Genomic DNA, 57671 nt, shown 5'->3' on the forward strand with positions numbered 1-57671 from the left:
CCCGCCGTGCCCGTGCCCGCCGTGCCCGCGCTCCCGGGGCAGGGCGAGCGCGTCGTCGAGCTGCCGGACGCACGCGGAGGCCGCGCGATCCGCATCCCCGCGCTCCTCCTCGCCGACGCAGAGGATCGGCACGAGCCCGTTCCGGAGCGCCGCATCGGCCTTCCGCCGCACGACCTCGTCCGTCTCGCCGAACAGGCGCCGCCGCTCGGCGTGCCCCACCTCGACGAAGCGGCAGCCCGCCTCGGCGACCTGCCCGCCCGACACCTCGCCCGTGAAGGCCCCGGAGTCCTCGGCGGCGAGGTCCTGCGCTCCCACCGCGGCGAGACCGTCGAGGATCCCGACCGCGGCCGGGACCGACAGGTGCGAGGGCAGCACCACGAGCTCCGCCTCGCCGCCCGCGGTCGCCGGGTGCGTCCGCGCGACGTCCGCGACGGCCCGGCACCACGCGACCGTCTCCGCGTGCCCGAGGTGCATCTTCAGGCTCACCCCGACGAACGTCGGCCGCCGGGCCGGATGCGCGGGCACGGCCCTACTTCGCCTCGTACGCGCGGATCTCGTCGACCTTGTCGTTCGACGCGCTCGTCGCATCGAACTCGTACGTCAGCCACTCGCGCACGTTCCGGCGCGCGAGCTCGAGCCCCACGACGCGCTGGCCCATGCAGAGCACCTGCGCGTCGTTGGAGAGCACGCTCCGCTCCACCGAGAAGCCGTCGTGGGCGGTGGCGGCGCGGACGCCGGCCACCTTGTTCGCCGCGATGGCCATGCCGAGGCCCGTGCCGCAGATGAGCACGGCCCGGTCGGCCTCGCCGCGCGCGACCATCTCCGCGGCCGTGGTCGCGACCGTCGGGTAGTTGGTGTGGCCGTCCGCGTCGACGCCCACGTCGACGACCGACACCACGAGGTCGCTCGCCTCGAGATCCGCCTTGATGGCCTCCTTGTGCTCGTAGCCCGCGTCGTCCGCGCCGACGACGATCCGCCATGTCCTGCTCATGCGCTCCTCCTCCTGATGGTCCTGCTGGTGCGTGTCGTGCTGGTCGTGCCCGTCGTGCGGGGGCCGGCGGCTGCCGGGTCCCGGGTCAGCCCTCGCCGAGGCTCCGGCCGACCGCGGCGGCGATCAGCGCGAGCGACACCGCTCCGGGGTCGGGGGTCCCGACCGAGCGATCGCCGTGCGACCGCGCGCGGCCGATGCCGGGCTTCAGGGCCGCCGTCGCGTCCGCCGCCTCCCGGGCCGCCGTGCTCGCGGCGGCCCAGGCGTCGTCGAGCCCGGCACCGGATCCGAGCCGGCCGGCGAGCACCTCGGCGAACGGCACGAGCGCGTCGACCATGGTCTTGTCGCCGACCGCCGCCTTGCCGTGGCCCATGACCGCGTCGCGTGCGGCGCCGATCCCGGCGCTCACCGCCTCCGCGGTCGCGGGGGCGTCGCCGTCGTCGGCCAGCGCATCGCCGACCGCCCGGAGGATCAGCCCCCAGAGCGCGCCGGACGTGCCGCCGCCCTTGTCCGACCAGGCCTCGCCCGCGATCCGGAGGACGGTGCGCGCGCCGGCGCCCGCCTCGACGGCCGCGGTCGCCCGGGCGGAGGCCGCGCGGGATCCGCGGAGCATGCCGATCCCGTGGTCGCCGTCGCCCGCGACCGCGTCGAGCCGGCCGAGCTCGTCGGCGTGCTCCTCCACGGTGGCGCGCACGGCGTCGAGGGCCCCCGCGATCCGGCCCGCCGCCCGCCGCGAGGCCTCGGACGCCTCCGGGATCGCGTCCTCCGCCTCGTCGGCCTCGCGCGCGTCCACGGTCTCGAGCGCGGATCCGTCGAACGCGCCGCTGCGGAACGCCGGGGTGTCTGCGGGGGCGGTCCACAGCCGCTCGAGCTCCTCGTCGAGCCAGAACAGGGTGAGGGAGGCGCCGGCCATGTCGAAGCTGGTGCAGAACTCGCCGACCTGCGGATCCACGAGCACCACGCCCGCCTCCTCCAGCAGGTCCGCGACGCGGGTGTAGACGACGAACAGCTCCTCGGTCTTCACCGAGCCGAGGCCGTTGAGCACGGGCACGACGCGGGCGCCGCGCACCTCCACGCCGTCCGGGACCTCCGCGTCCGCGAGCAGGTGCTCCACGAACAGCTCGGCCAGGCCGGCGGCGGACGGGATGTCGGTCTCGTCGATGCCGGGCTCACCGTGGATCCCGAGCCCGATCGCCATGCGCCCCTCCGGCACCGAGAACAGCGGCTCGTCGGCGCCCGGCAACGTGCAGCCCGTGAAGGCGACGCCCATCGAGCGGGTGCGTGCGTTGGCGAGGCGGGCGACGCGCTCCGCGTCGTCGAGGTCGTAGCCCGCGGCGGCCGCCGCCCCGGCGGCCTTGAACACGGTGAGGTCGCCGGCGATGCCGCGGCGCTTGGCCTGCTCGTCGGGGGAGGCGCTGAAGATGTCGTCGGTGACCACGACGGTGCGGCAGTCGATCCCGTCGGCGCGGACGGTCTCCTGCGCGTCGTCGAAGTGCAGCACGTCGCCCGCGTAGTTGCCGTAGAGGAGGAGCGCGCCGCGGCCCTGCTCGCTGGAGCGGATCACCGACTCCACCTGGTGCGACGAGGGCGAGGCGAACAGGTTGCCCATCGCGGCGCCGTGCGCGAGGCCAGGTCCCACGAGTCCGCCGAACGCGGGGTAGTGGCCGGATCCGCCGCCGATGACGACGGCCACCTCGGCCTCGGGCGAGCGGGTCGAGCGCGAGACGCCGCCGTGCACGCGGCGCACCCAGCGGCCGTTGGCGCGGACGAAGCCGTCCGTCATGTCGTCCGCGAAGTCCGCGGGGTCGTTCCACAGTCGGGTCATCCGTGCAGTCCTCCTCGTCGAGCACGCGAACGTTCCGAGGAGATCCTATAGGATATTGGATCCGAGGTGGCGGGTCGGATCAGCCGTCCGTCGTGCTCGTCCGCAGCGCCTCGGCCGCCACCTCGCGCAGCCGCCGGGAGGTCTGCCGGGCCTCGCGGCGCAGCACCGCGAACGCCTCGTCGACCGAGATCCCCATCCGCTGCGCCACCGCGCCCTTCGCCTGCTCGATGACCACGCGGCTGTCGAGCGCGTGCTGCAGCTGGTCGCTGAGGAGCTGGCTGCGGTCGAGCGCGTGGTGCTGGAGCACGCTGAGGGTCGCGAGGTCGGCGAGCGTCTGCACGAGCGCCGCCTCCCGGTCGCTGAGCGCGCCGGGCTCGGTCGAGAAGAGGCAGAGCGATCCGAGGGTGCGGCCGCGCAGCCGCATCGGCGTCGCGTGCACGGCCCGGAACCCGCGCGCCTCGGCGATGCGGGAGAAGCGCGGCCAGTCCTCGAGCCGGTCGTCGAGGTCCGCCACCTCGATGGCCTCGCCGTCGCGCACGCAGTCGAGGCACGGGCCCTCGTCGGTGCCGAGCTGCGCCTCCTCCACGTCCGCCGCGCGCTCGCTCGTCGAGGCGACGACGTGCAGCCGCCCGGACGCGTCCGCGAGCACGATGCCGCCCTCCGCCGCCGAGGTGTGCCGCGTGCTGGCGGTCACGAGGTCCGCCAGCGCGTCGAGGATGTCGGACTCGGCGAGGCTGTCGGCCAGCGCGCTGAAGACGTCGTCGGGATCGCTCACCCCTTCCACGTTAGGCCGGGAACGCGGCGGTGGGGAGGGGCGGAGGCGTCAGGACGTCTCGTCGCAGGCGGCGAGGATCGCGCTCGGGCCGTCGGCCGCGCCCGCCTCGTCCCCCGCCTGCACGCGCGCCACGTCGAGGATCCGCACCGCCTCCGCCGCCGTGACGGTCCACGTGAGCGTCGCCGTCACGGTGGCCGTGTCCTCCTCGGACACGCCCGTGCCGGTGAAGTCGACGCGCACGTCGCGGGTCTCGCGGCTGAGCACGTGCGCCTCGGCGACGGCCTCCAGGATCCGGTCGTCGTCGTAGGGCAGGTTGGTGATGGCCATGGCGGCCCTTCCGATCGGGGTGCGGGTCTGCGGGACGCGGTGCGTCAGGGGGTGGTCGAGCTGTCCGGGGCGGCCGCGGGCTCGCGGACGAGGTGGAGGCCGGCGGACGTGTTGGCGGCGAGCATCATCGCCTCGACCCACGCCATGTTGATGGAGGGCGCGCGTCCGCCGAGGTAGACGAACTCGAGCGGGATCTCGGGGGCGATCCAGATCGTGCGGCGTCCGTCGCCCTCGGAGGCGGGGTTCTTCCAGGAGAACGCGAACGCCTCCTTCCGCCGGAGCTTGTTGAGGATCACGATCTGCAGGTGGGCGAGCGCCCGGTCGTCCATCTCGGTGCGGGTGCCGGAGTCGTAGACGAGGTGGCCCATGCGCGGCTCTCTCTCGGGTGTGGAGCAGCGGGCCCGTCCCGCGTGCGCGCCGTCCGCGGCCGGGTCCTCCGGCGGGATGCCCTCGGACGCGGCGCGCGACGAGCTCGCGGGGAGCGGCTCGATGGCGTGGATCGAGCCTAATCAGGCGGGCCCGCATCTCGCCGCGCGCGCGGCCGACTTCTTCACTTCCCGACCAGGCGTCGGCATTCGCCGGGCCGGCGGAGGTGAGCCCGGGACGACGCTGTGGTGGGGTCGTCCCGGGCTCGGCCCGCAGCGTCGTCCGGGTCCGCTGCGGGCGGGATCGCGCGACCGTCGGCCCTCGCGGGCGGTCTCGGTCGCGTCCTCCGATTCGGGTTCGTGCGGGTCCACGATCCTGGTGCCGACGGTAGCGGCAGGTCGCGTCGTCCTGCTCGCCCGGGCCTGACCCTTGACTCGCGGAAGCCGATTCTGCTACCGGATCCGACCCCGACCCCTGCCGCCGGGGCGACCGGCCGACGGGCCTAGCGGTCGACGAGCGTGATCTCGAACGAGTAGAGGTCCGGCCGGTAGCAGTGCTGCCCGTGCTCCACGGCGCGGCCCGAGCTGTCGAACGCCGTGCGCGACATGGTGAGCACGGCGCCGCCCCGGGGCAGGTCGAGCAGGCGGCCCTCGGACGCGGTGGCCGCGCGGGCGCCGATGCGCTGCTTGGCGACCCGCATGATCACGCCGCGGCCGCGCAGCAGCTGGTACAGCCCGCGGGTGGTGAGCTCCTCGGGATCCAGGTCGACGAAGGGCTCCGGGAGCACGTTGTCGAGGATCGCGAGCGGCACGCCGTCGGCCGTGCGGAGCCGCGTGAGGTGCAGCACGGGGCTGCCGACCTCGACGCCGAGCGACTCCGCGATGCGCTCGTCGGCCTCGCCGCGCGAGGAGGACAGCAGCTGCGTGGCCGGCTTCTGGCCCTGCCGCTCGAGGTCCTCGTGGAGGCTCGTCAGCTCGACGTTGCGGGTGACGCGGCCGTGCACGACCTGCGTGCCGATGCCGCGGCGGCGGACGAGCAGGCCCTTGTCGACGAGGTCCTGGATGGCCCGGCGGATGGTCGGCCGCGAGAGGCCGAGCCGGGCCCCGAGCGCGATCTCGTTCTCGAGCCGCGCACCCGCGGGGAGCGTGCCGTCGTGGATCGCCGTCTCCAGCAGGTTGGCCACCTGGTAGTAGAGGGGCACGGGTCCCGAGCGGTCGAGAGCCAGGAACAGGTCGGGGGGCAGGATCTGCTCCGGTTGCGTCATCCGGATCGCTCCCTCGGTGTCAGGTCAACGTCTCATCCTGGCATGGGGCGGCTCACGCGCCCGCCGGGGTCCGACCCCCGTCCGGGTCGCCGTCGCGCGCCAGCTCGTGCGCCAGGGAGTCGAGCTCCGCCCCTCCGGCCATGAGGGTCGTGAGCTCCCCGATCGTGATCTCGTCCTTCTCGAACGTGCCCAGGCTGGATCCGCGGTTGAGCAGCAGGAACCGGTCGCCCACCGGGAACGCGTGGTGCGGGTTGTGCGTGATGAAGACCACACCGAGCCCCTGGTCGCGCGAGCGGGCGATGTGGCGGAGCACGATGCCCGACTGCGTGACGCCGAGGGCCGCGGTCGGCTCGTCGAGGATCAGCACGCGGGCGCCGAAGTGCACGGCCCGGGCGATGGCGACGCACTGGCGCTCGCCGCCGGACAGCGTGCCGATGGGCTGGTCGACGTCGCGGAGGTCGATGCCCATCCGCGCGAGCTGCTCGCGGGTGATCGCCTTCATGGCCGCCACGTCGAGCCGGCGGAACGGCCCCCGCCCCGTGGTGATCTCGGAGCCGAGGAAGAAGTTCCGCCACACGGGCATGAGCGGCACGACCGCGAGGTCCTGGTGGACGGTCGCGATGCCGGCTTGCAGCGCCTGCCGCGGGGACGCGAGGACCACGGGCTCGCCGTCGAGCAGCATCGTGCCCGCGCTCGGCGCGTGCACGCCCGCGAGCACCTTGATGAAGGTCGACTTGCCGGCGCCGTTGTCGCCCAGCACGCACGTGACCCGGCCCGCGTCGACGACGGTCGAGACGCCCGTGAGCGCGGTGACGGCGCCGTACGACTTGCCGAGGTCGCGCACCTCGAGGATGGCCGTCACCGTCCGCCTCCCGCGCGGCGGCGCACCAGGTCGTTCAGGAGCACCGCGGCGAGCAGCATCCCGCCGAGGATCGTGCGCAGCCAGTTCGTGTCCCACTGGGCGAAGGTGATGCCCTGGAAGACCATGCCGTAGATGAGCGCGCCGAGCGCCGCGCCGATCGCCGAGCCGAACCCGCCCGTCAGCAGGCAGCCGCCGACGACCGCGCAGATGATGTAGATGAACTCCTGCCCGACGCCCGTGTTCGCCTGCACCGTGGAGGTGCGGAACAGCGAGATCATGCCGACGAGCCAGGCGGCGCCCGCGGTGCCCATGAAGAGGCCGACCTTGGTCTTCACGACGGGCACGCCCACCTGGCGGGCGGACTCCTTCGCGCCGCCGACCGCGAAGATCCAGTTGCCGGCGCGGGTGCGCAGCAGGATCCACGTGGCGACGGCCGCGACCAGGAGCCACCACAGCACCGAGACGTAGAAGTTGCCGCCGCCGATCTGGAGCGACGAGCCGAAGATCGGCTGGATCTGGTCGTAGGACGGCACCTTGGTCATGCCCTGGATCGCGACCTGGCCGGTGATGGCCTTCGTCACCGCGAGGTCGACGCCCGCGAGCGCGAAGAACGTGCCGAGCGTGACGATGAAGCTCGGCAGCCCCGTCTTCATCACGAGGAACCCGTTGAGCGCGCCGATCGCGAGGGCCGCCGCGAGCGAGACGACGACCGCCACCCAGATGCTGAGGCCGTAGTGGGAGGTGAGGATGCCGACGACGAGCGCCGAGAACCCCGTCATCACGCCGGCCGAGAGGTCGAACTCGCCGCCGATCATGAGCATCGCGACGGCGACCGCCATGATCCCGAAGGTCGACGCCGACTCGAGCCACACGCCCGCCCCGCCGAGGGTGAGGAACTGCGGCGTGGAGAGGGAGAAGAACACGAGCACGGCGAGGGCGGCGGCGAGGGCGCCGATCTCGGGCCGGGCGAGGATCTTCCGGATGGGCCCGTCCGCGAGGCGCGGCCTCGGGGCGGTCGGCGCGGTGTCCGTCGGGGTCAACGCGTGCTCCTTGGGTGAGGGGTGCGGTGCGGGGATGGGGGATCGGGGGTGCCGGGCCGGGCGGGCCCGGCCGGGCCGGTCAGCGGGTGCCGTCCTTCGCGAACTCGGCGACCTCGGCCGCGTCGTCCTTCGTCACGAACGCGGGCCCCGAGTACACGGGCTGGCCGCCGCCTAAGACGGTGCCGGTGGTGGCGTGGAGGTCGAGCGCCGTGATGCCCATGAACCCCTGCACGTAGGGCTGCTGGTCGACCGCGAAGAGGATCGAGCCGGACTCGACCGCGGCGACGACGTCCTCCGAGAGGTCGAAGGTGCCGATCCGCGCTCCGCTGCCGGACTCGTCCACGGCGCCGACCGCGTCCATCGCGTACTGGCCGCCGAGCGTGAGGACGCCGTCGATGGACGGATCCGCCTGCAGCTTCGACTTGATGGTCGCCTTCACGTCGGCGTCGTTCGTGCCGTCGACCTGGAGGTTCGCCATCCGCCCGGGGAAGGCGCTCGCCGCGGACGCGCAGCGCTCCTCGAGGCCCACGTTGCCGGCCTCCTGGATCACGCACAGCACGTTCCCGAGCCCGGCGTCGCCGAGCCGCTTCCCGACCGCCTCGCCCGCGACCGTCTCGCTCTGGCCGACGTGCACGAGGGCGCCGAACTCGGCCGAGCGCTCGATCCCGGAGTTGATCGTGACCACGGGGATGCCCGCGGCGACGGCCTTCTCGACGCTGTCCCTCAGGCCGTCGGGGTTCGCCATCGAGACGACGATGCCGTCCACCCGCTGCGCGACCGCGTTGTCGATGAGCTGGGACTGCTTGGCGGGATCCGGGTCGGCGCTGTAGGTGACCTTCGCGCCGTCGCCCGCGCCGGCCTTCTCCGCGCCCGCCTTGACGCGGTCCCAGAAGGCGTCGCCGGGACCCGAGTGCGTGACCACCGCGAAGGTGAGGTCCCCGCCGCCGCCGCTGCCGCCGCCCGCGGCGGGTGCGGGATCCTGGCCGGTGCCCGCGCACGAGGTGAGGAGGAGGCCCGCGGCGACCGCGAGGCCGAGGGGGGCGAGGAATCGGTTCTTCATCGAAGGCTCCTTGTCGAGCGGACGCCCGCGCGGGGTCCATGACGTCGTCGGCGGGCCGACTGGGCCGGCCCGACATGCCAGTCTGCCCTCTCGCCGGGCCGTGTCGGCGCGCGACGACGCCGCCCGTCCGCCGTCGGGGGCGGAGGGCGTCATCCGGCGGGGCGTCCCGCGGGGCGTCCGGCGTCAGAGCGAGACGGGCACCGCCACCCGCTCGACGGCCGAGCGCTGCGCGGCGTCCGCGAGCACGAGGGCCGCGCGGCCGTCCTCGAACGTCGGGCTGTCGGACTCCTCGCCGCGGGCCAGGCGGATGAAGGCGCGCAGCTCGGCGACGTACGCGGCGGCGTAGCGCTCGAGGAAGAAGTCCTGGTAGGGCGGCTTGCCCTCGACGCTCGTGGCGGTCGAGACGCTGACGAGGCTCGTGAGCGCGTTCGCCACCTGGAGGGATCCGCGCGAGCCGAACGCCTCGATCCGCTGGTCGTACCCGACCGCGCTGTGCCGCGAGTTCGTGATGACGACGAGCGCGCCGGTGGACGCCCGGAGCGTCACGACGGCCGTGTCGAAGTCGCCGTGCTCGCGCGCGCCGGGGTCGAAGGTCGTGGATCCGGTGGCCTGCACCTCCACGATGTCCGGCAGGAAGAAGCGCGCCATGTCGAGGTCGTGGATGGTCATGTCGCGGAAGATCCCGCCGGAGACGCCGACGTACGCGGCGGGCGGCGCGGACGGGTCGCGGCTCACGATCGACAGCTGCTCCAGCTCGCCGACCTCTCCGGCCGCCACGCGGGCGCGCGCCTCCGCGAAGGCCGGGTCGAACCGCCGGTTGAAGCCGAGCGCGACGGGCACGCCGGCGGAGCGCACGCGGGGGAGGAGCGCGTCCACCCGGGCGATGTCGAGGTCGATGGGCTTCTCGCAGAGCACGGGCAGGCCGTGGTCGATCGCCGCCGCGATGAGGTCGACGTGCGTGGGCGTGGGGGACGCGATGAGCACGGCGTCTATGCCGCCGGACGCCATCATCTCCGTCGCGTCCGCCGTCACCCGTCCGCCGAGCCGTGCGGAGAGGGCGTGCGCGCCGTCCACGAAGGGGTCGCAGATCCACGCGAGCTCGGCGTCCGGATCCGCGGCGATGTTCGCGGCGTGGACCTGGCCGATGCGGCCGGTGCCGATCAGGCCGAAGCGCAGGGGGGTCGTGGTCATGGCGGCGTCCTCGTGTCTCTCAGGGGTCGTGCGCGCGGGGGCGCGTGCGGGTCGGATCGGGCGGCTCAGGCCCAGGCGCGGAGGGCCTCGCGGTTCACGCGCTGGTCCTCCGTGCGCTCGGCGCGGAAGGCGCGGATGTCGGCGTCGGGGGCGTTGAGCACGTCCTGCTCCACGACGATCCAGCCGTCGTAGCCCTGGGCCTCGATCGCGGTCATGACGCTCGCGAGGTCGACGTCGCCGCGGCCGAACGCCGCGAACGCGCCGGAGGACCACACCTCCCGCATGCCGCCGCCGGCCGCGAGCACGCGCCGGAGCTCGGCGCCGTCGACGTCCTTGAGGTGCAGGTGCGTGATCCGCGACCCCCACCGCGCGACGGCCGCGACCGGGTCGCCGCCCGCGATGACGAGGTGCCCGGTGTCGAGCGTGAGGCCCACGTCCACGGCGTCGAGGAACCGGTCGACCTCCGCGGGCGACTCGACGAACGTGCCGGCGTGGTGGTGGAAGGTCGGCTCGAAGCCCGCGGCGCGCGTGATGTCCGCGGCGCGCGCGGTGTTGCGCACGAGCCGCGACCAGGCGGCGTCGTCGAGCGGGTCGGCCTCGTGGCCGCGGCCGGGAGCGGCGGCGCGCGCCGCGGATCCGCCGTCGGCGAGCGTCGGGAGCGGCAGGCGCGCGGGCCCCGCCTCGGACGCCTCCTGGAAGACGCGGAGCGACGCGTGCAGATCGGGGAGGGAGGCCGCGAACGCGTCATCGTCGGAGAGGGGCAGCTGGATCCAGCCGCCCGCGAGCTCGAGGCCCGCTCCCGCGAGCCGGTCCCGGAGCTCCCGCCCGCGGCCGAGGTACCCGACGGGGCCGAGGTCGATGCCCGCGTACCCGGTCTCCGCGAGCGCCTCCACCATGTCGTCGGGCGTCACGACCTCGGCGCCCTCGGGCGTCAGCTCGAACACGCCGAAACTCACGGGCGCGCCCGCGACGGTGGCCCTCACGCGGCGGATCCCAGGGGTCGGGTCGTGCGGGCCGCGGACGCGGCGGGGGTGGTGCGGGTCTGGACCATGCGGCGTCGCACTGCTCCTCGGGCCGTCGAGCGCGGATGTTTGTCCTGACGATAGTACGTGGTCCGGTGCCTCCGTCGTCGTCCGATCCGCGCCGCGCGCATGCCCCGCGGCCGGCGGCCGGGCGCCCTGCATGACGGGCGCATGACGACCCGGTGACGATCCGGCCGCGGCCTCCCGCCCGGCCCGCGGCCCGCCTACGCTCGCAGGAGGATCCCCCATGTGGGGGAACCGCGACGCCGAGGGGGACGACGCCATGACCTGCACCGAGACCGCACCCGCATCCGGATCCCCGGAGCGCCGATCGGGGCAAGCCCGCCGCATCGCCCGCCCGCTCGCCGTCGCGACCGCGCTGGCGCTCGGCCTCTCCGCGCTCGTCGCCGGTCCCGCCCAGGCCGCGACCGTCTCCATCGCCGACGTGCAGGGCACCGGCAGCGCGACCCCGTTCGCGGGCAAGGCCGTCACCGTCGAGGGCGTCGTCACGGCCGACTACCGCGGCGCGAGCGGCTACGCGGGGATCGTGATCCAGACCCGCGGCTCCGGCGGGCCGACGGACGCGACGCCCGGCGCCTCCGACGGCGTATTCGTCTACCTCGCGAGCGCCGACCCGGCCGTCGCGATCGGCGACCTCGTGCGCGTCACGGGCACCGCGTCCGAGCGCCAGGGACAGACCCAGATCGCCGCGACCGCGACCGGCCTCGTCGAGGCCGCGGTCGGCGTCCCGGCCCCGACCGCGCTGCCCGACACGCTCCGCGGCGCCGACCGCGAGTCGCTCGAGAGCATGCTCGTGACCCCGACGGGCGACTACCGGGTCGGATCCGCGCATCAGCTCGACACCTACGGCACCCTCTGGCTGAGCGCCGGCGCCGACCTCCCCGTCAAGGCCACCGACGTGGTGCGGCCGGGCGCCGAGGCCGACCGGATCGCCGCCGACAACCGCGCGCGCCGCCTCCTGCTGGACGACGGCTACAACATCCAGCTCACGAACGCGGCCTACCCCGCGGGCGCGACGCAGCCCTACTACTCGGCCGATCGGGTCGTCCGCAACGGCGACGCGCCGGTCTTCCCGACCACGCCCTACGTGCTGGCCTACGGCTTCGACGACTGGCGCCTCCAGCCCACGACGCCCCTCACCTCGCTCGACGCGGCCGGCCGCGTGCCCACCTTCACGAGCGCGAACCCGCGGCCCGCGTCCTCGCCCGAGGTGGGCGGCGACGTGCACATCGCCGGCTTCAACGTCCTCAACTACTTCACGACGCTCGGCGAGCGCGGCGCGAAGACGGCCGCGGAGTTCCAGCGGCAGCGGGCCAAGATCGTCACGGCCATCACGGGGCTCGACGCGCAGGTCGTGACCCTCATGGAGATCGAGAACTCGACCCGCTTCGGCGAGCCGGCCGACACCGCGACGGCCGACCTCGTGCGCGGCCTGAACGACGCGGCGGGGAAGCCGGTGTGGGACTACGTGCGCACCCCGGGCGCGCTGCAGTCGACGCCCACCGACGAGATCCAGAACGCGATCATCTACCGCACGGACGCCGTCACGCCGGTCGGCGCCGCGGCCACGCAGATCGACGAGACGGTCTGGGGCAACGCCCGCGAGCCGATCGCGCAGTCGTTCCGCGGCGGCGACCAGACCTTCACGGTCGTCGCGAACCACCTCAAGTCGAAGTCGGGCTCGGGCACGCAGCCGGCCGACGGCCAGGGCTTCTTCAACGCCGACCGCGTCGCGCAGGCGAAGGCCGTGGCGCGGTTCGCGGGCGAGCTGCAGGCGTCGAGCGGATCCGACCTCGTCTACCTCCTCGGCGACTTCAACGCGTACTCGGAGGAGGACCCGATCCAGGTCCTCCGCGACGCGGGCTTCGTCGACCTGGTGCCCGCCAAGGCCCCGGGGGAGCGCACGTACTCGTTCGACGGCGAGGTCGGATCCCTCGACCACGTCCTCGCGACGCGCGCCGGCGCCGACCGCGTCACGGGCGTCGGCGTCTGGGACGTCAACGCGCCCGAGTGGGCCGCGCGCGAGTACGGCGGCGCCGCCACCGACGGATCCAGCGCCTTCCGCTCGAGCGACCACGACCCCGTGAAGGTCGGGCTCGACACCGTGCGCGACGCCGCGCACCTCGTCGGGTACGCCGACCGCCTGCTCGTGCGCGGCGGGCAGCCGGTGAGGTACGCGGTCAAGCTCGCGTCGGCGGCGACCGCGCCGACCGGCCTCGTGCAGATCCTCGACGGGGGCCGCGCCATCGCCTCCGTCGACCTGACCGCGGCCGACGCGGGCCGCGCGACCGTCACCCTGCCGCGCCTGTCCCGCGGCATCCACCTGCTCACCGCCGCCTACGCGGGCGACTCCGCGGCGCGCGGCGCGCGCACGCTCTGGCCGTCGATCGTCCTCGTCTGGTAGACCGTCGGCCGGCGGGACCCGCGTGGAATGCCCGCGGGTCCCGCCCGGTTGGACCCCCTGACCGCACGAGCGACACGAGAAGAGGACACACCATGGCCACCACCGAGCTCACGCAGGAGAACTTCGAGAGCATCGTCGACTCCAATGGCATCGTCGTCGTCGACTTCTGGGCCGACTGGTGCGGCCCCTGCAAGCAGTTCGCGCCCGTCTTCGACAGGTCGAGCGAGAAGCACGCCGACATCGTGCACGGCAAGGTCGACACCGAGGCGCAGCAGTTCCTCGCGCAGCAGGCGAACATCTCCGCCATCCCCACGCTCATGATCTTCAAGGACCAGACCCTCATCTTCAGCCAGGCCGGCGCGCTGCCCGCTCCGGCGCTCGAGTCCCTCATCGAGGAGGTGCGCGCCGTCGACGTGGCCGCCCTCAAGGAGCAGGCCGCCGCCGAGGCCGCGCAGGCGACGCCCGGCGCGAGCGCCGACCCGACCGCGATCTGATCCGCGCCTGATCCGCGCCGACGGCCCCTCCCCAGCCGGGAGGGGCCGTCGTCGTCCCGAGCCACCGCATCGCCCCCGTCCGCGCCGGGCGCCCCGGATACCATTGCCCCGATGACCAACTCCCCTCCCGCTCCCGTCGACGCCGCGCCGTCGTCCCCCGCGCTGGCCCCCGCCCTCGAGCGCCTCGGCACGGTCTTCGGGTACGACGCGTTCCGCGGCGACCAGCAGGAGATCGTCGAGCACGTCATCGGCGGCGGCGACGCCCTCGTGCTCATGCCCACGGGCGGCGGCAAGTCGCTCTGCTACCAGATCCCGAGCCTCGTGCGCGCGGGCACCGGCGTCGTCATCTCGCCCCTCATCGCGCTCATGCAGGACCAGGTCGACGCGCTCCGGGCGGTCGGCGTGAAGGCCGCGTTCCTCAACTCCACGCAAGACCTCGAGACCAGCCGCGAGGTGGAGCGCGCGCTCCTCGACGGCGACCTCGACCTCCTCTACCTCGCGCCCGAGCGCCTCATCCTCGACCGGATGGGGCGCCTGCTCGACGAGGCGCCCATCGCCCTCTTCGCCATCGACGAGGCGCACTGCGTCTCCCAGTGGGGTCACGACTTCCGCAAGGACTACCTGGCGCTGTCCATGCTCCAGGAGCGCTGGCCGGACGTGCCGCGCATCGCGCTCACGGCCACGGCCAACGAGGCCACGCACGCCGACATCACGGCGCGGCTCGGCCTGCAGGACGCGCGCCACTTCGTCTCCTCGTTCGACCGGCCGAACATCCGCTACCGCATCGTGCCCAAGGCCGAGCCGCGCAAGCAGCTCATCGACCTCATCCGGAACGAGCACGCGGGCGACGCGGGCATCGTCTACTGCCTCTCGCGGAAGACCGTGGAGCAGACGGCCGAGGCGCTGAACAAGCAGGGCATCACCGCGCTGCCGTACCACGCGGGCCTCGACGCCGCCGTGCGCCAGCGCAACCAGGCGCGCTTCCTCCGCGAGGACGGCATCGTCATGTGCGCCACCATCGCGTTCGGCATGGGCATCGACAAGCCGGACGTGCGCTTCGTCGCGCACGTCGACCTGCCCAAGTCCATCGAGGGCTACTACCAGGAGACCGGCCGCGCGGGCCGCGACGGCCTCCCGTCCACCGCGTGGCTCGCCTACGGCCTGCAGGACGTGGTGCAGCAGCGCCGCATGATCGACCAGTCCGAGGGCGACGCGCAGCACCGCCGGCGCCTGTCGCAGCACCTCGACGCGATGCTCGCCCTCTGCGAGACCGTCGGCTGCCGGCGCGTGCAGCTCCTCCGCTACTTCGGCGAGGAGACGGGGCCCTGCGGCAACTGCGACACGTGCCTCGAGCCCGTCGAGACGTGGGACGCCACGGTGCCGTCGCAGAAGCTGCTGTCCACGATCGTGCGGCTGCAGCGGGAGCGGAACCAGCGCTTCGGGGCCGCGCACCTCATCGACATCCTGCTCGGCAACGAGACCGACCGCGTGCGGCAGCAGGGGCACGACCAGCTCACCACGTTCGGCATCGGCGGCGAGCTCACCGACGTGCAGTGGCGCGGGGTCGTCCGGCAGCTGCTCGCGCAGGGCCTCCTCGGCGTGAGCGACGACGGCTACGGCACCCTCGTGATCACGGCGGGCAGCGGCGACGTGCTCACGGGCGCCCGGAAGGTGCCCATGCGGCAGGAGCCGGAGCGCATCGTGCGCGGCCGCGGCACCCGCACCACGCGGGCCAAGGGCGGCCAGGTCCTCGACCTGCCCGAGGAGGCGCAGGGCCTGTTCGAGGCCCTCCGCGCCTGGCGGTCGGAGCAGGCGAAGGAGCAGGGCGTGCCCGCGTACGTCGTGTTCGCCGACGTCACCCTGCGCGAGGTCGCGACCGTGCGCCCGCAGGACCTCGGGCAGCTCGCCGGCATCACGGGCGTGGGCCAGAAGAAGCTCGACACGTACGGCGAGGGGCTCCTCACGGTCGTCCGGGCGGAGGCCGCGCCGACCGTCTGACCGGGAGAGGGACCCGGTCCCGAGCCTCGAGGGCTGCGGGACCGAGCCGCGCACACGACCGACTTTTACCCGAAGACCGGTCCGGCGCTGGCGGGACAGCTCACCCGAAGAGCTGTCGCCGTTGCCCACGATCGTACTGGTCCGCCCACGGCCGTCGGCGCGGGTTGTGGGGAGTCGTCGTTGCCGCTAGCGGACCGTGCAAGAGGGAGACGGCGCCGGACGCCTCTCGTGTAAACAGCGTGTAACAGGAGGCCGCAGACGCTTCATCACCATTGCCAACAACGCATGGCGTATTTGTAATATGTCACCTACCACCGGCCGCCCGAGGCCGAGCGAGGGAGCGGGATGGCTGTGACAGGAGCTCATGCGCGTGCGGCAGGCGAGGCCGCCGGGCGTCCCGCGGTGGACCCGAGGACGGGCCGCCGCCGCCCGCTCGGCTCCGCCGCCGTCACCCTCGAGGCCGGGCTCCTCGCCGCGTGGCAGGAGCGCAACCGCGCGCGCACCATCCCGCACGCCATCGCCTCCATGACCGCCGCCGGCAACCTCGACGACCTCCGCGCCGCGGTCGACGGCCCGGGGGAGCGCCCGGTCCCGCGCTACCCGTTCCTCGACACGGACGTCTACAAGACCCTCGAGGGCATCGCCTACGAGGTGGGCCGCGGCACCGCGGACGCGGCGTCGCGCGCCTTCCTCGCGGAGGCGACCGACGTGCTCGAGCGCGTGCAGGCCGCTGACGGGTACATCGGCTCGTACGTGCAGCGACCGGGATCCGACCGTGAGCCCTGGACCGACCTCGCCTGGGGCCACGAGCTCTACAACCTCGGGCACCTGATCCAGGCGGCCGTCGCCGACTCCCGGCAGGGCGGCGACGGCCGTCTCCTGGCCGTCGCCCGCCGGTTCGCGGACGCCGCCGTCCGCGAGTTCGGGCCGGACGGCCGCGTCGAGGTGTGCGGGCACCCCGAGGTCGAGATGGCGCTCGTCGAGCTCCATCGCGAGACGGGGGAGCGCGCGTACCTCGACCTCGCATCCGCCTTCGTCGACCGGCGCGGGCACGGCACCGTCGCCATCCGCATCTTCCCGGCCGAGTACTTCCAGGACGCGCACCCGTTCCGCGAGATGCCCGCCGTCACGGGCCACGCCGTCCGGATGGCGTACCTCGCCGCGGGCGCCACCGACGTGGCCGTGGAGACGGGCGACGCGGAGCTGCTCGCCGCCTCCGTCCGCCTCTTCGACGACGCCGTGCGCACCCGCCTCTACGTGACCGGCGGCCTCGGCAGCCGCCACTCGGACGAGGCCATCGGCGACGCGTACGAGCTGCCGAGCGAGCGCTCCTACAGCGAGACGTGCGCCGCGATCGCCGTCATGCAGTGGGCCTGGCGCCTCTTCCTCGCGACCGGCGAGCCCCGCTTCCTCGACACGCACGAGACCGTGCTGCTGAACGCCTACGCGGTCGGCCTCTCCGCCGACGGCACCGGCTTCTTCTACGACAACCCGCTGCAGCGGCGCCCCGACCACCACGCGCAGTCGGGCGCCGAGACCGAGGGCGAGCTGATGCGCCGCCCGTGGTTCACCTGCCCGTGCTGCCCGCCGAACATCGTGCGCTGGATGAGCGAGCTGCAGGACCACGTGGCGGTGCAGGACGGCGACGACCTCGTGATCGCGCATCCCGCCGCCTGCGTCATCCGCACGGACGCGCTCGACGTGCGCGTCTCCACCGACTACCCGTGGGACGGCGCCGTGCGCATCGAGGTGCTGCGCGCATCCGGTGCCGCGACCGGGCTCGTGATCCGCCGGCCCGGCTGGTGCCGCACCGCGACCGCCTCCGTGCAGGCGGCCGACGGCACGACCGCGGCGGTCGACGCGAGGGCGGGCGACGGGTGGATCCGCGTCACCCGCCCCTGGGCCGCCGGCGACGCCCTCGTGGTCGAGCTCGACATGCCCGTGCGCGCCCTCGGATCCCACCCGCACCTCGACGCGACGCGCGGCAGCCTCGCGGTCGCCCGCGGACCCGTCGTCTACGCCGTCGAGCAGCAGGACGCGGGCGCGTCCGTCGACGACCTGCTCCTCGACCCGCGCGACCTCGCGACGGCACGGATCGTGCCGCTCCCGATCGCCGAGCCGTGGGGTCCGGTCGCCGACCCGGCAGCCGCCGACCCCGCCGCACCCGCACCCGGCGTCGCGCTCGCCGTGCGCCTCCGACGTTCCGCCCCCGCCCCGGACGAGCTCTACCCCGAGGTCGTCCCCGGCACCCCCGCCCCCGCCGCGTCACCCGATCCCGTCGACGCGGTCCTCGTGCCCTACGCCCTCTGGGGCAACCGGGCGCCGGGGGCCATGCGGGTCTGGATCCGCGCGGCCGACACCGGCTGATCCGCCGCCCCGCACGCGCGCCGCCCGGGTCCACCCGACCCGGGGCGGACGCCCGCACCTCCTCCCGCACCTCCTTCCCGCAGTTCCCATCGCACGACCCCGTCCGTCATTCCCGCCCCGGTGCGCTCCGGCCGCCATCCACGAAACGAGAGTCCGATGAAGAGACGAATCACCGCCGTCGGGCTGGCCGTCGCCGCCAGCCTCGCCCTCACCTCCTGCGCCGGCGCAGGAGCGAAGTCCACCTCCGACATCACGGGCCCCGCCGACACGGGCGGCACGATGCACGTCCTGCAGGTCGCGGACTTCCCGCACCTCGATCCCGCGATGGGCTACGAGACCGACCTGGCCGACCTCTACCGGCTCATCTACCGCTCGCTCACCACGACCACGGGCAAGGACGGCGCCACGATCGCGCCCGACCTCGCCACCGACACCGGCACCCCCAACGCCGACGACACCGTCTGGACGTTCACGCTCAAGGACGGTGTGAAGTTCGAGGACGGCTCCCCGATCACGAGCCAGTCGATGAAGTTCGGCGTGGAGCGGTCCTTCGACCCCGCGCTCGCCATCGGCTCGCCCTACGCCCGCATGTACCTCGAGGGCGGCGACGCCTACAAGGGCCCGTACCAGTCCGGCGACCTGGCCTCCATCGAGACCCCCGACGAGAAGACCATCGTCTTCCACCTCAACCGCTCCGTGCCCGAGTTCGCGAGCGTCACCGCGCAGAGCACCTTCGTGCCGTTCCCGGTGGACAAGGACCGCGTCACGGTCACGAACATGGATCAGCAGCCCATCTCCTCCGGGCCGTACAAGGTGAGCGCCCGCACGCAGGGACAGTCGCTCACGCTCGTGCGCAACCCCGAGTGGGACGCCTCCACCGACGAGGTCCGGACGGCGAAGCCGGACGAGTGGCAGTTCACGATGGGGCTCGACCAGGCGACCATCGACGAGCGCATGATCGCCGGACAGGGCGACGACCAGGACGCCCTCGCCTACGGGATCACCGCGGCATCCGTCTCCCGCATCCAGACCCCGCAGATCAAGGCGCGCACCGTCTCGGGCGACACCGGGTGCACCACGTACCTCGCGCTCAACACGACGAAGCCGCACCTCGGCGACGTGCGCGTGCGGCAGGCCATCGCGTACGCGGTCGACAAGAAGTCGCTCGCCGACGTGGCGGGCGGTCCCATGATCGCGGAGCCCGCGTCCACGGTCCTCACGCGCAGCGTCCCCGGCCACAAGGACTTCGACCTCTACCCCAGCACCGACAGCTCGGGCGACGTCGACAAGGCCAAGGCGCTCCTCGCCGAGGCGGGCCTCTCGGACGGCTTCACGATCACGCTCGACGTGGCCAGCGTCCCCACCTCGCAGAAGGCGGCGGAGGCGCTCCAGCAGTCCCTCGCCCGCGTCGGCATCACGGTGGCCATCAACCTGCTCGACACGGCGACCTACAACGAGACCATCGCGACCACGTCGCAGCAGCACGACGCGGCCGAGGCCGGCTGGTGCCCCGACTGGAACTCCGCCAGCACGGTGCTGCCGATCCTGTTCGACGGGCGCCAGATCCCCGAGAAGGGCAACAGCAACCTCTCGCAGATCAACGACCCCGGCATCAACGCGAAGATCGACGAGGTCTCGGCCATGACCGACCTGAAGGCCGCCGACGCCGCCTGGGGCGACCTCGACGAGCAGGTGCAGCAGCTCGCGCCCGTGGTGCCGCTGCTCTACGGCCAGGCCGTCCTCGTGCTGGGGCAGAACGTGCGGAACGCGTACTCGAGCCCGATCTACGACGGCGCCCCCGACTTCGCCACCATCGGCCTCCACACGGGGAAGTAGGCCGTGACCGCCACGCTGCAGGGCGCCTCGGTGCCCGACTCGGCATCCCCGTACCCGACGGGACGGCCGCCCGCCGTCACGCCGGCCAAGCGGGTGGTCCAGGCCCTCCGGTCGAAGCCGTCCGTCATCGCCAGCGTCGTGTTCGTCGTGCTGGTCCTGGTGCTCGCGGTGTTCGCGCCGCTCCTGTCCGGGATCACCGGCTGGGGCCCCACGACCTTCGACGCGACGGCCGTGGACCCCGTCCTCGGCGGCCTCCCCATCGGCCCGTTCGGCGGCGTCAGCGCCTCGCACTGGTTCGGCGTGGAGCCGCAGAACGGGCGCGACATCTTCGCCCGCATCGCGTACGGCGCCCGCGTCTCGATGCTCATCGCGGTCTCCGCGACCATCGTCACCACGACCGTCGGCGTGATCGCGGGCATGGTCGCCGGCTACTTCGGCGGCATCGTCGACCAGGTCGTGTCGCGGGTCATGGACTTCCTCATGGCCTTCCCGGCGCTGATCTTCATGATCGCGATCCTGTCGGCGCTGCCCGCGGGCAGCCGGCCGGCGCTGCTCGTCCTCACGCTCAGCGTCTTCGGCTGGCCCTACACGGCCCGCATCGTGCGCGGCCAGACCATGACGATCCGCACGCGCGACTTCGTCGAGGCGGCCCGGGCGTCCGGCGCCTCCTCGATGGGCGTGATCTTCCGGGAGGTGATGCCGAACCTGCGCGGCACGATCATCGTGCTGGCCACGCTCGCGGTGCCGGGGTACATCGGCACGGAGGCGGGCCTGTCCTTCCTCGGCGTCGGCGTGCTGCCGCCGACGCCGTCGTGGGGCCAGATGATCGCCGACTCGGTGAACTGGTACACGGTCGACCCCGCGTACTTCATCGTGCCGGGCTCGTTCCTCTTCCTCACGGTGCTGGCGTTCACGGTCTTCGGCGACCACCTCCGCACCGCGCTCGAGCAGGGGGAGGCGGCATGATCGGCTACCTGATCCGCCGGGCCGGCGCGGCCCTGGTGGTGCTCGCGCTCATCAGCCTCTTCACCTACATGATCTTCTTCCTGCTCCAGCCGGACCCCGCCGTGACCATCTGCGGCAAGACCTGCACGCCGGACAAGATCGACTCCATCCGCCAGCTCCTCGGCCTGGACCGGCCGTTCTGGGCGCAGTACGGCGACTTCGTGACGGGCATCTTCACGGGCCGCACCTACGGCGACGGCCCGACGGCGATCCAGTGCTCCGCGCCCTGCCTCGGCTTCAGCTTCCAGACGCAGCAGTCCGTGCTCGACCTGATGCTGTCCCGCCTCCCCGTGAGCATCACGATCGCGGTCGGCGCGGCGGTCCTCTGGCTCGTGTTCGGCGTCGCCGGCGGCCTCGTCAGCGCCATCCGCCAGGGCAGCGTGTGGGACCGGACCGCGATGGCGGCGGCGCTCACCGGGATCAGCGTGCCGATCACCTTCGCGGCGCTGCTCCTGCAGTACGTGCTCGTCGTGCAGCTGCAGGTGCTGCCGTTCCCGGAGGCGGTGGCATTCTCGGACGACCCCGTCGGCTGGCTGGAGTCGTACATCATGCCGTGGCTGGTGCTCGCGCTCGGCTACGCGGCGATCTACGCGCGCATCGTGCGGGCCAACGTGATCGACACCCTGCAGGAGGACTACCTGCGGACCGCGCGCGCCAAGGGCCTGCCGGCGGCGCTCGTGATCCGCCGACACGCGCTCCGGCCGTCGCTCACGCCCGTCGTCACCCTGTTCGGCATGGACTTCGCCGGGCTGCTCGGTGGCGCCGTGATCACCGAGAAGGTCTTCGGCCTCAACGGCGTCGGCAAGCTCGCGGCCGACTCCATCGCCAAGAACGACCAGCCCGTCATCATGGGCGTCACGCTCCTCGCCGCGGCCTTCGTGGTCGTCGGGAACGTGGTCGTCGACGTGCTGTACACCGTGCTCGACCCCCGAGTGAGGATCACCGCGTGACCGCCACCGCACCGCACCAGCCGCCCGCCCGGGCCGTCCCCGGGACGCCGCTCCTCGAGGTCCGGGACCTCACGATCGCGTTCCCCACCTCGCGGGGGCCGGTGGAGGTCGTGAAGGACCTCTCCTTCCGGGTGGAGCCGGACAGCACCCTCGGCATCGTGGGGGAGTCGGGCTCCGGTAAGTCGATGACCTCGCTCGCCGTGATGGGCCTCGTGCCCCGCGGCGGCACGGTGACCGGCAGCATCAAGCTCGCGGGCGAGGAGCTCGTGGGCCGGCCCGACGCCGAGCTCCGCCGCTTCCGCGGCGACCGCATGGCGATGGTGTTCCAGGATCCGCTCTCGTCGCTCAACCCGTACTACACGGTGGGGCTCCAGATCGAGGAGGCCTACCGGGCGCACCGCGGCGGATCCCGCCGGGCCGTGCGCCAGGTGGTGGTGGAGGCGCTCGAGCGCGTCCGGATCCGCGAGGCCGGCACCCGCGTCGACCACTACCCGCACCAGTTCTCGGGCGGCATGCGGCAGCGCATCATGATCGCGATGGCGCTCTGCCTCGAGCCCGAGCTGCTCATCGCGGACGAGCCGACCACCGCGCTCGACGTGACGGTGCAGGCGCAGATCCTCGACCTGCTCCGCGAGATCCGCCGCGACACCGGGATGGGCATGCTCGTCATCACCCACGACCTCGCCGTCGTGTCCTCCCTCGCCGACGAGGTGCTCGTCATGCAGGGCGGGCACCGCGTCGAGAGCGGCACCACGGAGCGCGTGTTCACCGCGCCCGAGGACCCGTACACGCACGCGCTGCTCGAGGCGATCCCCCGCATCGACGCCGCCTACGACCGACCGACGACGGGAACCGCCTCATGAGCACCCCCTCCACCGCGCCCGAGCCGTTCCTCTCGGCCCGCGGCCTCACCAAGGAGTACGTGACGCGCGGCGGCCCCGGCCTCCGCCCGCCTGTGCGCCGGTTCCTCGCCGTCGACCACGTCGACCTCGACGTGCCGACCGGGCAGACGCTCTCCATCGTGGGCGAGTCCGGATCCGGCAAGTCGACGACCGCGCGCATCATCGCGCACCTGCTCGACCCCACCTCCGGCACCTTCGCCCTGAAGGGCGAGGACATGACGCACGCATCCGGCGCGCGCCTCCGCGAGTTCCGGCGGCAGGTGCAGGTGGTGTTCCAGGATCCGGCGTCGTCGCTCAACCCGCGGCACACGGTGGAGCAGATCATCAGCGCGCCGCTGCGGTACCAGGGCATCACGACGCCGGGCGGGCACGGGAAGCTCGTGCGCGACCTGCTCGACCGGGTGGGCCTGGACCCCGACCACGCGCAGCGCTACCCCGCGCAGTTCTCGGGCGGCCAGTGCCAGCGCATCGGCATCGCGCGGGCGCTCGCCGTGCAGCCCGGCCTCATCGTGTGCGACGAGGCGGTCTCCGCGCTCGACGTGACGGTGCAGGCCCGCGTCATCGCGCTGCTGCGCGACCTGCAGCGCGAGCGCGGCCTCAGCTACGTCTTCATCGCGCACGACCTCGCCGTCGTGCGGCAGCTCTCCGACCGCGTCGCCGTGATGAGCGCCGGCAAGGTCGTGGAGGAGGGCACGCGCGACGACGTGTTCGAGCGGCCGCAGCACCCGTACACCCGGTCGCTGCTCGACGCCGTGCCGCGCATCGACCCCGAGTGGGACCGGAAGCGGCTCGCCTCGCGGCGCGCGGCCGGCCTCGACACGGCGAGCATCGACACGGCGAGCGTCGACGCGGCGGCTCGCCGCGCGTCGGGCCGCGGCGCGGCGGGCGGGTCGGCCGCGTGATCGTCGGATCCGCGACCGTCCCCGGCGTGCACGTCACCGACCACGAGATCGAGGTGCCGCTCGACTGGGCGGCGGCGCGCGCGGGGGAGCCGACCCCGACGATCACCGTGTTCGCCCGCGAGCTCGTCGCGCCCGGACGCCGGGCGGACGACCTGCCGGCGCTCCTCTACCTGCAGGGCGGGCCGGGCGGGAAGTCGCCGCGGGTCCTCGATGACGGCGGGTGGATCGGCCACGCGCTCCGCACCCACCGCGTCGTGCTGCTCGACCAGCGCGGCACCGGGAGGAGCACGCCCGTGACGGCGCGCACGATGCAGCGGTTCGGCGACGACCACGCATCCGCCGCCCGGTACCTCGCACTGTTCCGCGCCGACTCGATCGTGCAGGACGCCGAGGCGCTCCGGCAGCACCTGGAGGGCGGCCGCCGCTGGTCGACCCTCGGCCAGAGCTACGGCGGGTTCCTCACGCTCACGTACCTGTCGCACGCGCCCGAGGCGCTGTCGGCGTGCTACGTGACGGGCGGGCTCGCGTCGCTCGACCCCGACGCCGAGGAGGTGTACCGGCGCACCTACCCGCGCACGGCCGCCAAGAACGCCGGATACCACGCGCGCTACCCGGGCGACGTGGCGATCCTGTCCCGGCTCGCCGACCGCCTCGCCGCGGGCGACGTGACGCTGCCCGACGGCGACGTCCTCACGGTCCGGCGCCTGCAGACCCTCGGCATCGACCTCGGCATGGCGCCGGGACGGGAGCGGATCCACGCGCTCCTCGACGAGGCCCTCGACGACCGCGGCGATCCCACCGACGTGCTGCTCGCCGAGGTGCTCCGCCTCACCTCGTACGCGGCGAACCCGCTGTTCGCAGGCTTGCAGGAGAGCATCTACGCATCCGGCACCCGGCCGGCGACGGCGTGGGCGGCCGAGCGGGAGCGCGCCCGCCACCCGGCGTTCTCGCCCGACGCCCGGCCGCTGCTGCTCACCGGCGAGATGATGTACCCCTGGATGTTCGAGGAGATCCGCCTGCTGCGCCCGTTCCGCGGCGCCGTCGAGGAGATGGCCCGCCGCGACGACTGGCCGGAGCTCTACGACCCGGATCGGCTCGCGGCCAACGAGGTGCCCGTCGCCGCCGCGATCTACCACGACGACATGTACGTGGACGCCGGCCTGCAGCAGGAGACGGTCGCGCGCGTGGCGAACGCCCGCGCGTGGATCACGAACGAGCACGAGCACGACGGCCTGGGGGCGCCCGGCGTCCTCGGCCGGCTGATGGACATGATCGCCCGCGATGGAGGAGGGATCCCCCGATGACCGACACGACCCCCGAGACGCCCACCGGCGTCACCCCCGAGGAGCGCCGCCCGCCGCGGCTCGCCCAGGTGCCCGCGTTCCGGGAGCTCATGGCCGGCGGCTGGATCGCGCCCGACCGGACGCCGCCGACCGTGCCCGGCGCGGTCGAGGCGGCGGCCGCGCACCGCGACCGCCTCAGCGCCGCGATGCCCGGCGTCACGATGGCGGTCGTCAGCGGGTACGCGCCCACGCGCAACGACGACTGCCGCTACGCCTTCCGCGCGGACAGCGACTTCGTCTGGCTCACGGGGGTGCAGGTCGAGGGCGCCGTGCTCGTGATGCACGCGGTGCCGGGCGGCCACGACGCCGTCCTGCACGTGCCCGCGCCCGCGCATCCGGGCGACCCGCGCTTCTTCTCCGACGCCGACCACGGCGAGCTGTGGGTGGGGCCCGCGCCCGCGCACGCCGACTGGCAGCGCGCCCTCGGGATCCCGGTGCGCGACCCCGACCGCATCGCGCGCGACCTCGCGGGCGTCCGCGACGTGCGCCGGGCGGGCGCCGTCACGGGCGTCCCCTCCGCGCTCGCCGACGTGCCGCGCGACGACGCGCTCGTGGCGGCGCTCGGCGAGCTGCGCGTGATCAAGGACGCGTGGGAGCTCCAGGAGCTCCGCCGCGCGGTCGACGACACCGTCGAGGGCTTCGCCGAGGTGGTGCGGGCGATCCCGCGGGCCCAGGCGTCCGGCGGCGAGCGCTGGCTGCAGGGCACGTTCGACCGGCACGCGCGCACGGTCGGCAACGGCCCGGGCTACGCCACCATCGTGGGCGGCGGCGGGCACGCGACGATCCTGCACTGGGTGCGCTGCGACGGCCCGCTCCGCGACGGCGAGCTCGTGCTGCTCGACATGGGCGTGGAGGCGCGCAGCCTCTACACGGCCGACGTCACGCGCACGATCCCCGTCTCCGGATCCTTCTCACCCGAGCAGCGGCTCGTGCACGACGTGGTCGAGCGCGCCCACCGCGCGGGTCTCGACGCCGTCGCCCCCGGGCGTCCGCTCGTCGACTTCCACCACGCGTCGATGGAGGTGGTGGCCCAGGGCCTCCACGACCTCGGGCTCCTGCCGGTCTCCGTCGACGAGGCCCTGTCGCCCGCGGGCCAGCACCACCGGCGCTGGCTGGTGTGCGGGATCGGGCACCACCTCGGCCTCGACGTGCACGACTGCTCGGGCGCCGGCGTCGCCGGGTACGACCGCCTCGTGGAGCCCGGCATGGTGCTCACCGTGGAGCCGGGCCTCTACTTCCAGCCGGACGACGCGATGGTGCCGCCCGAGCTCCGCGGCATCGGCGTGCGGATCGAAGACGATATCGTGGTGACGCAGACGGGGTCCGACGTGCTGTCGGACGCGCTGCCGATCGACGCCCTCGGCCTGGAGTCCTGGATGCGGGAGCAGCGGTCCCCGTCCTGACACCCCGAGGAGGTCCCGCGTGAGCCTCTCGGCCCTGCGTCCCGCACCCCCGCGCGCGAGCCTGCGCGAGCACGTCCACCAGGCCCTCTCCGCCGCCATCGTCTCCGGGGAGCTCGAGCCCGGCACGCTCATCACCGTGCCGACGCTCGCGGTGCGCTTCGACGTGTCGGCCACGCCCGTGCGCGAGGCCGTGCTGGAGCTGGAGAAGCGCGGCTTCGTCGAGACCGTGCGCAACAAGGGGTTCCGGGTCACGGCCGTGAGCGACGAGGAGCTCGGCCACCTCGTGCAGGTGCGCCAGCTCCTGGAGGCGCCCGCCATGGAGCGGCTCGCGGGCCGCGTGCCGGACGACGCCCTGCCCGCGCTCGAGGGGCTCGCCGACCGCATCGAGCAGGGTGCCCGCGACGGCGACCTCCGTGCCTACCTCGAGGCCGACCAGGAGTTCCACCTGTCCCTCACGCGCATGCTCGGCAATCCCGTGCTCACGGCCTCCATCGCCGACCTCCGCTCGCGCACGCGGCTCGTCGGGCTCGCGTCGATGAAGGAGAGCAGCCACCTCGACGCGTCGGCCGCCGAGCACCACGAGCTGCTCCGCGCCCTCGTGCGCGGGGCCGGCCGGGAGGCGCACGCGGTGATGGTGCGGCACATCCGGCACGCCACCGGCTGGTGGGCGGGGCACGGCGAGGAGGACGCGGACGCCGGGGACGGCGACGACGGCGGGGACGCTGCTGGCGGCGGCCACGCCGACCGGGTCGCCGTGGATCCGGCAGCCGGACCCGTCGCACGGGACTGACGCGCGGGCCTGACGCGCGGGCCTGACGCGCGCGTCTGCCGGGTATCGCGGGTCCCGACTTCCCCTCGTCGCTGATGTGTGACATATTACTGACACCGCCACCCGCCCCGTCGCCCGACATCGGGCGCCATGACCCGTGAGAGCAGGGACCGCATGACGCGACACGTGGTGGTCGTCGGGGGAGGCATCGTCGGCGCGGCCTGCGCCCGGTCGCTCGCGCGCGCCGGGATCCGCGTCACGGTCGTCGAGCGGGCCGCCGTCGCGTCGGGCACGAGCGCGCAGGGCGAGGGCAACATCCTCGTCTCCGACAAGGGCCCGGGCGCCGAGCTGGAGCTGGCGCAGCTGGCCGCACGCCGCTGGCCCGAGGTCGCCGCCGAGATCGCCGAGGAGCTGGGCGACGCGCTCCCCTCCATCGAGTACGAGCCCAAGGGCGGGCTCGTCGTCACGACCACGGCCGAGGGCGCGGATCCGCTCCTCGCCTTCGCCGCCACCCAGCGCGCCGCGGGCGTCGACGCGGTCCCCGTCGACGTGCGCCGCGCGCTCGAGCTGGAGCCGTGGCTGAACCCCGGCATCACCGCCGCCGTGCACTACCCCGAGGACGCGCAGGTGCAGCCCGCGATCGCGACCGAGGCGCTCGCCGCGTCCGCCCGCCGGGCCGGCGCCGTAGTGCGGACCGGCGTCGAGGTGACCGGGCCGATCCTCGGACCCGACGGCGCGCTCCGCGGCGTGCGGACGACCGCGGGCGACATCGCAGCCGACGACGTGCTCGTCGCGGCCGGCCCCTGGTCGGGCGAGGTGGCGCGCGCCCTCGGCGTGGAGCTGCCGGTGCTGCCGCGGCGCGGGGTCGTGCTGGTCACGACGCGCATGCCGCACCGCATCCACCACAAGGTCTACGACGGCGACTACGTGGGCGCCGTCGGCTCCGGCGATGGGGCGCTGCAGACTTCGGGCGTCGTGGAGTCGACGCCGTCGGGGACCGTGCTCATCGGATCCAGCCGCGAGCGCGTCGGCTTCGACGCGTCGCTGCGCGTGGCCGTGCTGGAGGAGCTCGCCGCCAAGGCCGTGCGGCTCTTCCCCTTCCTCGCCGAGGCGAACGCGATGCGCTCCTACGGCGGCTTCCGGCCCTACCTGCCCGACCACCTGCCGGTCGTCGGGCCCGACCCGCGGCTGCCCGGGCTCTGGCACGCGAGCGGGCACGAGGGCGCCGGGATCGGGCTGTCGATCGCGACGGCCGACCTCATCGCCGCGCTGATGACCGGGGCCGCGACGCCGCTCGACGTCACGCCGTTCTCGGTCGCGCGGGCGTCGCTCGGGCTGGACCTGACGGGTGCCCGGGTGCCCGGGGCCGCGTCCCCCTCCTCCGCGGGGGTGCGCGCGTGACGCCGCGGCGCGTGGATCCGGCGCGCGACCCGATCCGCCCCGCGCCCGCGGAGGCCGTGCGCTTCACGGTGGACGGGGATCCGGTGGAGGGCCTGCGCGGCCAGACCATCGCGGGCGCGCTGCTCGCCTCGGGCACGCTCGCCTGGCGGACGACCGCGAGCGCCGGCCGACCGCGCGGCGTCTTCTGCGGGATCGGCGTGTGCTTCGACTGCACCGTGACGGTGAACGGGCTGCCCGACGTGCGCGCCTGCCAGCGACGCGCGGTCGACGGCGACGTCGTGGAGACGGGGCCGGGGGCGACGGTGCCGGACGCGGAGGCTGCTGGGCCTGCTGCTGGGTCGGCCGCTGCTGGGTCTGCCGCCGCCGCGCCTGCCACCGACGGGGACGCCTCGTGAGCGCCGCGGACGACCGGCGGCACGTCGTCGTGATCGGCGCCGGGCCCGCGGGGCTCGCCGCCGCGGTCGCCGCCCGCGCGCGCGGAGCACGGGTCACGCTGCTGGACGCGTCCGACGAGCTGGGTGGCCAGTACTGGCGGCACCTCCCGGCGTCGCGACCGGCGGCGCGCGAGCGGATCCTGCACCACGGCTGGGACGCGTTCACCGGGATGCGGGCGCGGCTGGCGTCCGACGACGGCTGCGAGATCGTGACGGGCGCGCAGGTGTGGGCGATCGAGGTGCCCTCGGCCGACGCGGAGGCGCCGGTGCCCGCCGCCGTCGTCCACGTGCTCGTCGGCCCGGTCGACGGATCCGGTCGCGCGCCCCGGACCCTCCGCCCCGACGCGCTCGTCCTCGCGACCGGCGCGCACGACCGCACGCTGCCGTTCCCCGGCTGGGACCTGCCGGGCGTCTTCACCGCGGGCGCCGCGCAGGCCCTCGCGAAGGGCGAGCGTGTCGCGATCGGCGACCGCGTGATCGTCGCGGGCGCCGGACCCTTCCTCCTCCCCGTCGCCGTGTCGCTGGTGCAGGCCGGGGCGCGCGTGGTCGGGATCCACGAGGCCGCGCGCGTGCCGTCGCTCGCCCGCGGCTGGCTGCGGGATCCGCTCGGCCTCGCCCGCGCGCCGCACAAGGCCGCCGAGCTCGCCGGCTACGTCTCCGTGCTGGCGCGCGAGCGGATCGGGTACGCCACGGGCAGCGCGGTCGTCGCCGCGCACGGGACCGACCGCGTCGAGGCCGTCACCGTGCAGCGCCTCGACGCGTCGTGGGCGCCCGTCCCGGGCACCGAGCGGCGGGTCGCGGTGGACGCCGTGTGCGTCGGCCACGGCTTCACGCCCCGGCTCGAGCTGCCGATCGCGGCGGGCTGCCGCATCGGGTCCGACCGCTTCGTCGAGGTCGACGCCGACCAGGGCGCCGGGCCCGCGGGCGTGTTCGCCGCGGGCGAGATCACGGGCATCGGGGGAGTGGACCAGGCGCTCGCGGAGGGCGAGGTCGCGGGGCACTGCGCCGCGGGCGGATCCCCGTCCGACGCCGCCGTCGCCCCCGCCGTCCGCCGCCGCGCCGTCGCGCACGACGTGGCCGGCCGCATCGAGGCCGCGCACGGCATCCGACCCGGCTGGACCGGCTGGCTCCGCGACGACACGCTGGCCTGCCGCTGCGAGGAGGTGCCGGTCGGCCGGATCCGCGCCACCGCCCGCGCCGCGCGCTCCACCGACCTGCGCTCGATGAAGCTCGCCACGCGCGCCGGCCTCGGCATCTGCCAGGGCCGCGTGTGCGGACGCACCGTCGAGGAGCTGCTCGCGGGGGAGGCGACGCCCGCCGGATGCGCGCCCGCCGGATCCGCGCCCGGCGCGGGTCCCGCCGCCACGCCCGCCGCCCTCGGCCCCGGCTCCGACCGCCGCCCCATCGCCTCGCCCGTGCGCCTCGGCGAGCTCGCCGCCGCCTACGACCTCCGCGACGCCGGGCCCCCGTCCCTCGCCGCGCCCGGCGTCGACGACCCGGCCATCGAGGTCGACGATCAGGCCCCCGGCGTCGACGACCCGCCGCCCGACGGCGCCCCGCCGCCCGACCCCGCACCCCCGACCACCCCCGCATCCCCCAGCACCACCGACCGGAAGGACACGCCATGACCGCACCCGCCCTGGACCTCGGAGGCGTCGTCGTCGCCACCACGCTGCCGTTCCGCGAGGACGCCGCCGCTCCCGCCGGCCTCGCCGTCGACTACGACGCGTACGCCGCGCACTGCGACTGGCTCATCTCGAACGGCTGCCGCGGCGTCGGCCCCAACGGCTCGCTCGGCGAGTACTCCTCGCTCACCGACGAGGAGCGCCGGAAGGTCGTGCAGGTCGCGGTCGAGGCGGTCGGCGGGCGGGGCGTCGTCGTGGCCGGCGTGCACGGCGTCGGCTGGCACCAGGCGAAGAAGTGGGCCGAGGTCGCGGCTGAGGACGGCGCCGACGGCGTGCTGCTCCTGCCGCCCACCCTCTACCGGGCGAGCGACGACGAGGTCGTCGAGCACTACGCGCGCGTCGACGAGGTGGGCCTGCCGATCATGGCCTACAACAACCCGTTCGACACCAAGGTCGACTTGACGCCCCAGCTCCTCCAGCGCCTCGACGCGCTCGAGAACGTCGTGGCGATCAAGGAGTTCTCGGGCGACATCCGGCGCGTGACGGAGATCCAGGACCTCACGGGCCTCGACGTCATCGCGGGCGCCGACGACCTGCTGCTGGAGTCGCTCATCATGGGCGCCGTCGGCTGGTTCGCGGGCTACCCGAACGCGTTCCCGCGCGAGGCCGTGGAGCTGTACGGGCTCGCGACGAGCGGTCGCATCGAGGAGGCGAAGGCGCTGTACCAGCGCCTCGTGCCCGTGTTCCGCTGGGACTCGCGCACCGAGTTCGTGCAGGCCATCAAGCTGTCGATCGACGTGGCCGGCGAGAGCACGGGCGGCCCCACGCGTCCGCCGCGCGCGCCGCTGCCCGCCGCGGTCGCCGAGCAGGTCACGCGCGACACGCGCCGCGCGCTCGACCACCTCGCCGGACGATGATCGACGGATGAGGTCCTCCCGCGTCTTCCACGCCGTCGACTCGCACACCGAGGGCATGCCGACCCGCGTCGTCACGAGCGGGTTCGGCGTGATCCCCGGCTTCACCATGAACGAGCGGCGTCTGCACCTCATCGAGCACCTCGACCACCTGCGGCTCCTGCTCATGACGGAGCCGCGCGGCCACGCGGCGATGAGCGGCGCGATCCTGCAGCCGCCCACGCGCGACGACTGCGACTGGGGCGTCCTCTACATCGAGGTCTCCGGCTGCCTCCCGATGTGCGGCCACGGCACCATCGGCGTCGCGACCGTGCTGGTGGAGACCGGGCTCGTGGAGGTGCAGGAGCCGGTCACGACCATCCGGCTCGACACCCCGGCCGGGCTCGTGATCGCGCGCGTCGACGTGGAGGACGGGCGGGCCGCATCCGTCACGATCGAGAACGTCCCCTCCTACGTGGAGCGGCTCGACGCGACGATCGAGGTGCCCGGCCTCGGTGCCGTGCCGTACAGCCTCGCGTTCGGCGGCAACTTCTACGCCGTCGTGGAGCTCGAGCGCCTGGGGCTGCCGTTCGACCGGGAGCGCCAGCAGGAGATCCTCCAGGCCGGGCTCGCGATCATGGGCGCGATCAACGAGCAGGCGCCGCCCTCGCACCCGGAGATAGAAGGCGTCGACCACTGCCACCACGTGGAGTTCCTCGCGCCCGGATCCGACGCCCGGCTCTCCCGGCACGCCATGGCCATCCACCCCGGCTGGTTCGACCGGTCGCCGTGCGGCACCGGCACGTCCGCGCGCATGGCCGAGCTGTGGGCGCGCGGCGAGCTGGCGGTGGGCGACGACTTCGTCAACGAGTCGTTCATCGGCAGCCGCTTCACCGGGCGGATCCTCGCGGAGACGACCGTCGCCGGGCGGCCCGCCATCGTCCCCGCCATCACGGGCCGGGCCTGGATCACCGGCATGGGCCAGTACCTGCTCGACCCCACCGACCCGTTCCCGAGCGGCTTCCGGTTCTGAACCGGCGCGCACGAACACGAGGAGAGACATGACCCCGCACGAGACCGACGCGACCACCGACCCCGCCGTCGCGGCGACCGTGGAGGCCGTCGCGGCGGCCGCCGCCGAGGCCGCCGCTCCGCTCGCCGCCCTCGCCCCGGCCGTCCGCGCCCGCGCGCTCGAGGCCGTCGCCGACGCGCTCGAGGCGATCCGCCCCGAGCTGCTGCCCGTCGCCGAGCGGGAGACCGCGCTCGCGCCCGGCCGCCTCGGCGGCGAGCTGACGCGCACGACCGTGCAGCTGCGGATCCTCGCGGCCGCGGTGCGCGACGGCCGCTACCTCGATGCGCGCATCGACCACGCGGATCCCGACGCCGCGCCCACCCCGCGCCCGGACCTCCGCCGCTACCTCGTGCCGGTCGGGCCGGTGCTCAACTTCGCGGCGTCGAACTTCCCGTTCGCGTTCTCCGTCGCGGGCGGCGACACGGCATCGGCCCTCGCGGTCGGCTGCCCGGTGGTCGTGAAGGCGCACCCGGGGCACCCCGAGCTGTCGCGCCGCGTCGCCGCGGCCGCGTCCGCCGCGCTCGTCGCCGCGGGGCTGCCCGAGGGCACGCTCCAGCTGGTGGAGGGCGAGGAGGCCGGGCTCGCCGTGCTCCGCGACCCGCGCATCCGCGCCGCCACCTTCACGGGCTCGCTCCGCGCCGGACGCTTCCTCGCCGACGTGGCCGCGGCCCGCCCCGACCCGATCCCGTTCTTCGGCGAGCTGGGCAGCGTCAACCCCGTCGTCATCACCGAGCGGGCCGCCGCCGAGCGCGGCGCGGACATCGCGCGCGCCCTCGTGGCGAGCGCCGCCGGATCCGCCGGGCAGCTGTGCACCGCGCCCGGCATCGTGCTGATCCCCGCCGGCCACGGACTCGACGCCGTGCTCGCCGAGGAGGCCGGCGCCGTCGCGCCGCACGGGATGCTCAACGCCAGGATCGCGGAGGGCTACGCGGGAGGCCGCGCCGCCGCGATCGCGGTCGACGGCGTGCGCCTCGTCGCCGAGGGCCGCGCGCCCGCGGGAGACGACGGATCCGTGACGCCCACCCTCGCGGCCGTCGCCCTCGCCGACTTCGAGGCCGCGGGCGACGCCCTCCGCCACGAGGTGTTCGGCCCGTTCGCGCTTCTCGTCGAGTACCCCGCGGGCACCGACCTCGCCGAGCTCGCCGCGCGCACCTTCACGGGCGAGCTGACCGCGAGCGTGCACCTCGGCGCCGACGAGTCCGAGGCGGGCGACGCGGCCGATGCGGCAGCCGACCTCATCCGCGTGCTCGCCGCCCGCGCCGGCCGCGTGCTCGTCGACGCCTGGCCCACGGGCGTCTCCGTCACCGACGCGCAGCAGCACGGCGGGCCCTGGCCCGCCACCACGCTCGACCGCGGCACGAGCGTCGGCACCGCCTCGCTCGACCGGCTGCTCCGCGGCGTCGCGTTCCAGGGCGTGCCCGACGCGCTCCTGCCCGAGCCGCTGCGCACCGCGAACCCGTGGGGCGTGCCGCAGCGGGTGAGCGCCAGCGGGCACCGCGCGTAGGGGCCGGGCAGCGCGCGCCGAGACCGCGCGGGCGCCCGCGGCTGAGGGTTCCCACAAGCCGCGGGCATCCCCGCGGGAGCGCGTTGGAGGCCCGGCACGTGTTTTTCGGCAGGTGGAGGATCCGAACGTAGCGTGGCCGATGCCGGCAGGGACGCCGGCCGAGACGACGGCACGGAGGATCCATGGTCGACACGGCGGCACGAAGCACCACCCGCGGCACGAGGGGGCGGGGTCCCGCTGCGGGCGCGCTCCGGGGGACCCCCGTCCCGGTCGCGGGCGACGTCGACGCCGAGGTCGCGCAGGACCTCGACCGCACCGACGGCCGCCAGGACGCCCCGGGCCGCGGGCCGCGCATCGACGTCGAGGCCCTCGGCCGCGTCCTCCTCGGCCGCTGGGCCGATGTCCGCCGCTCGTCCCGCGAGCTGACGAGCCGCCCCGAGCTGCACCGCGTCGAGGGCCTCGACATGCACCAGCACCGGGCGCGCGTGAGCGAGCAGCTGAAGATCCTCGTCGAGCACGGCGGCGTGCACCGCGCCTACCCCGTGTCCGTCGGCGGGCTCGAGGACCACGGCGGCAACATCGCGGGCTTCGAGGAGCTCGTGGCCGCGGATCCGTCGCTCCAGATCAAGGCCGGCGTGCAGTGGGGCCTCTTCGGCTCCGCGGTGATGCACCTCGGCACCGAGCGCCACCACCGCGACCTCCTGCCGGGGATCATGACGCTCGAGACGCCCGGCGCGTTCGCGATGACGGAGACCGGGCACGGCTCCGACGTCGCGAGCATCGGCACCACCGCGACGTACGACCCCGAGACCGGCGAGTTCGACCTGCACACCCCGTTCCGCGCGGCGTGGAAGGACTACCTCGGCAACGCGGCGGTCGACGGCCGCGCCGCCACGGTGTTCGCGCAGCTCGTGACCCAGGGCGTGAACCACGGCGTGCACTGCTTCTTCGTGCCGCTCCGCGACGAGACCGGTGCGTTCCTCCCCGGCGTCGGCGGCGAGGACGACGGCCTCAAGGGCGGCCTCAACGGCATCGACAACGGCCGGCTCCACTTCGACCACGTGCGCGTGCCGCGCCAGAACCTCCTCAACCGCTACGGGGACGTGGCCGAGGACGGCACGTACACGTCCGAGATCACGAGCCCCGGCCGCCGCTTCTTCACGATGCTCGGCACGCTCGTGCAGGGCCGCGTCTCGCTCGACGGCGCCGCCACGAGCGCCGCGAAGATCGCGCTGCAGATCGCCGTCACGTACGGCAACCAGCGCCGCCAGTTCGTCGCCGGCGGCACCGACGAGGAGGTGCTGCTCGACTACCAGCGGCACCAGCGCCGGCTGATCCCGCGCATCGCCACCACCTACGCCGCCTCGTTCGCGCACGAGAAGCTGCTCGCGCAGTTCGACTCGGTGTTCTCCGGGAAGACCGACACCGACCAGGACCGGCAGGACCTCGAGACCCTCGCCGCCGCGCTCAAGCCGCTCAGCACCTGGCACGCGCTCGACACCATCCAGGAGGCGCGCGAGGCGTGCGGCGGCCAGGGCTTCCTCGCGGAGAACCGGCTCGTCGGGCTCCGCGCCGACCTCGACGTCTACGCGACCTTCGAGGGCGACAACACCGTGCTCCTCCAGCTCGTCGCCAAGCGCCTGCTCACCGACGTCAACCGCCGGTTCGCGAAGGCCGACTTCGGGGTGCTCGCGCGCTACGCCGTGGAGCAGGCCACCGACCGCACGCTCCGCTCGACGGGCCTCCGCCGGATCGGGCAGGCGCTCGCGGACCGCGGATCCACCGCCCGCTCGGTCGGCCAGCTCCGCGAGCCGGAGACGCAGCGCGCGCTCCTGACCGGCCGCGTGGAGACGATGGTCGCCGAGATCGCGACGGCGCTGCGGGCCACCCGCACGATGCCGCCCGCCGAGGCCGCCGCGCTGTTCAACCGGCACCAGGACGCGCTCATCGAGGCGGCCCGCGCGCACGCGCAGCTGCTGCAGTGGGAGGCGTTCACCGAGGCGCTCGACCCCGCGTCGGACACCGGCCGCGCCATGGACGACGGCACGCGCCGGATCCTCACCTGGACCCGCGACCTGTTCGGCCTCCGCCTCATCGAGGACGACCTGGCCTGGTACCTGATCCACGGCCGCATCAGCTCGCCGCGCGCCCGCGCCGTGACGGCCTACATCGACCGGCTCGTCGCGCGCCTGCGCCCGCACGCGCAGGACCTCGTGGACGCGTTCGGCTACACGCAGGCGCACGTGCGCGCCCCCGTGGCGTCGGGCGAGGAGAAGGACCGCCAGGACGAGGCGCGCGCGTACCGCGACGCCCGGATCGCGGACGGCTCGGCGCCGCGCATGGAGAAGACCGCGAAGAAGTAGCAGCAGCTGAGGCGCCGCCGCGCATACACCACGCGGCGGCGTCTCCCGCACCGTTTGACAGCGCCTGCGGGACGCCCGGAGACTGATCTCGTCCGAGCAGCGCCCCCGAGCGGGGGTGCTCGGCATGCCATGGGGAACCGGGTGCGCGAGCGCCGGAGCGGGAGCCCCGAGCGCGATCGCGCGGCGGCCGACGGACGACCGGGAGGAGACGTCCGTGGCGGAGGGCTACCGCATCGATCCGCAGGGCGTCCAGGACGTCCTGACCGCGGTGCAGCAGGCATCGCAGGACCTGTCGGCGGCGATCAGCGGCATCGGCGGTGCTCAGACCGACGTGGAGACCGGGGCGTCGTCCACCTGCTCGGCGGTGCCCGCGGCGCTGTCGGCGTTCCTCGACGCGCAGACCGCGTCGGTCACGGACGTCACGAACCGCATCACCGCATGCATCTTCGGCGCCGCCACAGCGACCACGGACTACGTGGAGGCCGACGACACGATGGCGTCCGACGTGACGCAGGCGCAGACGGCCGCGGTCGACGCGGCCGTGGGTGGCGAGGGGCGCGCGGCGGGCGACTTCAGCTGGTTCACCTCCCGAGCCGGGGGCCGGTGATGGCCGCGGTCGCGGGCGGCGGCACACGCCGCGCGGACGGACTCATCGATCCCGACGGCATCCCCGGCGTCGACATGGCGCCGGAGCTCATCCGCAGCGCCGCCTGGACGCTCGCGTCCGCGTCGGCGGGCGTCTCGCAGCACGGCGCCACGGCTGTGACCAAGTGGCAGACGATGTCGACGGTCTACGAGGCGCCGGAGTCGGAGGCGCTGCTGGCCGTGATGGGGCCGGTCGGCCAGGAGACCACGGCTCTCGCGGACGGGTTCACGAAGGTGGGGAAGGCTCTCACGGACTTCGCCGACACCGTGGCGCCCATCGTCGCGAAGCTGGTCGAGCTGAAGGCCGAGGCGGTCGCCTTCGTCGCGCAGGCGGAGCAGGGGTACGACCTGCCGGCGATCGGGCCGCAGCCCACGACGCAGCTCACCGACTACGGCTCGGTGCAATCCTCGCCCGGCGGCATGTACTCGGCACCGGCGCATCACGTGGAATGGACGGAGTACGCGCCCTACAGTCAGCGCAACGACAAGCTGATCATGGCGGTCGCGACGCTCGCGACGGCGTTGGACGAGGCGCAGGCCGACTGCGTGAACAAGATCGCGGCGGCGCATCCGCCGGCGAATTCGTGCCCCGAGACCGTGCACGGCACGGACTTCACGACCGCCGCGAAGGAGGGCAAGCCGCTGCCGTTCGGGCAGACGGCGGCGGGGCGGCCCAACTGCGTGACGTCGTTCGGCGGCGGCGTGGGCGATGCGGCGAAGGGGATGGTCGAGGGGCTGGGGAGCCTCGTGTCGTACAACCCGGAGACGGGGCAGTGGGGCGACTGGGATCACGCGGGCAAGGCGGCGTTGGGCGTGGTGGAGGGGCTCGGTTCCCTGATCGCGCCGACGCCGTTGTTCCAGGTGCTCGCGGATGATTCCAGTGGTGTGACGCCGGGGTGGATGCGGGACTTCTCGAAGTCGACGTTGGACAAGCAGCAGCAGATGGTGGACGGGTTCGTCGGCAGCAAGGAGCAGTGGCAGACGGATCCGGCGCGGGCGGCGGGGTCGTTGTTCGTGAATGTGGGGTCGTTGTTCATCCCCGGGGCCGGTGAGGTCGCGGCGGGGGCGAAGGTGGTGTCGGTCGGGGCGCGGGTGGCGTCGGTCGGTGGTCGTGTGGCGGAGGCGGCGGATGCGGCGTCGATCGCGGGGCGTGTGGTGGGTGCTGGTGCGCGGGCGAGCGTGGTGGCGGGGTCGGGGCTGGTGCGGGTCGGGGATCTGATGACGCAGGTGGCGGCTCGGGCGGATGCGCTGGGTCACGCGGCGACGGCCCCGGTGATGAATGCGCTGCGGGATGTGGTGGATCGGGTGCCGCACGTGGAAGTGGCGGTGCGTCATGTAGTGACTCCGGACGGGTTCCGGATCCCGACGCTGCATGTGGAGGTCGGGGACAGTGCGCGTACCCGCGCGATGTCGAGTTCGGCGCATGCGGGCGAGCGGGGCGTTCTGGAGCATGGTGCGGCGGGTGCGCATGTGAGTGGTGAGTCCGCTTCGGCGGGCGCGTCTGCGGTCGGGCGTGGTGCGGTGGTCGACGCGATGCGTGGTGTCGAGCATCATGCGACCGACGCGGGTGGGCGTCATGCGGCGTCGACGGATGTGGTGGAGCGTCCCGGCGGGGTGCATGGCGGGGAGGATGCTCGCGGGGTTCACGAGAGTGGTGACGGCGCTGGCCACGAACCGGGTGCTGGGCAGAGCGCTGAGCACAGAGACGGACATGTCGACGGCGCGCATGGCGGCGACGAGCATGGACCTGGTGTCCCTGAGGCCGCGGGTGCTGAGCAGTCTCGACTGCACGCGTCTTCGGAAGGCGACTACTGGCGTCCCCTCTCGCATCAGGAGATCCAGGACCTGCCTGTGGTGCGCGACGGCAGTCACATCCGGGCGGACGGCACCTTGCGGCCTAACATCTGGTATCAGACGGGGGAGCATGAGTACCTGTATCGCACCAACGAGCATGGGCACATTGACCGGGTCATCGCCGAGAATCTGCAGCTCAAGATGCACACCGGCCGATTACGGCACATCCGCCGTACGCTGGGCAAACTCTTCGGCGATCACGCGGGGCACCTCGTCGCTGACTGGTTCGGAGGGTCTCCCCGGCTTGATAACGTCGTCTCGCAACTTGAGCGCATCAATAGGCGCGAGTTCGGTTCTCTTGAGCGCCGCTGGGCACAGGTTCTGAAGCAAGACCCACCAGGTCATGTCAGTCTCGATATTCGGGTGGATTCCTATGCGGCGACGGGAAGGCCAGGGCGGTTTGTCGTAGTCAGCGTAGTTGACGGCGCGCGTGCAATTCGAGTATTCAAGCAGTAGGAGCTCAATATGGCAAGAAGCGAAAGTGATATCGTCCAAGATCTTGTGAATAAGTGGATTTCACTAGGCGTCGAGTACGGTGAGGCCGCACCCGGGATCAAAACGCTGTATGTCTACGCGGCCTCTGAATCGGGCATTATGCATGCAAATGTATTCTATGAGCAGGACGGGAAGGTGGTGTACCCGGACAAGCTGGAGGGAGAGGGCATCGATCACGATGATGTCTTCAAATTGCAGACCCTGCTTCTGGAGGATCTGGAGGAAGCTGAAGCGGAGTTCATAGAGAGCGGCGTTCCATGTCCCACGGAATACAAAATAACCTATGAGACCGGTCCGAGTCGGCTCGACGTTCAGCTCTCAAGGGATATTAAATTCAGTAACGACCGCGACAGAATACCAGAGGACGGGCCTGAGGAATGGCTTGATGGCCGACTCCCCAAGGTCTATGGAAAAACTACCCCCCCCCAAGCCAAGTGGTCTCCGAAGAGCTGGTTTGGGTAGCTCTATGAACCCCTGCAGGTCATATCGCCATAAGCTCTTCGGCGACCACGCGGGACATCTGATCGCGGACTGGTTCGGCGGGTCACCCAAGCTCGACAACCTGATATCCCAATCTCGTCTCATCAACCAGCGAGGGTACGCGGCGCTTGAGAGACGGTGGGCAAAGGCGCTGTCGTCTGATCCTCCCGGTCATGTCGGCGTCGACATCCGCATCGATACCGATCCGATCACGGGTAGGCCGAATCCATTCGATGTCGAGTCGTTGGTCAACGACGAACCGCTGTTTCAGCGATTCTATCAATAAGGAAGGCGACATGAGTAGCGAGCAGCGAATAATTCAAGGGCTCATCAACAGTTGGTTACCGCTCGCGCTTGAGTATGCGGCTGGTGCGCCCGACGTAACCAAGCTGTTCGTATACGCAGGGTCAGAGCCCGGGCAACAGTGCGCCAATAGTTTCTACGAGCAGGGTGGGGTGATTCTATACCCTAGCAAGCTCAAAGGGGCCGGCGGTGGGCCGCGAGCAATCTTGGACATGCAGCGCCATATGATAGATGATCTAAATGCCGCGGAAAAGCAGTTTGTTGAATCGAGCATTCCTTGCCCTACGGAGTATCGTATCGAGTACGATCTCAAGGGCAGTAAGCTGGATGTTCAGCTGTCGCGTGAGTTGAAGTACTCGGATCCTCCCGACAAGAGCCTCATCGACGGCCCAGAGGATTGGCTCGATGGTCGACTGGACAAGCATTTTGGCAGGCTGGTACCCGGAGATCGAGAATGGCGAGAATGATGTCGCCACATTGTGCTCGAATTGCCTATCTCTTATTGGTGATGAATGTGATCGCATGCCGATGAGTGAGCAAGACGTCATCCAAGGTCTTATAAACAGTTGGGTGCTTCTTGGTTTGGAATATGCTCAAGGCGCTCAGGGCGTCACTGCTCTCTACTTGTATGCCGGCTCCGAACCCAATCACCAATACGCGAACATCTTCTTCGAGCAAGATGGGCAAGTTCTCTATCCGAGCAAGCTCTCCGGTGTCGACGTCCATCCGCACCGCATGCTCGATATGCAGAAATGCATGATCGAAGATCTTATCCAAGCCGAGGTGGCCTTCCGCGAGCTTGCCGTCCCTTGCCCCACTGAATACCGGATAACCTACGAACCTGGCCCGGGGCGCCTGGATGTGCAACTATCGCGTGAGGTCAAGTACGCGGATCATCCGGTCAAGACCCTGCAAAGCGGCCCGGAGGACTGGCTCGTCGGTCGTCTTGAACCGGTCGTCGGCAAGCTCTTGCCTCCGGAACGCAGGTGGCTCAGATTTCGGCGAGAGCACAGGTAGGAGCCGTGCGTTCCCGAAGCGCCGTCACGGCCCGCCCAAAGAGCTTCCTCGTGGACTCTGTGCTCAGTGGTAGGTCAGTATTCGCGGAATTCCGACGATAGGGGAACAGGGTGTCGAGTACCGAGCGCGACGTTGTCCAGAGCCTCATCAACAGTTGGATACCACTTGGCGTGGAGTACGCGGCTGGGGCCAAGGGTCTAAGTGCGATGTACATATATGCGGCGTCGGAGCCAGGGCAGCGGTACGCTAATATATTTTTCGAACAGGATGGCCGAGTCGTCTACCCAGATGACGTGACCGGCGTGGACGCCAGTTCTCCCCGGGTGCTCCGCATGCAGCATCAGATGGTTGCCGACCTGCGAGATGCGGAGAAACGGCTTGTGGAGCAAGGTGCGGGCCACCCGACGGAGTATCGTATCACCTATGATCCCGGCGCGGGGAGGTTGGATGTGCAGCTGTCTCGCGAGGTCAAATACGCGAACCATCCGGTGAAGACGTTGCAGAACGGGCCGGAGGACTGGCTCGACGGGCGCCTGGAGAAAGTATTCGGCAAGCTGCTGCCTCCCGAAACTGAATGGTTCACGCATCAGCGAAAGCGAAAGCGCTCGTGAGCGTGTCCTCTCGTCTCTGGCAAGCTACGGGAGTGCCATGAGATGGCTACAGCACTTGGGCAACTGTTCAGTGCCTGGTATCAGTGGTAGGGGGCGTGGTCGACATGGGCGTGAATGAGCAGGAGATCATCCAAGGTCTCATCAACTCTTGGATACCGCTCGGGTTGGAATACGCAGAAGGCGCACAGGGAGTGACTGCGCTCTTCATCTACGCCGGCTCGGAGCCCAATCATCGTTACGCGAACATCTTCTTCGAGCAAGACGGCGCTGTGCTCTATCCAAGTCAGGTGCGGGGTGCCAGATCCGACGACAATCGCGTCTTCGGCATGCAACACTGCATGCTAGATGATCTGCGCGAGGCCGAAGCGAGGTTCAAGGAGGCGGGCATTGCATGCCCGACCGAATACCGCATCACCTACGAGCCGACTCTGCGAAGATTGGACGTGCAGGTCTCTCACGACATCAAATACGCGCACCATCCCGTGAAGACGTTGCAGAACGGGCCGGAGGACTGGCTCGACGGGCGCCTGGAGAAGGTCTTCGGAAAGCTGCTTCCTCCGGAGAGCAGGTGGTCGAGGTTCGGCAAGAGACGCGGATGAGGCGTCCGCTCTTCTGGCGGGCTCGCCAGCTGCTGAGATCCTGTCCGAACTGAGTGGCGGCATACGCGGCGTGGGTGAGTAATTCCAGCGTGGCTCGCCGCCGGGTGGATGTGGGACTTCTCGAAGTCGACGTTGGAGAAGCAGCAGCAGATGGTGGACGGGTTCGTCGGCAGCAAGGATCAGTGGCAGACGGATCCGGCGTGAGTTCCTGACGCACCCCGAGCATCCACCCGCCCCCTCAGCCGTGCAACGCCGCATCCGCCGCCCCCGTCCGCCACGACGCGAAGCGCGCCGTGAAGCCGGATCGGGTGGGCGCGCAGCAGAACGGGCCCGCGGACGCGTCGGCCGACGGATCCAGCGGCGCCACGCGCACCAGCCGCCACGGCTCGTCGTCCACCCGCGCCCGCACGGTGAGGGCGTCGCCGGAGCGGCTCGCGCGGATGGTGACGAGCCGGCCCGACCAGCCCGGCACCGGGGCGAGCGACCAGTCGGAGACGCCGCGGGTGACGACGGCGCCGAGGCCGTCCTCGCCGTCGCTGCGCTCGACACCCGCCTTGATCCACGTCGCGTCGTCGACCCGCACGAAGACGCCGGCCTGGTCGAACTGCGCGCGGAGGTCCAGCGTGAACGCCACCTCCACCGCGGTGCCCGGGGCGAAGGGCGCCAGGAGCGCGTGCTCCGTGTCGTGCACGAAGCCGTAGGAGGTGATGCGCCAGGCGTCGCTGCCCTCGCGTGCCGTCACGTCCATGCCGCTGTCGTGGATCCGCACGGCTGCAGGCGGGGTGGTCCAGGTGCCGTCGGCCCAGGGGACGTCGACGAGGGCGGATGCGGGGGAGCGGCTCATGCGTCGACGGTACCCGGCGGGCCGGACGTCACACCGCGAGGAGCAGCCGCACCGCGGCCGACACCTCCGCCATGATGTAGCCGGGGAGATGACCCACGGGGTAGGGGTCGATGAACTCACGGCTGACCGGCCCGAGCTGGGGGATCACGGCCACGGAGTCCTTGCCCAGCCCCGAGGCCGCCGCTGGGATGAACACGTTCCCGGGGAAGACCTGGAGGCGCACCTGCGAGGTGAACGGGATGAGCACGATCGTGGCGTTGGCGCTCTCGGTGAGCCAGTCGTCCTGGATGACGAGGGACGGTCGGATCTTCGCGGGCTCCGACCCGCGCGGAGCGCCGAAGTCGACCCATACGACGTCGCCTCGCGAGATCACCACTCCGAGCCGGTCCGTGCGATGCGCTCCGACTCGCGCAGGAAGTCCTCGCCCGCGGTGGGCTGCCCGACCTCGGCGATGGCCGCGTCCGCGAGGCGGGTCAGCTCGGCCTTGCCCGCCCCCTCCAGCTCGTCGGCGAGCTTCTGACCCGCGACCCGGTAGAACTCGGAGCGGGTCATCCCGTGGCGCTTGGCGAGGCGGTCGAATCTCTCGAAGTCGGCGTCCGGGACGGAGATGGCGGTCTTCATGGCGGCGAGTATAACCGGTCATACCGCTTGCGGGTTTGGAGCGCGTCAGTCGCGCGGTGACCGCGGATCCCCCAGGAACGGCATCGTCGCGTCCGCCCAGTGCGCGTGCATCACGCGGTACGAGAAGCGGTCGCGCACGTGCATGCGCGTGCCGGAGATGTCGGGGTACGGCGCGAAGACGATCCCGCGGGCGGGGTCGTCGAGCAGGCTCGTGGCCCGGTTCAGCCGGGTCACCTGGGCGAGCAGGAGCTTCCGTCCGAGCATCGGGATCGGCTGGAAGCGGTCCATGGGCGGGATGCCCGAGAGCACGATCCGGCACCGGTCGCCCGCCTGCGCTCGGATGCTGCGGACGATGGCCGTGAGCCGGTCGGTCCACTCGGCGGCCGAGGTCGCGACGAGCACGTCGGGGATGCCGAGCGCCACGACGGCGAGATCGAGGCCGCCGGTCCGGGTGGCGACCGCCGCGGCGGCCTTGCGCGCCGTCATGTCGTACGACGCGACCGTCTCCCACTCCACGCCGCGACCCGTGCGGGCCGCCCGCCGGCCGGCCACCTGGGCGGGCATCGCCATGCCCGCGAGGAGCACGCCGTACCCGGCCACGCCGATGTCGCCCACGAAGAGCACGCGCTCCGGATCCGGCCCGGCGATGGCGGAGGCGTCGTCGTGCGGGGGGAAGATCGCCGCCTCCATGTCGCGCATGTACAGCGCCAGGTGCAGGCGGAGCGTGGGACGCGCGACGGCCAGGGCGGCGAACGAGGCCAGCGGCAGCAGCGGCCGCAGCGTCGCCCGCGGTGTGGTCCGCGTCGACGGGCGCCTCTCGGGCAGGGCGGGCAAGGGGTCCTCGTCTCTCGGCGGGGAGGGTGGTGTCTTGGGAAGGGTACGCGGCGTCCGGCGCCCGCGTCCCTCGCCGCCCCGGATCGGGGGCGCGCCGCCGCCTAGGCTCGTCGCATGCAGACCCTCTTCCCCGAGATCGACCCGTACGACACCGGCATGCTCGACGTGGGCGACGGGCAGCTCCTCCACTGGGAGACCTCGGGGAACCCGTACGGGATCCCCGTCGTGTTCCTGCACGGCGGCCCCGGCGGCGGCACCAGCCCGACGCATCGGCGCCTGTTCGACCCGGCGCGCTACCGCATCGTCCTCGTCGACCAGCGCGGCTGCGGCCGGAGCACGCCGCACGTCTCCGACCCGTCGGCCGACCTGTCCGTCAACACGACCTGGCACCTCGTCGCCGACCTCGAGCGGCTCCGGGAGCACCTGGGGGTCGAGCGCTGGCTCGTCTTCGGCGGATCCTGGGGCTCGACCCTCGCGCTCGCCTACGCCGAGACGCACCCCGAGCGCGTGACCGGGCTGATCCTCCGCGGCATCTTCACGCTGCGCGCCAGCGAGCTCGACTGGTTCTACGAGGGCCCGGCGGGCATGGTCTACCCGGACGGCTGGGAGGCGTTCACGGCGCCCGTGCCCGGGGTGGAGCGCGGCGGCATCATCGCGGCGTACGCGCGGCTGCTCGCGGATCCGGATCCCGCGGTGCACGGGCCGGCCGCGGTCGCGTGGAGCACGTGGGAGGCGTCGGGCATCACGCTGCTCCCGAAGCCCGAGGTGGTGGCGCGCTTCGCCGAGCCGACGTACGCGCTCGCGTTCGCCCGCATCGAGAACCACTACTTCATGCACGGCGGGTGGATGGAGGACGGCCAGCTGATCCGCGACGCGCACCTCCTGCGCGGCATCCCCACCGAGATCGTGCAGGGCCGCTACGACATGTGCACGCCGCCCGCGACCGCGTGGGACCTGCACCGGGCGCTGCCCGAGGCGCGCTTCACGATGGTGCCGGATGCGGGGCACGCGTTCGACGAGCCGGGGATCCTCGCGGCGCTCCTCGAGGCGACCGAGCGCGCGGCGGACCGGCTGGGGGCGGCGGGCTGACCCGCGGCGGGCCCCCGGCCACGGGCTCTGCGGCCACGGCGGCGGGCTGATCAGCGGCCGATCGACCGGCGGCGCCGATCAGCGCCGCGCAGCCCCCGCGTCGACCCGCGCGCCCTCTCTGGCGGCCAGCCGCGCCTTGAACCGCGCATCCAGCGGCGCGCTCACGAAGCGGTGGCTGAGGACGGACGCGAGCACGGTCGCCGGGATGGCGATCCACGCGACGGAGGCGGGCGTGCCCCCGGTGATCGCCGTCAGGTACTGCAGCAGCGGGTAGTGCCACAGGTACAGCTCGTAGCTGATGGCGCCGACCGCCACGAGGGGCGACCAGGAGAGAGCGCGGGTGACGCGCCCGCCGCCCTCGACCAGCGCGGCGAGCAGGAGGACGGATCCGAGCGCCGCCAGGGCGAGGCCGGGGCCGGCCTTGGGGGTCACGCCGCCGACCACGACGGCGGCGGCGAGCGCGGCGATGCCGGACGGCGCCACCAGCGCGTGCCGGGCGGCGGCCGCCCATGCCGACCGGGTCAGCGCCAGCACGCAGCCGATCGCGAGGCCGCCCGCGCTCGCGAGCGGGTTGACGCTGGAGATCCCGGTCCCGGGCAGGCTGCCGACGACGATCGACGCCAGGGCGAGCGCCGTGAGCACGCCCACCGCGATCCGCGGCGACCGCCGGGCGCCCGCGAACGCGAGCAGGAACACGACGGGCCACACGAGGTAGAACTGCTCCTCGAGCGCGAGCGTCCACGTGTGGGCCCAGCCCTGCACGCCGCTCCCGGTGACGGTCGCGTAGAGGTTCATCAGGTAGAGCGCCGACAGGCCGGACGCCTTCGCGTAGCCCACGACGCCGGATACGGCGATGCCGAGGGGCGCGAGCACGAGCAGCGCGGTGAGCAGCGGCGGGTACAGCCGCAGCGCCCGGCGCAGCGAGAAGCGCACGAGGTCGATGCGCCCGGTGCGGGCGTGCTCGCGCAGGAGGAGGGACGTGATGAGGAACCCGGACAGCACGAAGAAGACGTGCACGCCGATCCAGCCGCCGGTCTCCACCGGGGGCGTGACGTGGTGGACGATCACCAGCGCGACCGCGATGCCGCGCAGGCCGTCGAGCTGCGGCATGTAGGCCATCGACGGCGATGCCGCGGGCGCGGCGCCGGGCACTGCGCCGGCCGTCGGGGGAGTCGTGCGCGTCATCGGCCCGGGATCACGGCGTGGCGAGCGCGGGCGCGGCGGCCGGCACGGCGAGCGGGGCCGCCGCGGGGGCGCCCATGCCGCTGAGGATGTCGAGCGCGCGCCGGAGCCGGGTGCTGGAGGTGTGCATCGTGTACGGGAAGTAGACGACCTCCACGCCCACCGCGGCGAACTCCGCCTCGAGGCGCTCGCCCTTCGCGGTGCCGCGCCAGTCGTCGCCCTTGAAGAAGACGTCGAAGCCGACCTCGCGCCAGGTGTCGAGCTTGTCGGGCAGCGTCTCCGCGCGGGCCTGGTCGACGTAGCTGATGTGGCTCACGATCTCCAGGCGCTCGGCGAGCGGCACCACGGGCGTGATGCCCTTGGTGCGCTCGAGCATCTCGTCGGAGACGACGCCCGCGATGAGGAGGTCGCACTGGCTCTTCGCGTGCTTGAGGATGTTGAGGTGGCCGACGTGGAACAGGTCGAAAGCTCCAGCGGCGTAGCCGATTCGGGTCATGGCTCGTCGTTCTTCCGGGTGGACCGCGACCGGGCGCGGGTACGCGCGGATGCGGGATCGGGTGCAGCCCGGAGCGGGTACGCCGGGCGGAGGCCGACCCGCTCGCGCGACGCGGGTACGTCGGCCGCCCTGGGTGGGGGCGGCGTGGAGCGGGTGGATCTGACCCCGAGCATAGGTCGCGGGCTCCCGCCGGGGGAAGCGGGAGCCCGCGAACGGGGGGGGGGTGGGGCGGCCTAGAAGATGCCGACCCGCTTGACGCCCGTCGCCTGCCCGAGGAGCGAGGCGATCGCCGACGGGAGCGCGACCGCGAGGGACGCCGCCTGGCCGAGGTACGCGGACATGCCCGACACCGTGGTGGCGCCGGTCGTCTGCGTGTTCCGCCAGCCGCTGCCCTTCGCGGCCGCGAGCGCGGCGGGCGTCTCGTAGCGCACGAGGGTCCTGTTGTCGCCCTGGCCCCACGCGACCATGGCCGGATCGGTCGTCGCCACGCGCTTCGCGAACAGGTTGCCCGTGATCGTCAGGTTCCACCGGTCCACGGCGATGCCCGTCTTCTTGTCGAGGGCGTAGATGAGGAAGTTGCCGCCCGTCGCGAAGACGTTGTTGCTGATCTGGATGTTGCGCGTCAGCCACGGCACGGTGGGGTCGATCGCGGGACGGCGCGGATCCTGCCCCTCGAAGGACGCGACCGACTGGCGCCGCTCGTCCTGGAGCAGCGTCATGCCGAACTTCGAGTTGCCGCCGAGCGTGTTGTTGAAGATCCTCACGTTGCCGGTGTCGAAGACGTTGATGCCCGTCTGGCCGCCCGTGGTGCTGTTGCCGGCGATGACCGCGGTGTCGGAGAGCTCGAGCTGGATGCCCGTGTACTCGTTGTCGTTCGACGTGTTGCCCGTGACGGTGATGTCGTAGCAGGACTCGTCGAACCAGATCCCGCTGCCGTTGTTGCGGCTGGTGTCGCTGTCGCGGACGGTGACGTCGCGCGAGCGGCCGATCTTGATGCCGCCGGAGACGGGCGCCGCCTTGAAGCGCTCGGAGTTGTTGCCCGTGATGACGCTGTCCTCGACGACCATCCCGTAGGCGTACGCGGCGCTGATGCCGAGCATGCCGCTGCGCTGCACCGTGACGCGGGAGAGCAGGGCGCCGTCGTTGCCGATGGTGATGCCGGTCATGGCGTTGTCCTGCACGACCAGGTCGCGGACGGTCGCGCGCACGTTGTCGAAGCGGATCGTGCCGCGGTCCTCGTAGGCGGTCGCGTAGCGGCGCACGCCGAAGCCCCGGAGCGTCGTGCCGGCCGACTGGACCTGCAGCGCCTGCCGGAGGTCGCTCGCGCGCACCTCCTTGCCGGTCGGGTCCGTGCCGATGCGGAGGGTCTTCGCCGCGGTGTCGACGTGGAAGGTGCCGGGCACGACCTGGGACGCGGACGCCACCTGGCGCAGCTGCGTGCCGCCCACGAACACCTGGTCGAGGCGGGCCGCGAGCGGCGCCTCCGGCCGGACGAAGCGCGGGTTGTCGCGGATGCCGGCGATGGTCGTCGGGTGCTTCGGCGTGTAGCCCGACACGACCCAGGAGCTGCCGCTCTTCGCGAAGCCGGAGAACGTGCGGGATCCGTCGAGCCAGACGGCCTCGCGCGGGTACGCCTGGATGGTGAGCTGCTTCGCGTAGGGCACCACGACGGCCTCGTGGTAGGTGCCGCCGCGGAGCACGATCGTCTGGCCCGAGCGTGCCTTCCCGACCGCCGCGACGATCGTCCGGAGCGGTGCGCCCTGCGTGCCCGCGGCCCCGTCGTCCCCGGAGCCGCTGCTCACGAAGAGCGCACCGGACGGCACCGGGTAGGCGGCGGAGCCGACGGCGGCCGAGCCGCGCGCGCCGGTCGCGGGGACGGCGACGGGCGTCGACGGCGTGGGCGTCGGGGCGGGAGACGGCGCGGCCGATGCGGTGGGCGTCGGGGTCGGGCTCGGCGCGGGCGTCGCCGTGGATCCGGCGGGGACGCGCGAGAGGTCGTCGAACGCGACCGTCGTGGTGCGGCTGTTGCTGCCGGATGCGTAGGACCACACGCCCGTGGCGCCGGCCTTCGCGATGCGGGCGCTCGAGGCGTCGGTCGCGGTCGCCTGCCAGTCGGGCTCGTCCGTGCCGGCGACCCACGCCTTCGCCGCGAGGGCGACGGGCGCGGTGCCGGTGGCGCGCACGCGCACGTTCACGTCCGTCCCGGCCTCCGCGGTGCCGGCCGCGACGACGCTGCCGAGCGCGGTGGACGCCCCGCTCGACGCCGTGCGGGAGAGGCTCACGCGGAGGGCGCCGGACCGGCCGAGCTCCACCTTGCCGCGGTAGGAGCTGCCGTCGGCCTGGCGGCGGATCTCGACCGCCTGGTACAGGCCGAGCGGCGTCGTGCCGACGAGGGCGACGGTCGCTCCGGCGGTGCCGTCGAGCATCGCGGTGCCGGCGGACCAGGCGCCCGCGGACGTGCCCGCCGGGATCCCGGCGATGCGGGCGCGGCCGCCGTCGACGGAGAAGGCGGCGCCGGCCGGGCCGTACGACGTGTACGCGCCGCCCGTCTCGGCGGTGCCCCAGCCGCCCGTGCTCTGGCGGCTGAAGGAGTCGCTCGTCGCGGCGGCGACGGCCGGTGCGGTCTCGGACGCGACGACGGCGCCGAGCGCGACCGCGACGACGGTGGCGGCGGCGGCGATGCCGCGCAGCCGGCGACGCGGCGCGCGGTCCCGCGGGGCGCGGGGGAGGGGGGTGGAGGCGGTCATGACGTTCTTCCTCTGCTTCGGAAAGCGGGGACCCGCCGGCGAGCCGGCAGGCGTGGGGGATGAGCGGGCGCGGCCGACCGGATGGTCGGGGCCCGTGGTGGCCCGAGACGGGCGATCGCCCGCGCAGGCGTCCCGGGCCCTCCCGGGTGCGCGGCGCGGAGCGGATCGGTCATCCGCGTCCGGCGGGTGGCGACGCGATGTGCAGGACACTACGTCCGCGTCGGGGCGCGATCGGGGTCGCCCGGTGCCGATCAGTACCGGGCGCGCGCATCACCAGTAGGGCGGTGGCGCCAGCAGCCCGAGGAGGCCGCGCGGTGCGGGGGCGGGCAGGGGGACGGGGGACTCGGCCAGGGGGATCAAGAGGTCCTCGGGTGTCATCGCGACCGACCCCGTCCGCGCGGGAGCGCGGAGGATCAGACGGCAGGCGGGCAACGGGCGCCCGGTCGGGGGACCGGTCGCCGCTCGCACCGGACGACGGGAGGACCGCGACGGATCCGCGTGCCGCGGGCCGCTCGCCGGCCCTTCGGGACCCGCGCCTGGTGATGACCCGACTCTATACGGATGGGCGCTACCACAGAAGGCTCTCCGGCATCTCGTCTTGTGCACACCCAGTGCGGGGGGTGCCTGACCCCAGAGCGGGGGACGGCGGATCCGGCTCCCGTCCCGCGTCGCTCCCGCATGGTGGACACGGCCGTCCGCCGACCTATCCTGTGAGCTGGACCAGCGCCCAGAAGGACGGTACCCGTGGTCTCCTCTCCCCGCCGGTCGACCCCGGCACGACGTCGTCGACCCGCGCCCCGCGGCTCGGCCGAGGCCGCCGTCGGCGCGCCCGGCACCACCCTCGCGCCGGATGCGCCGCATCCGGCGTCCACCGCTGCGGCGTCGGCTGCCGCGCCGTCCGCCGCGCCGTCCACCGCCTCGGCCGCCGCGGCGCATCCGCTGCTCCGCGCGCTCGCCGCGGTCACGATCGTCGCCCTGGCGCTCCGGATCCCCCTCCAGCAGGGCCTCGAGGTCGGCCACGTGCTCGCCGTCGTGCTGGCGCCGCTCTGGATCCCGCGCCTCGCCCGGTACCGCGGCGCCGTGGTCGTCGCCGGCGCGATCGTGCTCGCCGTCGGCGCGGGCCTCTGGCTCACCGAGGCGTCCCGCGGCGACCACGTGGTCTCCCGCACCGAGACCACCTACGTGACCGTCATGGTGCTGGGCCTGCTGGCCGGGATCGGCGTGCTGCTCTGGGCGCGGACGCTCATGCGGGACGCGACCGTCGCGGTGTGGTTCGGCGTCGGCATGCTCGCCGGGGTGAACCCCTCCTCCACCCTCTTCTCCAGCAACCCCTGGAAGTTCGGCCTGACCGTGCCCGTGACCGTCCTCGTCCTCGCCCTGGCCTGGCGGTGGGGCAGCCGACGCGCCGCCGCGGTGGCGCTCGTCGTGCTCGTCGTGCTCGCGGGCCTCAACGACGCGCGGTCCGAGCTGGCGATCCTGCTCCTCGTGCTGCTCGTCGTGCTGTGGGAGATGCGGCCGTCGATGCCCGGCCGCCGGGGGAGCGTCGCGCTGACGCTGCTCGGCCTGGGCGGGCTCGCGCTCGTCGTCTCCCAGGCGGGGCAGGCCCTGATCCTCGAGGGCTACCTCGGCGAGGCCACCCGGCAGCGGACCGAGGCGCAGCTCGACGAGTCGGGGTCCGTGATCACGGGCGGGCGCCCCGAGGTCGGCGCGTTCGTCGCGCTCCTGCGCGCGCACCCGTGGGGCTTCGGCTCCGGCACGTTCCCGACCTCCACGGAGCTCGGCATCGCCAAGACGGGCATGGCCGCGCTCGGCTACGACCCGGACAACGGCTACGTCGAGGACTACCTCTTCGGCGAGGGGTTCGAGCTGCACTCCCTCGTGGGCGACCTCTGGACGCGCTTCGGCCTGATCGGGATCGCGCTCTCGGTCGTCATCCTCGTCGTCGTCCTCACGGGCGCGGCCCGGTCGGTGGCGCACCGGGCGGGCGCGGCGGTGCTCGTGTACGTCGCCGTGAAGACCCTCTGGAACCTGCCGTTCAGCCCGCTGTACAGCAGCATCCCGCTCCTCGTGCTCGCCGTCGGGCTGTGCCTGATCCCGCGCGCGGCCGACCCCGCGACCGCCCGCGGCGAGCCGTCCGGAGCGGACCCCGCCCGCCCCCGCACCCGCACCCGCACCCGCCCCCGCACCCGACCAGCACGGAGCCCGCATGGACCGCTCGACGCCTGACGACACCGCGACCACCGACGCCGCGACCGCCGCGACCGCCTCGACCACCGCGACCGGACGCCGCCGGCGCCTCGTGATCCTCGTGGTCGCGGCCGTCGTGGTCGCGGTCCTCGTCGTCGCCGCCGTCCTCGCCTCCCGCGGCGGGGCCGACGGCGGCACGGGGCCGGGCGGCGCCGACCTCGACGCGCCTGCTCCCGTCACGTCGCAGGATCCGGCCGACGGCCAGGCGCCGCCCGCCGAGGCGCCCGCGGTGGGCCTCGACGCGACCGCCCAGCCCGTGCCCGGCGTCGACGTGTCCATCGACGAGCTGCGGGCCGTCGAGGGCGTCGCCGACGGCGCGGGCGAGATCGCCGGCCCCGCCCTGTCCTTCGTCGTCACCGTCGCGAACGGCACCGACGCGCCCGTCTCCCTCGCCGCCGCGGTGGTCACCGTCGCCTCCGGCGCGGACCTCCTCCCGGCAGACCCGCTCCGCACCGGCAGCACGCCGCTGCCCGCCGAGGTCCCGGCCGGCGGGACCGCCACGGCGACCTACGTGTTCACCGTCCCGGTCGAGCGCCGCGACGACGTGCGCATCGCCTACGACCACCGCGCGGGCACCCCCGCCGTGGTCTTCTCCGGACAGGCGCCGCGGCCCTGATCCGCCGCCGGTCCCCGTCCCCGCGGGGCCGGCGCAGGCCACCCCCGCACTGGGGGATCCGGCCGGATCGACCGTGAAAGTAGGATCCGGTCAGCGCACCGGCAACCCGAAAGGCCGGCGCGCGTCACCCGAACCCGAATGAGGCCTCACCATGGGCATTACCCTGCCCGCGCGCCTGCGTCCGCTCGCGCTCGCCACCGCCGTCGCCGTCCTGGCATCGGCCTTCGTGGGCGTCCAGCCCGCCGTGGCGGACACCGTCCCCGTCGAATCCGCCACGCCCACCACCGTCTCCGCGGACGCCCTGCCCACCGTGCAGATCGACGGCGTGGTCTGGACCCAGGAGGTGGTGGGCGACACCGTCTTCGTGGGCGGCAGCTTCGCCACCGCCCAGCCGGCCGGAGCCGCGCCCGGCGTGGGCACCGTCCCGCGCTCCAACCTCCTCGCCTACGACATCCGCACGGGCGCGCTCATCACCTCCTTCGCGCCGGTCGTCAACGGCCAGGTCAAGGCCATCGAGGCGTCGCCGGACGGGAAGCGCATCTACATCGGCGGCACGTTCACCTCCGTCAACGGCGTGAACAAGTACCGCGTGGCGGCCCTGGACCCGGTCACCGGCCAGGTCATCGGCTCCTTCACGGCGGGCACCAACGCCTCGGTGAGCACCATCGTCGCGACGGCGTCGACCGTCTACATCGGCGGGGCCTTCTCCTCGATCGGCAAGAGCGTCCGCTCGCGCATCGCGGCCGTGAACGCCTCGAACGGCGTGGAGACGGCGTTCGCGCCCACGACGTCGGACGGGACGGTGACCTCGATGGTCATCTCGCCCGACGGCCAGAAGCTCGTCCTCGGCGGCAGCTTCACGAGCCTCAACGGCTCGAGCGACCCGGGCTACGGCCTGGGCGCGGTCAGCACCGCCACGGGCCGGAACCTGCCGTGGGGGATCAACTCCCTCGTGCGCAACGCCGGCAAGGACGCGGCGATCACGAGCCTCACCAGCGACTCCGACAGCGTCTACGGCACGGGCTACACGTACGGCAAGACCGGCAACCTCGAGGGCGCCTTCCGCGCCGACTGGGCCACCGGCACCACCACGTGGGTCGAGGACTGCCACGGCGACACGCACTCCGCCGTGCCGTTCGGCGACACCGTCTACGTCGCGGGCCACCCGCACTACTGCGGCAACGTCGGCGGCTTCGGCCAGACCGAGCCGACCTGGACCTTCTACCGCGGCCTCGCGTTCTCGAAGGCCGTCACGGGGACGCTGACGCGCGACCCCATGGGGTACCACAACTTCGAGGGCACCCCGGCCCCGACGCTGCTCGACTGGTACCCCGACTTCAACGTCGGCACGGTCACCGGCCAGAGCCAGGGACCGTGGAGCGTCGCCGCTGGCGACGGCTACCTCTCCTACGCGGGCGAGTTCACGCAGGTGAACGGCAAGCGCCAGCAGGGCATCGTGCGCTTCGCCGTGAAGGACAGGGCTCCGAACACGCAGGGGCCGGTCGACGCCGGCGCCCTCTTCAAGCCCACCGTGACGAGCTTCGAGCCCGGCACCGCGCGCGTCACGTGGCCGGCCAACGCCGACCGCGACAACCGCCGGCTCACGTACGCCGTCTACCGCGACGGCAACACGACCACGCCCGTGTACACGACCACGCAGGACTCGCGCCCGTGGGACCGCCCGGCGATGGGCTTCGTCGACCGCGGCCTCACGGCGGGCACGACGTACACGTACCGGATCCGCGCCACCGACCCGCTCGGCAACACCGTCCTCGGCGACACCGCGCCGGTCACCGTGACGGGCGTCGACCCGGGCGGCTACGTCGACGCCGTGCGCGCCGACGGGGCCTCCGGCTTCTGGCGCCTCGGCGAGCCGTCGGGCCCGACCGTCTACGACTGGGCCGGCTTCGCCGACCAGGTGGCGGGCGCCGGCGTCAGCCGCGGCGCGCCGGGGGCCGTCGTCGGCGACCCGACGACGTCCTCGACGTTCAGCGGCACCGACGCGGGGCTCTCGGCCACGCAGCAGCTGATCCCCGCGCCGCAGACCTTCTCCGTGGAGGCGTGGATCAAGACCACGACCACCGCGGGCGGGAAGATCGTCGGCTTCGGCGACAGGAGCACGGGCACCTCGAGCAACTACGACCGCCACCTCTACATGGACGGCAGCGGCTACGTGACGTTCGGCGTGTACCCCGGCACCGAGCGGAAGCTGAGGTCCAGCACGGCGCTCAACGACGGGAAGTGGCACCAGCTGGTCGGCACGCTCGGCTCCGGCGGCATGCAGCTCTTCGTCGACGGCGTCCGCGCGGGCTACCGCGCCGACACGACCGGCGGGCAGGACTACCGGGGCTTCTGGCGCATCGGCGGCGACAACTCGTGGAGCGGCGGCCCGTGGTTCGCGGGCGAGATCGACGAGGTCGCGGTGTACCCGACCGCGCTCGACCGGAGCCGCGTGGACGCGCACTACGTCGCCTCGGGCCGCGCGTCCACCCTGCCGCAGGCGCCCGCCGACTCGTACGGCAGCCGCGTGTTCCAGGACGACGCCGACTCCTTCTGGCGCCTCGACGAGAAGGGGGGCACCACCGTGGCCGCCGACGCGAGCACCACGGCGAGCCCGGCCGCCTACGTGGGCGGCGTGACGCAGGGCGTGCCCGGCGTGCTCACGACCGCGGGCAGCGCGGCCGCGCGCTTCGACGGCCAGTCGGGGATGGTGTCCGGCACGCGCCGCGTCTCCGACCCGCAGGTGTACTCGCTCGAGCTCTGGTTCAGCTCGACGACGAACCGGGGCGGCAAGCTCATCGGCTTCGGCGACAACCCGAACGGCCTGTCCAACAACTACGACCGGCACGTGTTCCTCCGCGACGACGGCCGGATCACCTTCGGCACGTGGACGGGCCAGGAGAACACGGTCACCACGCCGGGCTCCTACACCGACGGACGCTGGCACCAGGTGGTGGCGACGCAGTCGGGCGAGGGCCTGAAGCTCTACGTCGACGGCGCCCTCATCGGCACCCATCCGCAGACGCAGGCGCAGGGCTACGACGGCTTCTGGAAGCTCGGCGGCGACCCGACCTGGGGATCCTCCAGCCCCTACGTGCAGGCGACCATCGACGAGGCGGCCGTGTACACGACCGCGCTCTCGGCGAGCACCGTCGCCCAGCACTACGCGCTCGGCCAGGGCACCGCGCCCAACCAGGCGCCGACGGCCGCGTTCGACGCGGAGCCGACGGACCTGCAGGTGGCGGTGGACGCGTCCGCGTCGGCCGACGCCGACGGCACGGTGGCCTCCTACGCCTGGGACTTCGGCGACGGCGGCACGGCGACCGGCGCGAAGGCGACGCACGCCTACGCCCTGGCCGGCACCTACCCGGTGCGCCTCACGGTGACGGATGACGAGGGCGCCACGGCGGTCAAGACCGCCGACGTCACGGTCGTCGCCCCGCGCGCGAACCAGGCGCCGACGGCCGCCTTCACCTCCACGATGGACGCCCTCGCGCTCGCCGTCGACGGGCGGGCGTCCGCCGACGCGGACGGGCGCATCGCCTCCCACGCCTGGGCGTTCGGCGACGGATCCACCGCCACGGGCGCCGAGGCGCGTCATACCTACGCCGCGGCGGGGACCTACCCGGTCACCCTCACGGTCACGGACGACGAGGGCCTCACGGGCGTCAGCACGACGTCGGTGACGGTGACCGCCGCGCCCCCCGCGAACCAGGCGCCCACCGCCTCGTTCACGAGCCGCGTCACGGACCTGTCCGTCGCGGTGGACGGGACGGCGTCCGCGGACGCCGACGGCCGGGTCGCCTCCTACGCCTGGCAGTTCGGCGACGGCGCGACGGCGACCGGCGCCACGGCGACGCACGCCTACGCCGCGGCGGGCACCTACCAGGTGCGCCTCACGGTCACGGACGGCGAGGGGTCCACGGCGACGAGCCTGCAGAGCGTCACGGCGACGGCCCCCGTGGTCGTCGACGGGCCTCCGACGGCGTCCTTCACGAGCGCGGTGACCGGATCCGCGGTCGCGGTCGACGCCTCCGCGTCCTCCGACGCCGAGGGCCCGATCGCCTCGTACGCCTGGCAGTTCGGCGACGGCACCTCGGCCGCCGGCCGCACTGCCAGCCGCGTCTACGCCGCCCCCGGCACCTACACGGTGACGCTGACGGTCACGGACTCCGCGGGCGCCACGGCGACCTCGACCGGCACCGTGACGATCGCCGCGGCGCCCGTCGCCGCCCCGCTCGCCCGCGACGCGTTCACGCGCAGCGCGACGAACGGCTGGGGCACGGCGGACGTGGGCGGGGCGTGGACCCGCTGGGGCCTCGCGTCCTACCTGAGCGTCAAGGACGGCGCCGCGAGGATCGCGCTGCCGAGCACCGGCGTGCAGGGCGGCGGGACGCTCCAGGGCGTGAGGTCGACCGACACCGACCTGCGGACGACCTTCTCGCTCGACAAGGCGGCCACCGGCGGCGGCACGTACCTCTACGCGACCGGGCGCCGGGTGGCGGACGACAACGAGTACCGCGCGCTGGTGCGCATGAAGAGCACGGGCACGGTCGCCGTGTCGCTGCTCGCGTACCGGAACTCG

50 protein-coding genes (1 of these 50 running past the window's edge) are annotated in these 57671 nt (G+C 73.3%); 31 read left to right on the forward strand and 19 right to left on the reverse strand.

Annotation, left to right across the window (positions count from 1 at the left end):
• The 12 genes from AWH51_RS00640 to AWH51_RS00695 form a co-directional block, all read right to left on the reverse strand.
• A partial coding sequence (locus tag AWH51_RS00640; RefSeq protein WP_254654413.1) for a triose-phosphate isomerase family protein occupies nucleotides 1–486 on the reverse strand: 486 nt, incomplete at its 3' end.
• 43 nt (nucleotides 487–529) lie between these two features.
• A complete protein-coding gene (locus tag AWH51_RS00645; RefSeq protein ID WP_063070215.1) occupies nucleotides 530–991 on the reverse strand; it encodes a ribose-5-phosphate isomerase in 462 nt (153 codons plus the stop codon).
• Nucleotides 992–1076: 85 nt separating this feature from the next.
• The gene (locus AWH51_RS00650; RefSeq protein WP_063070216.1) at nucleotides 1077–2813 is read right to left on the reverse strand and encodes a dihydroxyacetone kinase family protein; all 1737 of its coding nucleotides are present in this window, start codon (nucleotides 2811–2813) and stop codon (nucleotides 1077–1079) included.
• Between the two features lie 79 nt (nucleotides 2814–2892).
• On the reverse strand, nucleotides 2893–3588 hold the full coding sequence (locus tag AWH51_RS00655; RefSeq protein ID WP_063070217.1) for a GAF and ANTAR domain-containing protein: 696 nt from the start codon (nucleotides 3586–3588) through the stop codon (nucleotides 2893–2895).
• 48 nt (nucleotides 3589–3636) lie between these two features.
• Nucleotides 3637–3915 (reverse strand): hypothetical protein, encoded by a 279-nt coding sequence (locus tag AWH51_RS00660; RefSeq protein WP_254654414.1) that lies wholly within the window; start codon nucleotides 3913–3915, stop codon nucleotides 3637–3639.
• 44 nt (nucleotides 3916–3959) lie between these two features.
• Nucleotides 3960–4283, reverse strand: a complete 324-nt coding sequence (locus AWH51_RS00665) for a hypothetical protein (protein WP_063070218.1) — start codon at nucleotides 4281–4283, stop codon at nucleotides 3960–3962.
• 500 nt (nucleotides 4284–4783) lie between these two features.
• Complete coding sequence (locus AWH51_RS00670) at nucleotides 4784–5545, reverse strand: GntR family transcriptional regulator (protein WP_063070219.1); 762 nt, start codon at nucleotides 5543–5545, stop codon at nucleotides 4784–4786.
• A 52-nt stretch (nucleotides 5546–5597) separates the two neighbouring features.
• Nucleotides 5598–6407, reverse strand: a complete 810-nt coding sequence (locus AWH51_RS00675) for an ATP-binding cassette domain-containing protein (protein ID WP_063070220.1) — start codon at nucleotides 6405–6407, stop codon at nucleotides 5598–5600.
• Nucleotides 6404–7447 carry an ABC transporter permease gene (locus AWH51_RS00680; protein WP_063070221.1) on the reverse strand — a complete coding sequence of 348 codons (1044 nt, stop codon included), beginning with the start codon at nucleotides 7445–7447 and terminating at the stop codon, nucleotides 6404–6406. The genes AWH51_RS00675 and AWH51_RS00680 overlap by 4 nt, the downstream gene beginning before the upstream one ends.
• A 79-nt stretch (nucleotides 7448–7526) precedes the next feature.
• Entirely contained in the window at nucleotides 7527–8507 is a 981-nt protein-coding gene (locus AWH51_RS00685) for a sugar ABC transporter substrate-binding protein (protein ID WP_063070222.1), read from the reverse strand.
• Nucleotides 8508–8690: 183 nt separating this feature from the next.
• Nucleotides 8691–9698, reverse strand: a complete 1008-nt coding sequence (gene iolG, locus AWH51_RS00690) for an inositol 2-dehydrogenase (protein ID WP_063070223.1) — start codon at nucleotides 9696–9698, stop codon at nucleotides 8691–8693.
• Between the two features lie 65 nt (nucleotides 9699–9763).
• Nucleotides 9764–10681, reverse strand: coding sequence for a sugar phosphate isomerase/epimerase family protein (locus AWH51_RS00695; RefSeq protein ID WP_063070224.1), 918 nt, complete (start codon nucleotides 10679–10681; stop codon nucleotides 9764–9766).
• A 286-nt stretch (nucleotides 10682–10967) separates the two neighbouring features.
• On the opposite strand from AWH51_RS00695, the gene AWH51_RS00700 reads away from it, so the two are divergent.
• From AWH51_RS00700 to AWH51_RS00810, 27 genes are all read left to right on the forward strand, one after another.
• Nucleotides 10968–13145, forward strand: coding sequence for an ExeM/NucH family extracellular endonuclease (locus AWH51_RS00700; RefSeq protein WP_254654415.1), 2178 nt, complete (start codon nucleotides 10968–10970; stop codon nucleotides 13143–13145).
• Between the two features lie 92 nt (nucleotides 13146–13237).
• Nucleotides 13238–13639, forward strand: a complete 402-nt coding sequence (trxA, locus tag AWH51_RS00705; protein ID WP_063070225.1) for a thioredoxin — start codon at nucleotides 13238–13240, stop codon at nucleotides 13637–13639.
• Between the two features lie 111 nt (nucleotides 13640–13750).
• Nucleotides 13751–15637 (forward strand): DNA helicase RecQ, encoded by a 1887-nt coding sequence (gene recQ / locus AWH51_RS00710; RefSeq protein ID WP_063070226.1) that lies wholly within the window; start codon nucleotides 13751–13753, stop codon nucleotides 15635–15637.
• A 402-nt stretch (nucleotides 15638–16039) separates the two neighbouring features.
• Nucleotides 16040–18004, forward strand: a complete 1965-nt coding sequence (locus AWH51_RS00715) for a glycoside hydrolase family 127 protein (protein ID WP_254654416.1) — start codon at nucleotides 16040–16042, stop codon at nucleotides 18002–18004.
• A 156-nt stretch (nucleotides 18005–18160) separates the two neighbouring features.
• Nucleotides 18161–19840, forward strand: coding sequence for an ABC transporter substrate-binding protein (locus AWH51_RS00720; protein WP_063070228.1), 1680 nt, complete (start codon nucleotides 18161–18163; stop codon nucleotides 19838–19840).
• Nucleotides 19841–19843: 3 nt separating this feature from the next.
• Nucleotides 19844–20806 carry an ABC transporter permease gene (locus tag AWH51_RS00725; protein ID WP_063070229.1) on the forward strand — a complete coding sequence of 321 codons (963 nt, stop codon included), beginning with the start codon at nucleotides 19844–19846 and terminating at the stop codon, nucleotides 20804–20806.
• The gene (locus AWH51_RS00730; RefSeq protein ID WP_063070230.1) at nucleotides 20803–21795 is read left to right on the forward strand and encodes an ABC transporter permease; all 993 of its coding nucleotides are present in this window, start codon (nucleotides 20803–20805) and stop codon (nucleotides 21793–21795) included. Before AWH51_RS00725 ends, AWH51_RS00730 begins: the two co-directional genes overlap by 4 nt.
• Nucleotides 21792–22658: an ABC transporter ATP-binding protein gene (locus AWH51_RS15610; RefSeq protein ID WP_081234734.1), complete on the forward strand. Its 867-nt coding sequence runs from the start codon at nucleotides 21792–21794 to the stop codon at nucleotides 22656–22658. The genes AWH51_RS00730 and AWH51_RS15610 overlap by 4 nt, the downstream gene beginning before the upstream one ends.
• Entirely contained in the window at nucleotides 22655–23599 is a 945-nt protein-coding gene (locus tag AWH51_RS00735) for an ATP-binding cassette domain-containing protein (RefSeq protein ID WP_081234736.1), read from the forward strand. The genes AWH51_RS15610 and AWH51_RS00735 overlap by 4 nt, the downstream gene beginning before the upstream one ends.
• Complete coding sequence (locus tag AWH51_RS00740) at nucleotides 23596–24903, forward strand: alpha/beta fold hydrolase (protein WP_063070255.1); 1308 nt, start codon at nucleotides 23596–23598, stop codon at nucleotides 24901–24903. The genes AWH51_RS00735 and AWH51_RS00740 overlap by 4 nt, the downstream gene beginning before the upstream one ends.
• A complete protein-coding gene (locus tag AWH51_RS00745; RefSeq protein ID WP_063070231.1) occupies nucleotides 24900–26345 on the forward strand; it encodes an aminopeptidase P family protein in 1446 nt (481 codons plus the stop codon). The genes AWH51_RS00740 and AWH51_RS00745 overlap by 4 nt, the downstream gene beginning before the upstream one ends.
• 19 nt (nucleotides 26346–26364) lie before the next feature.
• Nucleotides 26365–27135, forward strand: coding sequence for a GntR family transcriptional regulator (locus tag AWH51_RS00750; RefSeq protein WP_254654417.1), 771 nt, complete (start codon nucleotides 26365–26367; stop codon nucleotides 27133–27135).
• A gap of 153 nt (nucleotides 27136–27288) precedes the next feature.
• Nucleotides 27289–28515, forward strand: a complete 1227-nt coding sequence (locus AWH51_RS00755; protein WP_063070232.1) for an NAD(P)/FAD-dependent oxidoreductase — start codon at nucleotides 27289–27291, stop codon at nucleotides 28513–28515.
• Nucleotides 28512–28910, forward strand: coding sequence for a (2Fe-2S)-binding protein (locus AWH51_RS00760; RefSeq protein ID WP_063070233.1), 399 nt, complete (start codon nucleotides 28512–28514; stop codon nucleotides 28908–28910). Before AWH51_RS00755 ends, AWH51_RS00760 begins: the two co-directional genes overlap by 4 nt.
• Nucleotides 28907–30577: an NAD(P)/FAD-dependent oxidoreductase gene (locus AWH51_RS00765; RefSeq protein ID WP_063070234.1), complete on the forward strand. Its 1671-nt coding sequence runs from the start codon at nucleotides 28907–28909 to the stop codon at nucleotides 30575–30577. The genes AWH51_RS00760 and AWH51_RS00765 overlap by 4 nt, the downstream gene beginning before the upstream one ends.
• Nucleotides 30574–31491, forward strand: a complete 918-nt coding sequence (locus tag AWH51_RS00770; protein WP_063070235.1) for a dihydrodipicolinate synthase family protein — start codon at nucleotides 30574–30576, stop codon at nucleotides 31489–31491. The genes AWH51_RS00765 and AWH51_RS00770 overlap by 4 nt, the downstream gene beginning before the upstream one ends.
• Before the next feature lie 7 nt (nucleotides 31492–31498).
• On the forward strand, nucleotides 31499–32500 hold the full coding sequence (locus tag AWH51_RS00775; RefSeq protein WP_063070236.1) for a proline racemase family protein: 1002 nt from the start codon (nucleotides 31499–31501) through the stop codon (nucleotides 32498–32500).
• Nucleotides 32501–32528: 28 nt separating this feature from the next.
• Nucleotides 32529–34043: an aldehyde dehydrogenase (NADP(+)) gene (locus AWH51_RS00780; RefSeq protein WP_063070237.1), complete on the forward strand. Its 1515-nt coding sequence runs from the start codon at nucleotides 32529–32531 to the stop codon at nucleotides 34041–34043.
• 182 nt (nucleotides 34044–34225) lie between these two features.
• Nucleotides 34226–36406, forward strand: coding sequence for an acyl-CoA dehydrogenase (locus tag AWH51_RS00785; RefSeq protein WP_063070238.1), 2181 nt, complete (start codon nucleotides 34226–34228; stop codon nucleotides 36404–36406).
• Nucleotides 36407–36620: 214 nt separating this feature from the next.
• Nucleotides 36621–37013 (forward strand): DUF6507 family protein, encoded by a 393-nt coding sequence (locus AWH51_RS00790; RefSeq protein WP_063070239.1) that lies wholly within the window; start codon nucleotides 36621–36623, stop codon nucleotides 37011–37013.
• Nucleotides 37013–39361, forward strand: coding sequence for a DNA/RNA non-specific endonuclease (locus AWH51_RS00795; protein ID WP_131798080.1), 2349 nt, complete (start codon nucleotides 37013–37015; stop codon nucleotides 39359–39361). Before AWH51_RS00790 ends, AWH51_RS00795 begins: the two co-directional genes overlap by 1 nt.
• Nucleotides 39362–39370: 9 nt before the next feature.
• Entirely contained in the window at nucleotides 39371–39862 is a 492-nt protein-coding gene (locus AWH51_RS16355) for a hypothetical protein (RefSeq protein WP_217491896.1), read from the forward strand.
• 4 nt (nucleotides 39863–39866) lie between these two features.
• Nucleotides 39867–40166: a DNA/RNA non-specific endonuclease gene (locus AWH51_RS16600; protein WP_217491897.1), complete on the forward strand. Its 300-nt coding sequence runs from the start codon at nucleotides 39867–39869 to the stop codon at nucleotides 40164–40166.
• 10 nt (nucleotides 40167–40176) lie between these two features.
• A complete protein-coding gene (locus AWH51_RS15980) occupies nucleotides 40177–40650 on the forward strand; it encodes a hypothetical protein (RefSeq protein WP_131798081.1) in 474 nt (157 codons plus the stop codon).
• Nucleotides 40589–41200: a hypothetical protein gene (locus AWH51_RS15985; protein ID WP_131798082.1), complete on the forward strand. Its 612-nt coding sequence runs from the start codon at nucleotides 40589–40591 to the stop codon at nucleotides 41198–41200. Before AWH51_RS15980 ends, AWH51_RS15985 begins: the two co-directional genes overlap by 62 nt.
• Nucleotides 41201–41493: 293 nt before the next feature.
• Nucleotides 41494–41811: a hypothetical protein gene (locus tag AWH51_RS15990; RefSeq protein WP_131798083.1), complete on the forward strand. Its 318-nt coding sequence runs from the start codon at nucleotides 41494–41496 to the stop codon at nucleotides 41809–41811.
• A gap of 95 nt (nucleotides 41812–41906) precedes the next feature.
• Nucleotides 41907–42410, forward strand: a complete 504-nt coding sequence (locus AWH51_RS00810; RefSeq protein WP_063070243.1) for a hypothetical protein — start codon at nucleotides 41907–41909, stop codon at nucleotides 42408–42410.
• A 238-nt stretch (nucleotides 42411–42648) separates the two neighbouring features.
• On the opposite strand, the gene AWH51_RS00815 is transcribed toward AWH51_RS00810, so the two are convergent.
• Genes AWH51_RS00815 through AWH51_RS00830 form a run of 4 tightly spaced genes read right to left on the reverse strand, consistent with a single transcriptional unit; the run spans nucleotide 42649 to nucleotide 44709 of the window.
• Nucleotides 42649–43254 carry a DUF1349 domain-containing protein gene (locus tag AWH51_RS00815; protein WP_063070244.1) on the reverse strand — a complete coding sequence of 202 codons (606 nt, stop codon included), beginning with the start codon at nucleotides 43252–43254 and terminating at the stop codon, nucleotides 42649–42651.
• A 28-nt stretch (nucleotides 43255–43282) separates the two neighbouring features.
• Nucleotides 43283–43630 (reverse strand): type II toxin-antitoxin system PemK/MazF family toxin, encoded by a 348-nt coding sequence (locus AWH51_RS00820; RefSeq protein WP_254654418.1) that lies wholly within the window; start codon nucleotides 43628–43630, stop codon nucleotides 43283–43285.
• Nucleotides 43624–43875 carry a ribbon-helix-helix protein, CopG family gene (locus tag AWH51_RS00825; RefSeq protein WP_063070245.1) on the reverse strand — a complete coding sequence of 84 codons (252 nt, stop codon included), beginning with the start codon at nucleotides 43873–43875 and terminating at the stop codon, nucleotides 43624–43626. Before AWH51_RS00825 ends, AWH51_RS00820 begins: the two co-directional genes overlap by 7 nt.
• A gap of 45 nt (nucleotides 43876–43920) precedes the next feature.
• Nucleotides 43921–44709, reverse strand: coding sequence for an esterase (locus AWH51_RS00830; protein ID WP_063070246.1), 789 nt, complete (start codon nucleotides 44707–44709; stop codon nucleotides 43921–43923).
• Between the two features lie 114 nt (nucleotides 44710–44823).
• Here AWH51_RS00830 and pip point away from each other — a divergent pair, with 114 nt between their 5' ends.
• Entirely contained in the window at nucleotides 44824–45798 is a 975-nt protein-coding gene (pip, locus tag AWH51_RS00835) for a prolyl aminopeptidase (RefSeq protein ID WP_063070247.1), read from the forward strand.
• A 78-nt stretch (nucleotides 45799–45876) separates the two neighbouring features.
• Here the strand turns inward: pip and AWH51_RS00840 are convergent, their stop codons facing one another.
• The 3 genes from AWH51_RS00840 to AWH51_RS00850 form a co-directional block, all read right to left on the reverse strand.
• Nucleotides 45877–46983: an acyltransferase family protein gene (locus tag AWH51_RS00840; RefSeq protein WP_081234740.1), complete on the reverse strand. Its 1107-nt coding sequence runs from the start codon at nucleotides 46981–46983 to the stop codon at nucleotides 45877–45879.
• Between the two features lie 10 nt (nucleotides 46984–46993).
• Entirely contained in the window at nucleotides 46994–47476 is a 483-nt protein-coding gene (locus AWH51_RS00845; protein ID WP_063070249.1) for an adenylyltransferase/cytidyltransferase family protein, read from the reverse strand.
• A 233-nt stretch (nucleotides 47477–47709) separates the two neighbouring features.
• On the reverse strand, nucleotides 47710–50223 hold the full coding sequence (locus AWH51_RS00850) for a right-handed parallel beta-helix repeat-containing protein (RefSeq protein ID WP_063070250.1): 2514 nt from the start codon (nucleotides 50221–50223) through the stop codon (nucleotides 47710–47712).
• Between the two features lie 744 nt (nucleotides 50224–50967).
• Between AWH51_RS00850 and AWH51_RS00855 the strand changes: the two genes are divergently transcribed.
• From AWH51_RS00855 to AWH51_RS00865, 3 genes are all read left to right on the forward strand, one after another.
• Nucleotides 50968–52449: a hypothetical protein gene (locus AWH51_RS00855; protein WP_063070251.1), complete on the forward strand. Its 1482-nt coding sequence runs from the start codon at nucleotides 50968–50970 to the stop codon at nucleotides 52447–52449.
• Complete coding sequence (locus AWH51_RS00860) at nucleotides 52430–53086, forward strand: hypothetical protein (RefSeq protein WP_063070252.1); 657 nt, start codon at nucleotides 52430–52432, stop codon at nucleotides 53084–53086. Before AWH51_RS00855 ends, AWH51_RS00860 begins: the two co-directional genes overlap by 20 nt.
• A 151-nt stretch (nucleotides 53087–53237) precedes the next feature.
• On the forward strand, nucleotides 53238–57671 hold the 5' portion of the coding sequence (locus tag AWH51_RS00865) for a PKD domain-containing protein (RefSeq protein ID WP_063070253.1). 288 nt of this gene lie beyond the right edge of the window; the window shows 4434 of its 4722 coding nt (coding positions 1–4434); the start codon lies at nucleotides 53238–53240; its stop codon lies beyond the right edge, outside the window.

It is taken from the genome of Clavibacter tessellarius (genome assembly GCF_001618005.1).
GTDB classification, from domain to species: domain Bacteria; phylum Actinomycetota; class Actinomycetes; order Actinomycetales; family Microbacteriaceae; genus Clavibacter; species Clavibacter tessellarius_A.

Excerpts from the sequence above, each read along its gene's own strand:
- AWH51_RS00645 (WP_063070215.1), bottom strand. The coding sequence starts at position 991 with ATGAGCAGGACATGGCGGATCGTCGTCGGCGCGGACGACGCGGGCTAC.
- AWH51_RS00650 (WP_063070216.1), bottom strand. The coding sequence starts at position 2,813 with ATGACCCGACTGTGGAACGACCCCGCGGACTTCGCGGACGACATGACG.
- AWH51_RS00660 (WP_254654414.1), bottom strand. The coding sequence starts at position 3,915 with ATGGCCATCACCAACCTGCCCTACGACGACGACCGGATCCTGGAGGCC.
- AWH51_RS00665 (WP_063070218.1), bottom strand. The coding sequence starts at position 4,283 with ATGGGCCACCTCGTCTACGACTCCGGCACCCGCACCGAGATGGACGAC.
- AWH51_RS00670 (WP_063070219.1), bottom strand. The coding sequence starts at position 5,545 with ATGACGCAACCGGAGCAGATCCTGCCCCCCGACCTGTTCCTGGCTCTC.
- AWH51_RS00685 (WP_063070222.1), bottom strand. The coding sequence starts at position 8,507 with ATGAAGAACCGATTCCTCGCCCCCCTCGGCCTCGCGGTCGCCGCGGGC.
- iolG (WP_063070223.1), bottom strand. The coding sequence starts at position 9,698 with ATGACCACGACCCCCCTGCGCTTCGGCCTGATCGGCACCGGCCGCATC.
- AWH51_RS00700 (WP_254654415.1), top strand. The coding sequence starts at position 10,968 with ATGTGGGGGAACCGCGACGCCGAGGGGGACGACGCCATGACCTGCACC.
- trxA (WP_063070225.1), top strand. The coding sequence starts at position 13,238 with ATGGCCACCACCGAGCTCACGCAGGAGAACTTCGAGAGCATCGTCGAC.
- recQ (WP_063070226.1), top strand. The coding sequence starts at position 13,751 with ATGACCAACTCCCCTCCCGCTCCCGTCGACGCCGCGCCGTCGTCCCCC.
- AWH51_RS00720 (WP_063070228.1), top strand. The coding sequence starts at position 18,161 with ATGAAGAGACGAATCACCGCCGTCGGGCTGGCCGTCGCCGCCAGCCTC.
- AWH51_RS00730 (WP_063070230.1), top strand. The coding sequence starts at position 20,803 with ATGATCGGCTACCTGATCCGCCGGGCCGGCGCGGCCCTGGTGGTGCTC.
- AWH51_RS00735 (WP_081234736.1), top strand. The coding sequence starts at position 22,655 with ATGAGCACCCCCTCCACCGCGCCCGAGCCGTTCCTCTCGGCCCGCGGC.
- AWH51_RS00745 (WP_063070231.1), top strand. The coding sequence starts at position 24,900 with ATGACCGACACGACCCCCGAGACGCCCACCGGCGTCACCCCCGAGGAG.
- AWH51_RS00755 (WP_063070232.1), top strand. The coding sequence starts at position 27,289 with ATGACGCGACACGTGGTGGTCGTCGGGGGAGGCATCGTCGGCGCGGCC.
- AWH51_RS00770 (WP_063070235.1), top strand. The coding sequence starts at position 30,574 with ATGACCGCACCCGCCCTGGACCTCGGAGGCGTCGTCGTCGCCACCACG.
- AWH51_RS00775 (WP_063070236.1), top strand. The coding sequence starts at position 31,499 with ATGAGGTCCTCCCGCGTCTTCCACGCCGTCGACTCGCACACCGAGGGC.
- AWH51_RS00780 (WP_063070237.1), top strand. The coding sequence starts at position 32,529 with ATGACCCCGCACGAGACCGACGCGACCACCGACCCCGCCGTCGCGGCG.
- AWH51_RS00785 (WP_063070238.1), top strand. The coding sequence starts at position 34,226 with ATGGTCGACACGGCGGCACGAAGCACCACCCGCGGCACGAGGGGGCGG.
- AWH51_RS00795 (WP_131798080.1), top strand. The coding sequence starts at position 37,013 with ATGGCCGCGGTCGCGGGCGGCGGCACACGCCGCGCGGACGGACTCATC.
- AWH51_RS16355 (WP_217491896.1), top strand. The coding sequence starts at position 39,371 with ATGGCAAGAAGCGAAAGTGATATCGTCCAAGATCTTGTGAATAAGTGG.
- AWH51_RS16600 (WP_217491897.1), top strand. The coding sequence starts at position 39,867 with ATGAACCCCTGCAGGTCATATCGCCATAAGCTCTTCGGCGACCACGCG.
- AWH51_RS15980 (WP_131798081.1), top strand. The coding sequence starts at position 40,177 with ATGAGTAGCGAGCAGCGAATAATTCAAGGGCTCATCAACAGTTGGTTA.
- AWH51_RS15985 (WP_131798082.1), top strand. The coding sequence starts at position 40,589 with ATGGTCGACTGGACAAGCATTTTGGCAGGCTGGTACCCGGAGATCGAG.
- AWH51_RS00815 (WP_063070244.1), bottom strand. The coding sequence starts at position 43,254 with ATGAGCCGCTCCCCCGCATCCGCCCTCGTCGACGTCCCCTGGGCCGAC.
- AWH51_RS00825 (WP_063070245.1), bottom strand. The coding sequence starts at position 43,875 with ATGAAGACCGCCATCTCCGTCCCGGACGCCGACTTCGAGAGATTCGAC.
- pip (WP_063070247.1), top strand. The coding sequence starts at position 44,824 with ATGCAGACCCTCTTCCCCGAGATCGACCCGTACGACACCGGCATGCTC.
- AWH51_RS00840 (WP_081234740.1), bottom strand. The coding sequence starts at position 46,983 with ATGACGCGCACGACTCCCCCGACGGCCGGCGCAGTGCCCGGCGCCGCG.
- AWH51_RS00845 (WP_063070249.1), bottom strand. The coding sequence starts at position 47,476 with ATGACCCGAATCGGCTACGCCGCTGGAGCTTTCGACCTGTTCCACGTC.
- AWH51_RS00850 (WP_063070250.1), bottom strand. The coding sequence starts at position 50,223 with ATGACCGCCTCCACCCCCCTCCCCCGCGCCCCGCGGGACCGCGCGCCG.
- AWH51_RS00860 (WP_063070252.1), top strand. The coding sequence starts at position 52,430 with ATGGACCGCTCGACGCCTGACGACACCGCGACCACCGACGCCGCGACC.